The sequence below is a fragment of the Nitrospirota bacterium genome (assembly GCA_035873375.1).
Classification (GTDB): Bacteria; Nitrospirota; Thermodesulfovibrionia; order Thermodesulfovibrionales; family JdFR-85; genus BMS3Bbin07.
In genome coordinates this window covers 1-44,541 of sequence record JAYWMQ010000011.1, presented here as the reverse complement: position 1 = coordinate 44,541, position 44,541 = coordinate 1, and the positions used below count along the sequence as shown (strand labels likewise).

The window sequence follows — 44,541 nt, the reverse complement described above, 5'->3', positions numbered from 1 at the left end:
TCTGTTACTGAAGGGGGTTCACAGCTTTGTAAGATGAGGGTATTGGTAACCGGACTTAATCATAAGACTGCCCCGGTAGAGGTACGGGAGAAACTGGCCTTTGACGGTCCCGGTCTGGAGGAGGGACTGAACAGTTTCCTTCAGATACCGGAGGTGAGAGGGGCAATGATACTTTCCACCTGTAACCGAGTGGAGATGTATGCCCATGTCAGCAACCCTGAAATAGCCGTTGATTCCGTAAAGGCCTTTCTCTCGGAATTTCATTCCATTGATCCCGGAGCCCTTGAAAACTCTCTTTACTTCTATACCGACAGGGATGCAATAAGGCACGTCTTCAGGGTCGCCTCAAGCCTTGACTCAATGGTTGTCGGCGAGCCGCAGATATTGGGACAATTGAAGGACGCCTTTGAATTCGCACTCACAAAAGGGGCTACAGGTATCCTCCTGAACAGGCTTCTGAAGAAGGCCATAACCGTTGCAAAGAGGGTAAGGACGGAAACAAGAATTGCAGAGAATGCCGTATCCATAAGTTATGCCGCAGTAGAGCTGACAAAAAAGATATTTACCGACCTGAGTGAAAAGAGATTCATGCTCCTCGGGGCCGGGGAGATGGCGGAACTGGCAGTCAGGCACCTTATCAAAAGCGGTGTAAAGGATGTATCTGTTGTAAACAGGACCTATGAACGGGGAGTTGAGCTTGCAAGGGAATTTTGCGGCAGGGCCGTAAGGTTCGAAGACTTTATAAAGGAACTTGTCAACACGGATATTATTATCTGTTCAACCGGCGCCCCCTCATATATACTCCATAAGTCGGATATGCAGATGATAATGAAAGGAAGGAAGAACAGGGCTGTCTTTATAATTGATATATCCGTTCCCCGCAATATTGATCCGGAGATAAATGATATTGACAACGTCTACCTCTATGATGTGGATGACCTTCAGGGCATTGTCGACTCAAACATTATGGGAAGGGAAAAAGAGGCTGAGAGGGCTGAAGGGATTATTGAGGAGGAACTTGAGAAGTTTCTGAAATGGCAGGTATCCCTTGATTCCGTCCCCACGATAGTAGCCCTTCGTAACAGGGCGGAGGAAATAAAGCAGGCAGAACTTGAAAAACTTATGAACAGGCTTGAAGGTGTGGACGAAAAACAGAGGAAGGCAATCGAATACACTGTCTCTGCAGTGGTCAACAAACTCATTCATCCCCCCACCGTGGCTCTCAAGGAGGATTCAGAGGACAGGGATGTACTGATTGCAATGATAAAGAGACTTTACGGCATAGGGGAAAATAATGGCTCGCAATAAAAAGGTGATAATAGGTACCAGGGGCAGCAGGCTGGCACTCTGGCAGGCTGAGTGGGTAAAGTCGGAGCTGCAGAGACTTTATCCTGACCTGAAGGTTGAACTCAACAGGATAAAGACCACGGGTGACAAGATCCTGGACGTTCCCCTTGCAAAGGTGGGCGGCAAGGGACTCTTTGTAAAGGAGATTGAAGAGGCACTCCTGAGGCATGAGGCAGACATTGCAGTTCATAGCATGAAGGACGTGCCGACAGAGTTTCCCGCCGGCCTGCATCTTGCCGTTATATGCAAAAGAGAAGATCCGAGGGATGCGTTTATATCACAAGTTCAGGACTCGGGATTCAAAATTCAGAAATTTAAAGACCTGCCCGAAGGAGCTGTAATCGGAACGAGCAGCCTCAGACGGTCATGCCAGTTGCTTAACATCAGGCCTGATTTAAAAATAGGGCAGTTACGGGGCAATCTTGATACAAGGCTGAAAAAGCTTGACGAGGGACAGTTTGATGCCATAATCCTTGCTGCCGCCGGCGTTAAAAGGCTCGGCTGGCACGAAAGGATAACAGAGGTACTTCCGACCGGAATAAGCCTTCCGGCAATAGGACAGGGTGCTGTTGGAATTGAGTGCAGGGCCGGGGACGATTTTATAAACACCCTGATCATGCCATTAAATCACGAGGAGACCTCTGTCTGCGTGAGGGCTGAAAGGGCCTTTCTGAAAAAGCTCGAAGGGGGTTGTCAGGTACCGGTTGGTGCCTATGCAAGGCTGATTGACGGAAAAATTGTGATGGAAGGTCTTGTTGGAAGCGTATCCGGTGAGAGGATTATAAGGGAACAAATGAAAGGTAAGCAGGATATTGCAGAGTCCATCGGCATCAGGCTTGCCGAAGACCTGCTCTCAAGGGGCGCAAAGGAGATACTTGATAGTGTTTACGGGAGAGACCCGGCACGTTAATCGAAAAAAGAGTGAGTTTATATCTGACTGAGGTGAATAATGAAAGTGACAAAAGGTAAGGTATCTCTCGTTGGGGCAGGGCCGGGAGATATCGGGTTATTGACAATAAAAGGGCTGAAGTGTCTGCAGAGGGCCGATGTTGTGGTTTACGACTTCCATCTCAATGTCCAGATACTGGATTATATAAAGGGTGGGGCTGAGCTTATCTATGCAGGAAAGCGTGGCGGACGCCATGATATGACACAGGATGAGATAAATTCCGTTCTGGTCCGCAAGGCGCTGGGAGGGAAGGATGTATGCAGGCTGAAGGGTGGCGACCCCTTTGTCTTTGGCCGGGGAGGCGAAGAGGCTGAAGTCCTTACAGAGGCAGGGATAGAGTTTGAGGTTGTCCCTGGTATCAGTTCAGCTATTGCCGCACCGGCCTATGCCGGAATTCCCCTGACACACAGGGATTACGCCTCCTCGTTTGTTGTAGTCCCCGGCAATGAGGCATCAACAAAAAAGGAGAGCAGTATTGATTGGGCAGCCCTTGCACGGGGCAATGGAACTATCGTCTTTCTGATGGCGATAAAGAACATTGAGGACGTCTCGGAGAAACTTATTGAGAATGGAAAGGACCCGAATACGCCTGTGGCAGTAATACGCTGGGGGACAAGGTCGGAGCAGAGAACCATTGTCTCAACTATCAGAGATATCCCCGAGGCGATAAAGAGCAGCGAGATAAGGCCCCCGGCTGTGATAGTCGTGGGAGATGTTGTGAAACTGAGGGATAAACTCAACTGGTTTGAAAAGAAACCGCTTTTTGGTCAGAGGGTACTGGTTACACGGGAGCATTCAGAGGGGTTTGAACCACTTGAAAGGCTTGGGGCCGAGGTGACGGTATTCCCCACTATCAAGGTGGTACCACCGGAGTCATGGAAAGAGCTTGATGCTGCAATCAGTAAGGTCAGCACCTATAAATGGCTTGTCTTTACCAGTGCAATCGGGGTGAGATTCTTTTTCCAGAGGTTTTTTGAGCTCAACATGGATGTGAGAGACCTTTTTGGGATCAAAATATGCGCTATTGGCTCAAAAACAGCAGATGCGGTCGGAAGATACGGACTCAGGGTTGACCTTATTCCTGACAGCTTCAGGGCAGAGGGACTTATCAAGGCATTTGGCGGACCTGATGCTTTCAGGGGCCTGAAAATACTGCTGCCGCGTGCTGCAGCGGCAAGGGAGGTCTTTCCCGAGAAAGTAAGAAAGTCCGGTGGAGAGATAGACGTTCCTTTCACTTACAGGGCAATTAAACCCGGCAGTCAAGGCAAGCGGTTGAAACGGTTCCTCAGGGAAGGAAAGATTACCATAGTAACATTCACTTCTGAAGCCACATTTACCAATTTCCGCGAGATGATGGGTGATGAGGCAGGTGATCTGCTGAAAGATGTCACAATTGCCGCAATAGGTCCTGTTACTGCAAGGGCTATTGAGAAGGCGGGACTGAAAGTGGATATTATGCCTGAAACCGCTACTGTGGATGCAATGGTTGAAGAGATTATCAGGTACCGCCTTCAGCGTTTCGGCCATACCCATTAATGCATGTCAAAAATACGGTAATGAACGGAGTTCAATTTGACAGGCACCAATCTGGGCGCACTATCAATCTTCTGAGATATCATCTGAAAACAGAAAGGGTTTGTGCATAAAAACACGGTTTCTCCCTTCCCTTTTCGCCTGATAGAGGGCCGCATCCGCCAACTGAATCACCTCATGAATTGATCTGCCGTCAGCAGGAAAGCTTGCTACACCACCGCTGATCGAAACAATACCCAGTGGTTGTTTCTCCCTGTTGGCAAAAGGATGAGTGGAGATTAATTCCCGAACCCTTTCGGCATAAACAAAGGCCTCCTCTTTTGAAATCTCGGGCAGCATGACAATAAATTCCTCACCACCATAGCGTGCAACAACTGATGTCTTACGTGTAAATTTACTCACCAGATCACTAAGCTCCTTCAAAAGCTGATCCCCCTCGGCATGGCCATTGGTGTCATTGTAGTGCTTGAAGTTATCAATATCAAAAAGGAAGATCGAGATTGGAATATCCTCCAGAATGGATTTCTCCACAAACTTCTGGACCATGTGGAAGAAGTAGCGGCGGTTATAAAGCCCGGTCAGAGGATCGACTTCCGCCTCTTTCTTTGCCCCGCTCAGAAACTTCTGATTAAACAACGCCACACTTGCAATGTCTGCAATCATCTTCAGCAGGCTCCCTTCGTTACCGCTGGGGTTTCTGACCTCTCCGGCACCTATGACACCAAGCAGGCGATTGCTGAAATGAATGGGCGCAGCCATATAGAGCTGTGTCTCTACCTGTTCAGTAGCCTTTTTCCCGTTAACCCCTTCATCCCCCCGGCCTCTAATCCTGAGCATTCGATGTTGTCCGGCCCTGCCAATCAGTCCCTCTCCAAGGGCATACGTAACATGGTCCTCTATCTTGCCATCCGGAGATACCCTCTTCAAGAGTTCATCCTCCTTGTCAAAGATATAGAGCTCAACCGTATCTGTGGCAAGGATATCCCTTACCAGTCGAATAATCGTGGCGGTGATTTTGTCAAAATCGAGTGTGGTGTTCAGGTGCATGACCACCGTGGGGACGTTTAGCATAAAAACCAGATAGCGGCTGTTAAGCTCATTCAAACGTTGTACCTGGGACTGAAGCGTCCGGATCTTCTGATCCCTCAAGGAATTACTTCTGAGATTGCTTACATTCTCCTTCTCCTCTGTATCAGGTCGCCTGAAGAGTCCGAGTATATATATCATCACACTAATAACACCCACTGCTGCTGCCATGAATATTAAAATTTTTGTAATTGCTTGCATATCTGCCATAATAGTTCACCAACCCTGCATCTGTCGTACAGTTTCGTTTTATTTTATATAGAAAACTCCCGCTTTAACTAATTCTAATACAACATACATAAATGTAGCAAGTATCATGCCCACTTTCCAGGCATTCTCGATAAAAGAGCTCATTGGAGCTTTTTCAAAACGCGGTAACATTAAGAAAAAATAATGTAATTCCGACACAAAAGGCTTAAAAGTCAATGGAATAAGAAGATCTGCTAACACATTGTATCCATTAAGTTCTTCAAGCCCCCCGCATCAGGATAAATGGCATCGAGTGACAAAAAACGACACTTCGCTTGAGAAGCCAACTTCACAATTTATAACCTTTGAGCACTATTACCTTCTCAGGAGAGAGCACGGATTACGCAGAGGTCAGATCCGCACAGTTTGTTTTAGTTGCTGTAAAATGTGTAAAATAGAAGACCCGTTCGGGGACGAGTTGCAACTTACATAGAATAACGGATCTCGGGAAAGGATTATTTATCAGGAATTTCCGTGCAATCCCGGGAGGAAAAAGGAAATCAACTTGCAACACTCTGTTAGTGAACTGAAAGAGGAGAAGAATATTACAAACAAACCGGCCTGGTTAAAAAGGCTCTCTATAGTAATCCCGCTCTATAACGAAGAAGAGAACATTAACGAGCTTCATGCAAGACTTATGGAGGTGGTTCCATCCCTCTGTGTTGATTATGAACTCATATATGTGGATGACGGCAGCACTGACAAAACCCCGCTACTCCTAAACAAACTATCCATCTCAGACCAGCGCGTTGTGGTCTTAATCCTCAGGCGAAACTTTGGCCAGACCGCTGCCTTTGCCGCAGGCTTTGACCTTGCACAGGGCGACGTTATCATAACCATGGATGGGGACCTGCAGAATGATCCCGCAGATATACCAAAACTCCTTTCTCTTATAAATGACTTTGACCTTGTGAGCGGATGGAGAAAGGAGAGGAAAGACCCCTTTTTCAGCAGAAGGCTTCCCTCAATGGCTGCAAACTGGCTTATAAGCAGGGTAACCGGGGTAAGGCTTCATGATTACGGGTGCTCTTTAAAAGCTTACAGGCGTGAGGTTATTAAAAGCCTGAGACTATACGGAGAGATGCACAGGTTCATTCCTGCCGTGGCAAGCTGGTATGGAGTGAGCGTGGCAGAGGTGGAGACCACTCATCATCCGAGGCTCAGGGGCAAATCAAAATACGGCATCTCCCGTACAGTCAAGGTGATGCTCGACCTTATAACAGTAAAGTTCCTGCAGAGCTTCTCCACAAAACCCATACAGTTCTTTGGCCCCCTTGGACTGGGTTGCGGCTTTATCGGCTTTGCCCTCTCACTTTATCTCACATTCAGAAAGGTCCTGTTCGGCGAGTCCATAGGGGGCAGACCACTTCTCCTTTTGAGTATCCTCCTGATAATTGTCGGAATTCAGCTCATAGGCATGGGACTTATAAGTGAGATGCTCGTAAGGGTTTATCACGAGAGTCAGAGAAAGCCAATCTATGTAATCAAGGAGACCCTTGGCAAAAAAGAGAAATAAAATATTCACGCTCCTGGTGAAGATGACCATAAGCTCTGCCATCCTCTATTTTGTATTGAGGAAGGCCGGGGTTCGGGAAGTATATCTCACTCTCAGGGAGATGAACCCCTTAAGCTTCGTTGCCGCATTGATACTCTATTTAATGTCCCTCTTTACATCAACCATCAGGTGGAAGGTACTGCTTACACCACTTGGAGAGAATTTCGGTAACATGAGTACCTTCAGGCTCTTTTCGCTCTATCTCATGGGGGCCTTTTTCAACCGCTTCCTGCCCGGCATGGTCGGTGGAGATGCAGTCAGGACCTACTATCTTTACAAGGACACAGAGAGGGGCTCCCTGTCTCTCGCAACGGTCTTTGCCGACAGGTATATGGGATTTCTGGCAATGATCACCCTCGGACTTACCGCCATTCCCTTTGGAATAAACAAAATACGGGGCACTGGTGTGGAATGGGCGGTACCTGTAATAGCAATGATCTTTATAGCAATCAGTTTCTTCATTTTTGTCCTCAAGATTGGGAAAAGGTTTTCAACCATACGGCGTTTTCATAAGTATTTCAGTAAGCTGAAGCACTCCCCTGTTATTCTGTTAAAGGCCTTCGCCCTCTCAATCATCATACAGGTCTTTGGAATCGTCTCTGTCTATATATTGTCTGTCGGCATCGGCGCAGATGCTTCCCTCATAGAATACTTTCTCTTCATACCCATAATAAACACCCTCACAACCCTCCCCATATCCATATCAGGGCTCGGCATCAGGGAGGGGGCGTTTGTAATGCTCCTGGGGCTTACAGGAATCTCTCCCCAGGTAGCCACCTCGATATCCCTTGCATGGTTTTTTGCCTACACAGTGGGCTCTCTGCCCGGAATAATCGTATACATAAAATGGAGGGTTAAAAATGAAGCCGAAGACCCTTCACTCCCCGCATAACCCGGCAATAAAGAAGGTCCTCAAACTGAGGAGCAGGCCTGAAAAATATGCACCCGACCTCAAAAGCCTCTCCGGCGAGGTACTGATTGAAGGGCCAAGACCCCTCACAATGGCCATTGAAGCCGGGGCCGCAATCAAGTCGGCACTCATCACAGAGGACGTTCTGAAGGAAACAGAGTACGACACCATACTCGAAAAACTTACCGGTCTCACCATACCGGTATTCGTTATAGACAAAGACCGGATGGCTCAAATATCCGACACCGTAACGCCCCAGGGAATAATTGCAATCTGCAAGGTAAAGGCAAGGGATATCCATGACCTTTCTCCGGAAGAGGATGAACTCTTCGTCGTATCCGACGCAATACAGGACCCCGGCAACACAGGAACAATCATCAGGGTCTGTGACGGGGCAGGAATAAGGGCCTTCATCTCCCTCAAGGGCTCTGCCAATCCCTTTAATCCCAAGGTAATCAGGGCATCCGCGGGGAGTGTCTTCAGCCTGGACATCGTCCTGGCGGAAAGAGAGGATTTTCTGGAGTGGTGCAGGGGGCACAAGATCCCCATCCTGATTACAGCACCAGAGGCAGACAAGACGATATTTGAGTTTGACCTTGAGGGCAGCGGCGCTCTGGTCTTTGGAAATGAGACGCAGGGGGTAAGCAAGGATATAAGGCAGGAGGCATCATGCAGCCTCAGGATACCCATATATGGAAAGGCTGAAAGCCTCAATGTGGCCTCAACTGCGGCAATCACTATTTACGAGTTTATCAGAAACAGGAAGTGAAGTAAGCACCGATTACACAAGGGCACCGATTCGTTCACTGATTAACTCGCCGAATTATTAACAGACTGGGGCCTCAACGTTTTAAGTTATGTATCACTTTTTTAGATAAACTGTGTTGCATATTCAATTATTGAATTGATTCAAAGGAGGCGAAAATCCGCTCACTCACCGATACCCTTGCGTAATTTGAGATAAAAATGAAAAATACCCCGTAAATCCTGTTAATCCTGTCTGAATAATTTTTATGATTTCTCCTGCACAACGCTTTCCCGCCAGACCATAATCGCCAACTCAGGACAGACCTCGGCACAGAGCACGCACCCGGTACACCTGTCAGGTTCTGTCAGCCTTACAGGATAATAGCCGGCCTTGTTGAACACGGAATCCGTCTCTATTATCCCCCTCGGGCATGTAATAACGCAGTAATCACAACCCTTACATAGTTCCCTGTCTATCTCAATCCTGCCCTTCATCGCCCTTCATCCCGCTTTTTGCGCAGTAACTCCTCGGCATGTCTTAGAGACGGCCCGGTCACAGAGCCACTGAGCATCCTCGCAATCTCTCTTACCCGCTCATCACGGTCAAGCCCCCTGACCGTCACTGCAACCCCGTCTCCTTCCTCCTCCTTGGTTATGAGGAGATGAAAAACCGCCCTTGATGCAATCTGCGGCAGGTGTGTTATACATATAACCTGGTGTCTCTCTGAAAGTCTTCTCAATCTCTCCCCAACTGATTCGGCCGTCTGTCCCCCCACCCCTGCGTCCACCTCATCAAAGACCAGCACCGGCACCCTGTCCACATCTGCAAACACACTCTTCAGGGCAAGCATCAGCCTTGAGAGTTCCCCGCCTGAGGCAACCTTGTTGAGGGGGCGCGGCAACTGACCGGGATTGGCGGAGAAGAGAAAATCGACCCTGTCAATGCCTGTTGACGTGATGGGTATCTCTGCAACCTCTATCATGAAATCAGGGTGGCTGAAAGCAAGCTCGGAGAGCACCTCCCTTAACATGACCTCAATCCTCCGGGCCGTCTTTTTCCTCTCCCTGCTCAGGGAGTCGGCCTTCTCCATCAATGTTGAGTGAATCTTTTCCAACTCATTCTCAATCTCTGCACCCCGCTCCTCAAGTCCCTCCAAATCCTCAAGTTCCGCTGCTGCCTTCTCTCTATAATCAAGGATGCTCTCCACTGTCTCACCATACTTCCTCTGAAGGTCTTCAATCAGTGCCAGCCTTGATTCCACGTCATCAAGTCTCTGTGGCTCACAGTCATACCTCTCCTTGATCTCGCGCAGGGAAGAGGCGGCATCCTGCAGCAGGGAATCTGCATCCCTTAAAACCTTCAGAACCTCTGCCGCAGAGGCATCTATCTGACTGAGTTCTTCAATATCGCGAAGGAGCATGCCGAGTTTCTCCAGGACAGAGCCGTCCTCATCTTTCAGAACCGAAAAGGCCGACTCCCCAAGATATCTCAGCCGAGTAAGGTTGGAAAGAATTGCCTTCTCTTCACGCAGCCCCGCCTCTTCTCCCCCCCCAAGTCCTGCGGCATCGATCTCGGCAATCTGATACCTCAGAAGGTCTATTCTCTGTGCCCTCTCCCTTGCCCTCTCCTTTATATCCGTAACGGTGTTGAGCAGGGTCCGGTAACCGTTATGAAGTTTACCTACCTCTTTTACAAGACCGTCAAGTCTACCAAAGGAATCAACAAGCCCCCTCTGGACAGCAGGGGAGAGCAGACTCTGGTGTTCATGCTGGCCGTGCAGGTCGACAAGGTCTTTGCCAAAGGCTGAAAGGGTCTGTATGGTTACAAGGGAATCGTTAATATAGGCCCTGCTCCGTCCGGTCCTCGAAACTACCCGTTTTACGATTACCCCCTCATCACAGGCAATACCGATTGAATCAAGCAGAAGGCTATCCTTTATCTCGAAAAAAGCCTCTATCCAGGCCTCATCTGCGCCGGCCCTGATGGAGTCTGAGCTCGCCCTGCCCCCAAGTACCAGCTCAATGGCATCCACAACAAGGGACTTGCCGGCCCCTGTCTCACCTGTTATTACATTCAGGCCTTCTTCAAAGGAGAGGCTGAGCTTGTCCACAATTGCAAAGTTTTTTATTCTTATTTCTCTCAACATTATAAAAAATTATCATAACAGTATCAGAGAAAAAAAGGCCAAAAAGACGGTTATATTGCTAATCTTCTTGAAATAACACTTGTTAATTTAATAGAATAGAAGGCACTTGACTCTTATCACGAGATTTTCCAATCCAAACCAAGTATAGAAACAATGGAGGAATCCTTTATGAGTGAAACGATTGAGATCAGATGGCATGGCAGGGGTGGACAGGGCACTGTTACTGCTGCCAAGGTATTGGCTGATGCATGCCTGAGCGGCGGTAAGAATGTACAGGCATTTCCTGAGTATGGTCCTGAAAGGGCAGGTGCACCTCTCAGGGCATATAACCGCATAAGTTCAAAACCCCTAAGACTACACTGTCCGGTTAGCCATCCGAAGATTGTAGTTGTCATGGATGCAACCCTCATTGAGAGCATTGATATCACGGAAGGGACTCCGGATGATGCCATATTCGTGATCAACACACACAGGACACCGGAAGAAATAAGGAAAAGGCTGAAGTTGAAGGATAGTCAGAAGCTCTTTACGATTGATGCAAGCACAATCGCCATGGAGACCATCGGGAGACCCCTCCCGAATTCATGCGTACTTGGAGCCCTTATCAAGGCATCGGGGATAACGGATATTCAGACCCTTCTTGATGATGTAAAGGGGAGCTTTGGCAGCAAATTCTCTGAAAAGATTATCACAGGCAATCTGGAAGCAACCAGAAGAGGCTATGAGGAGGTTAAAGAAGGATGAAACTAAAGGGATGGAAAGAACTGGAGATAGGGGCGATTATTCCCGAGGCAGGTAATGCAGAACAGTACAACACTGGTTCATGGCGTGCCTCCAGACCTCAATGGATAGAGGAAAACTGTATTCAATGTCTCTTTTGCTGGATATACTGCCCTGACTCTTCCGTCACGGTAAAGGACAGCAAGAGGGGTGAGTTTGATTACGGGCACTGCAAGGGCTGTGGGGTATGTGCTCATGAATGTCCCGGTAAAAAGGGAAAGAAGGCAATCGTGATGGTAGAGGAGGGCAACTAATATGGGTAAAAAACTTGCAATTACAGGAAACCAGGCCCTGGCAGAGGCCATGAAACAGATAAACCCTGATGTCTGTGCCGCCTATCCTATCACGCCCTCAACAGAGATTATGCAGAGATTTGCATCCTTTGTATCAGACGGTGTGGTGGATACGGAACTCGTCACTGTGGAGAGTGAACACAGTGCCATGAGTGCCTGCATAGGCGCTTCAGCAGCTGGTGGAAGGGTAATGACGGCCACGTCTTCACAGGGACTTGCCCTGATGTGGGAAATGCTCCACATTGCCTCAGGCATGAGGCTACCAATAGCAATGACGCTTGTAAACCGGGCTCTCTCCGCCCCCATCAATATCCACGGCGACCACTCCGACGGAATGGGCGCAAGGGATTGCGGATGGATTCAGCTTTACTCAGAAAATGCCCAGGAGGCATACGACAACATATTTCAGGCTGTAAGGATTGCAGAACACGAGGATATAAGGCTTCCTGCAATGGTATGCATGGATGGTTTCATAATAAGTCACTCAATCGAGAGTATGGAGTTCCTGCCGGATGAGGTAATCAGGGATTTTATAGGGGAGTTTAAACCAAAATACCCGCTCCTCAATGTTGACAAGCCTGTAACTTACGGGCCCCTTGTGCTTCCGGACTTTTATATAGAGTTCAAAAAGGCTCAGCATGAGGCCATAAACAAGGCAAAGAAGGTTACACTTGAGGTGGCCAGGGAGTTTGAAAAAATATCGGGCAGGAGTTACGGCCTCTTTGAGCCCTACAGGCTCGATGATGCCGAGATTGCCGTTGTCCTGCTCAACTCTGCAGCAGGCACTGCCAAGGACGTGGTAGATGCCTTCAGGGACAAAGGGATAAGAGTGGGACTGCTGAAGCCCCGCCTTTTCAGGCCATTCCCTTATGAGGAGGTTGCAGAGGCATTGGGCAACGCAAAGGTCATATGTGTATTTGACAGGGCTGATTCCTTTGGTGGTTTTGGCCCGATGTACATGGAGATTGCCTCGGCAATGATGGCATCAGGCTCCAGCCCCCTTATGGTCAACAAGATTTACGGCCTCGGCGGAAGAGACTTCATGCCTGAAGATGCAGAAGCAGTCATCAAGGAGATGACCGAAATCCTGGATACCGGGAAGACAGGGACCCTGAAAGAATATATCGGGGTTAGAGAATAATAACTATTGACTATCGACTATTGACGATTGAGCATTAAAAAACTGAAAATCGACAATTTAAAAAAGGAGCTAACGATGTCAACACCATTGAGGTTAAAGGAACTTTCAAAAAAAGAGGAACTGCTTACAGGCGGGCACAGGCTCTGTGCCGGCTGTGGTGCACCCATTGCGATCAGACAGGTACTGCTTGCCGCTGATGTCCCCCTGGTGGCGTCAAACGCAACCGGCTGTCTTGAGGTCTCTACAACCATCTATCCGTACAGCGCCTGGAAAATCCCCTGGATACACAGTGCCTTTGAGAATGCGGCTGCCACAATCTCGGGGGTTGAGGCCATGTACAAGGCACTGAAGAAAACGGGCAGGATTGACCGCAAGATAAAGTTTATTGCATTTGGCGGAGACGGGGGCACTTACGATATCGGGTTTCAGAGCCTTTCCGGTGCCATGGAACGGGGACATGACATGGTATACATCTGCTATGACAATGGCGCATACATGAACACGGGAATACAGCGCTCAAGCGCCACCCCTTTTGGTGCCAATACAACCACATGTCCGGCAGGCCGGGTAATACACGGCAAACCCCAGAAAAGAAAGAATCTCACCAGGATAATGGCTGCACATGACATCCCCTATGTTGCACAGACCACACCAGCACACTGGCGCGACCTTATGACAAAGGTCAGAAAGGCGCTTGAGGTTGATGGTCCGGCCTTCATAAACATACTCGCACCGTGCAATCGCGGATGGAGGACTCCTACAAACAATGCAATAGAACTCTGCAGAATCGCTGCTGACACCTGTTTCTGGCCGCTCTATGAATATGAAAACGGCAGGTTGACTATAAACTACAAGCCAAAGGAAAAGAAACCGGTCACCGACTTCCTCAAGACCCAGGGAAGGTTCAAACACCTCTTTTCACCTGACAGTAAAGACCTCCTGAAACAAGCTCAGGAAAATACCGATCATGAATGGGATAAACTCCTGAGAGAGGCGGCCTGCTGGGCTGAAGAAACAGAAACGACAAAAGAAGGGAATTAGCCGGGTTGAAAATAATTGTCCTTTCTGTTAATGTAAAACAACAGGATTTACGAAAGCCATTACTGAAATGGCCTTAAAAAGATCTGTCCGGGAGAGCGATGTCAGACTTTGTAATTTATGAGGAAGAGTTCCGGAGGGTCGATGAGGAATTAAGGAGACTCTACCATCTGGCCAATGCCAAGCTCGTCTTTCTCGTTGACAAAAACGGTCAACTAATCGCCTCAGCAGGTGATACCCATAATATTGACACAACCGCCCTTGCATCTCTCACTGCCGGCAATATAGCTGCCACAGGCGGTATAGCAAAACTCCTCGGCCAGAAGGAGTTCTCTATCCTGTTTCACGAAGGTGACAGGGACAATATTCACATATCCATTGTAGCAAACAAGGTAATCCTGGGAGTTCTCTTTGATCGACGGTCTTCCCTGGGAATCGTCAGACTCAGGGTCAAAAAATCTACAGGAGCATTAACCAGGATCTTTCACGAGATGGACAGAAAGGCCCTGGGAGAGAAGAGGGGAAGAGCGGAATTATCCCCCTTCGCCGAAATTACGGATGAAGATATTGACCAGCTTTTCAAGTAGGTGTTATTAGGTGTCCTTTATAAACTATTCCTCCAGAGAGATAAACTGCAAGATAGTCTATTACGGACCCGGATTGTGTGGTAAAACCACAAACCTGCAATTCATCTACAAAAAAACCTCCCCTCAGCAAAAGGGCAAACTGATATCTCTTGCAACAGAGACCGAGAGAACTCTCTTTTTTGACTTCCTTCCAATTGCACTTGGTGACATGAAGGGGTTTAAGGTGAGATTCCATCTCTACACTGTCCCGGGACAGGTCTTTTATGCGGCAAGCAGGAAATTGATACTAAAAGGAGTGGACGGCGTTGTCTTTGTTGCAGATTCACAGATCGAGCGGACAGACGCCAATATTGAAAGCCTTGAGGACCTCAGGATCAACCTCGCTGACCAGGGATATGAACTCGAAAGGCTGCCCTTCACAATGCAGTACAATAAACGGGATCTGCCTAATGTTGTTCCTGTTGCAGAGCTGGATAGTCTCCTGAATCCCGATAAGGTTCCCGCGTTCGAGTGTGTGGCCACAAGCGGCAGGGGAGTATTTGAAACACTGAAGAATATCGGGAAGCAGGTTCTCATGGAACTGAAAAAACACTACTGAACTATCAGCCGGAGTGCCCTCTCATGAAATGTTATTTCAGCAGGTGTTGTGCCAAAATAATCACCGTCTATCTGAATATGTGCATCTCCTGATACGACTATTCTCTTCCCCTTTATGCAGGTTGTTCTCTCTGAACTCATACGCCCACCACTTATAACTTCAATCACATATCCGAGCAGGTCTCTTCTCTTGCTTCCGTGCATAATAGAGACATACAGGTGCGGAGCTCCAAGGCCTGCATCAGGGCAGACCCTGAAACTTCCGGCATAATATCCGGCATTACAGACAATAAGCCCATATCCCTCGTATTCCCTGTCATCAACGACTATCCTGAGCAGGTCAGGGTGATATCTCATAAAACACTTAAGACCGCTTATCAGGTATGCCCCTTTACCTGACACGCGCTTCAACCTCTGGTCCACCCTGTAAACGGCCTCGCCGTCAAAGCCGATTCCAGCCATAAGAACAAAGTATTTATCATTTATCCTGCCGAGATGAACATACTCCGTCTTGCCGTTTAGGGCCTTCAGTGTAGCCTTATAAATGTCAGCCGGGAAATCCAGCTCCCGGGCAAGGACGTTTGTGGTACCCGCAGGTATAAAGGCAACAGGCACATCTGTAAAGGCCGTTCCGTTGACCACCTCGTTAAAAGTGCCATCCCCCCCTATGGCCAGTATCATCTCAGGGGATTTTTTTACAGCATCTCCGGCAATCCGCTCGGCATCACCCCTCTTGCCTGTATAAAAGATGGAGACGTCACCGAATCTCTTCTTCAGCACATCTATTGCTGACAGGAGTCTCTTTTCAGAGAAAGAACCTGAGGCCGGATTAACGATTAATACTGCAGATGAACTCATCAGGGTTAATTATATCATGAATATCTGATAACTTATTGATCATAACAGGTGTCTCCTCGAGATACCTGACAACATCCCCTACAGCGCACTCTTCAATAACAAAAAAGACCCTGCCGCCATTCATCATATCCTTCTCTTTTATGTGAGGCACCCTCACATAACCGGTATTTTCTGAAGAGAGATAACCGGTTGTGTAAAAGGGGTCATCAGACACACACAGCTCTGCAACTATATGAGGAAAGGACGCCACCTTTGAAGCAAGCACAACGGCCTCACTCACAACAGTCCTGTCTGCATCGAATCTATTCAGAGACTCATATAATGTCGGCAATAATGCCGGCATAATGCCGAGCCTTGTGGCCCTCACTCCCCTTACCCTGTCAGGCTCTACCCTGACACCACTGACTGCCCTTACAAGTGCCGCCCCCCTCATAACATCCGGAGACTCTATTATGGATCTGGCAGTATTGAATGCCTTCCCGGAGACATCAAGACAGTTCAGTCCCTCTTCAACAAATCTCCATGCCTCACTGTAATCTCCGGTACTCACTGTATAAACCGGCTGCATCTCTATGAGCTGAGGCTCCTCTTCAAGCCTCTCAACGGTAACCACAACCCTGTCAGGCTCACCCCTGTCATGATGCAGTGCCCTTTGCACATAAGCCGCTACAGTGTCCTGCAGCTCATCTCCCGGGTACAGGCCCTCAGCCCCGGAGATATGCATCTCACCCTCAGATGCCCTCATCCTTATATTCCAGTACATGAACTAATCGTATCTCAGGCCCAGCATCTTGATCAGCCTTATATCATCTTCCGCACAGCGGCCTTTCAGTGTAAGGTAGTTACCTGTCAGGAGGCCGTCGGCACCAGCAAGGAAGACCATTGAGTTCAATTCTCCCAGTGTCTGCACCCGTCCGCCACAGACCCTTATCTCTTTCTCGGGAAGTATAAACCTGTAGACACTTATAATCCTCAGGGCCTCTAAAGGATGAAGTGGGGGAAGATGGCCCATAGGTGTCCCTTTCACGGGCATCAGGAAATTTATGGGAACGGAATCCACATTCAGCTCTTTCAACGTAAAAGCCATCCTGATTCTGTCGTCCCATGATTCACCAAGACCGAAAATCCCTCCTGAACAGAGGGAAAGACCGGCATTCTTCACAGCCATAATCGTCTTTATCTTGTCACTATAGGTATGGGTGGTACAGACCTTCTGAAAGAACTCTTCAGAGGTCTCAAGGTTGTGATGAAAGCGTTCAAGACCTGCGTCTTTCAGTATTTTGAGGGCATCTTCATCGAGAAGACCGAGTGTGGCACAGGGCAGGAGACCAATCTGCCGGATATCGCCAACTGCAGAGGCTATAACCTCTATTTCTTCTCCTGAAACCCGCTTGCCACTCGTAACGATACAGAACCTCTTTGTACCGGAAAGCCTTGCCTCTTTCGCCCTGCTTAAGATTTCGCCCTGCCCCATCCAGGGATAGACATTTATATTTGTCCTGTGTCTGGTGGATTGAGCACAATAAGCACAATCCTCTGTACAATTACCGGACTTTGCATTAACAATTGAGCAGAGATCAACTCTGTTACCCCTGAAACGTTCCCTGATAGAGGTGGTAGCCTCAAATAAAGTGTGCAGAGGCACAGCAGTACCATCTGCAAGAAAGGACGCCTCTTCTTCCGAGACCTCTCCCCCGTTAAGTACCCTCTCTTTTAGCTCCGTCAGCAATCCGCTCATTTTAACCTGCATAAATCATATAGTCTTTCAGTATCTTATCTCAAAAACCGTGAACTCACCCTTGTAAGGCTCCCAGGCAACGTCTATATTGGTGACGTGAGCAGCAGGAGACCCCTTATAACATTCTACTATCGCTTTCTCAACGTCCTCCCCTTTTCCCTCAAAAACTGCCTCCACTCTCCCGTCAGGGAGGTTCCTTACCCATCCCTTGAGACCTAACCTCAGGGCAAGCTCCATTACAAACGCCCTGAAAAAAACACCCTGAACAAGCCCTTCAATATAGAGATGCGCCCTTAGATTCTTCATAGCCACGTGGAGTTTTGGAGTATGGAAGTCTTGGAGTATGAGAGTGTTTTGAAAGTGTTGAAATCTGCATTTCTACAACTCCCCATCTCTCCAATACTCCAGCATTTTCCTCTATCAGGCACTCTGATAGTGCTGAGATATAAAATTCAGGAGTCCCTCCACCCTGCGAACAAGCACCTTCGTATCAGGGTCTGCCCCCTTGTTGACATAATTGGCAGGGGCAAGAAGTTCCATCTGCCTCTTAAGACCTTCGTCAGCCTTGATTCCTGAGAAAAAGAGTATCGGCACCTTCTTTTTCTTCTTTTTTTCCTCGAGTGTCCTGAGGGTCCTTGCAGCAGTAAGACCATCCATCACCGGCATATTAAGGTCGATTATTGCAAATCTGACCTGGATATCAGCGGACAGAAGTTTCGAATATTCCGAAACGAGTTCAAGGCCGTTGGAGACTGCAACAACCTCACTGGCTAACGCCTTCTTCAATATTAATTCTTTCAGCAGGGTCCTTGTGAATTTTGAGTCCTCTGCAATAAGTGCATACGTACCTGATGATCTCCTTCTACCTTCCCATAGATTATCCGTACCCAGTGTAAAGCCACAAAAGGCACAGGTTAGTTCCCTTCTCTCGTTTCTTACCACAATATTGCAGGGAACCTCCTCTCCGCAACATAGACAGTATCTTTTTTCTAATCCCATGTATTAATTTACAACTACTTGACAATATTTTCAAGTAAAAAGTATACTTTCACTCTATTAATTTCTTTATTCCCCCTATACTATGGTAATATATAACATCCTCATAAGAACCATTAATCTGAAACCATGGGATAATGAGGCCACAGAATTATGAAGATAATTGTTTCCGAAATAGAAGAACACGGGATAGACCTGGATTTCTCTGAAAGTCTCTCCCAAAACTCCCTGCTTGAATCCATAGGCCCTGTTACTGCTCACTTTCGGATAAACAGGCGGGGAGAAGAAGTCAGGATTGAGGGTGACATTCAGGGCAGGGTGGCACTTCAGTGCAGCAGATGCCTGATAAACTTTCAGAAGGAGCTGTCTCTCAATATTGACCTGTTATACCACCCCGCAGCAGAGGTGGCAAAAGAAGAGACTTACGAGGTCTCCAGAGATGAGATCAATATAGGTTTTTACAGCAACGATGAGATTGATATCACTCAGGTGATAAGAGAACAACTGATTCTCAATCTACCCATGAAGGCATTGTGTGATGAAACATGCAAGGGACTCTGTCCTGTATGTGGTGCTGACTTGAACCTCCAGAGATGCGAATGCAAGTATGAGTACATTGATCCGAGACTGAAGAGTTTAAAGAAACTCTTATCCAAATAGAAAACAGAAAGGAGTAATTAAAAATGGCAAATCCTAAATCCAGACACTCAAGGTGTCGCAGAGACAGGAGAAGGGCAAACTGGAAGGGAACGATTCTCTCCCTTATGAAATGCCCTGAATGCGGGGAACTCAAGCTGCCTCACAGGGTATGTACAAGCTGCGGCATATATAATGACAGAAAAGTCATAGCGGTTATTGAAAAAACAGAAATATGAAGATCGTTCTTGATGCCATGGGAGGGGATTTTGCGCCCCGTGTGACAGTGGAGGGAGCGGTTGAAACTGTCAATGATACCGAGGATATCGAGGTTATTCTTATTGGCCGGGAAGATCTGATTGCAGAAGAACTGAGACATAAACGTTATCCCCCGGACAGGATTTCCGTCAAACACGCCTCCCAGCTGATAGCCATGGATGAACCAATATCCGTGGCTGTCAGACGAAAGAAGGATTCCTCGATAAGGCGGGGGGTAGAGATGGTCAAAAAAGGGGAGGCCCATGCCTTTGTAAGCGCAGGGCACTCAGGGGCAGTAATGGCCTTTGCCCTCCTGCTGCTGGGCACGGCTGAAGGGGTTAACCGGCCTGCCATAGCTACCACCATGCCAACCCTCAAGGGGCCTTTCGTACTCATCGACGCAGGGGCAAATGTTGACTCCGAAGCATCAAACCTCCTGCAGTTTGCCCTGATGGGGAATGCTTACTGCGGAAATGTCCTTGGCATACAGAAACCAAGGGTTGCACTGCTGAGCATTGGGGAGGAAGACACAAAGGGGAACGAACTTACCAAAGAGGCGTTCAGGCTTATAAAGAACAGCGGACTGCATTTTGTCGGCAATATAGAAGGCAAGGATATCTTCAGCGGCAATGTAGATGTTGTTGTATGCGATGGTTTTATCGGAAATGTGGTACTTAAGGTCAGCGAAGGCCTGGCTGAGACAATCATGAAGATGCTGAAGCAGGAGATTGCCGATATTGCCACGGGACGGCTTGCCTATCTCTTTATGAAACCTGCCCTCAAGAACTTTAAAAAGAAGACTGATTATGCTGAATATGGAGGGGCTCCTCTGCTTGGAATCAGGGGAACATGCATAATAAGTCACGGGCGGTCTTCATCAAAGGCCATAAGAAACGCACTGAAGACAGCCAATATATCCGCCCGGCTCAGGGTGGATGAGATAATATCCTCCGAACTCAAGAAAAACAGCAAGCCTTCCAGGCCGGCAGCCAAGGCCTCGGCGTAGGGACAGTCAGGATGTTACCTCAATGCTGGAAAAAATAAAACAACCGTCTATTAAGGAGTTATATAATTGTTAAAGGCCAGGATCACTGGAACCGGTCTATACGTTCCCAAAAAGGTTCTAACAAACCTTGACATTGAAAAAATGGTGGATACCTCTGACCAATGGATCAGGGAGAGGACCGGCATAAGGGAAAGGCGGATCGCTGCAAACGAAGAGGCTGCGTCAGACCTTGCATTGATGGCATCAAACGAGGCCCTCAAATCTGCGGGTCTGAAGGCAAGAAAGCTGGACCTCATAATTGTTGCCACAGTAAGTGGTGACATGCCACTGCCCTCCACCGCCTGTCTACTTCAGCACAGGATAGGCGCAAAAAAGGCTGCAGCCTTTGACGTAAATGCCGCCTGTTCCGGTTTTATATACGCCCTCTCAACAGCTGATGCATACATTCGGGCAGGAATATACAAGAGAGTACTTGTAGTTGGTTCCGAGGTGCTATCACGGATTACCGACTGGACGGACAGGAGCACCTGCGTGCTGCTTGGTGACGGGGCAGGCGCTGTAGTCCTTGAGGCAACAGACGGTGACAGGGGAATACTCTCTGTCAAGCTTAATGCCGATGGTTCGATGTGGGACCTTCTCCATATACCGGCCGGAGGATCGAGAATGCCTGCAACTGAGAAGACGGTAAAAGAGGGGCTGCACTATATGAAGATGAGGGGGAACGAGACATTCAAGGTAGCTGTAAGGACACTGGAAAAACTCGTGCTGAGCACCCTGAAAGAACATAAATTAAAACCCGAGGACATCTCTCTGCTCATCCCCCACCAGGCAAACCTCAGGATAATCAGTGCCACGGCAAAGAGACTCGGGCTGGGGCTTGAGAAGGTAATGATCAATCTTGACCGCTATGGCAACACCTCTGCCGCCTCAATCCCCATAGCCCTTGATGAGGCCGTCAGGTCGGGCAGGGTCAGAGAGGGTGATTATATCATCCTTGAGGCCTTTGGCGGTGGATTGACATGGGCCTCTGCATTGATAAAATGGTAGCACAACTACAACCCACCGCCATCACCTAACCCCTTGTTAGGAGTTCCTCTTTTCAAGAAAAGGCTTTATCAGGTCAATAGGAACAGGGAAGATGATCGTTGAATTCTTTTCAGAAGATATCTCCGTCAGCGTCTGGAGAAATCTCAACTGCAGTGTGGCCGGTTCGGTTGCAATGATCTTTGCAGCATCTGCAAGTTTCTGAGCAGCCTGGAATTCACCTTCTGCATGGATTACCTTTGCCCTGCGCTCCCTTTCAGCCTCTGCCTGTTTTGCAATAGCCCTCTGCATCTCTACAGGAAGGTCAACATTCTTCACCTCAACGGCCGTTACCTTTATACCCCACGGTTCTGTCTGAAAATCTATGATCCGTTGCAGTTCCGCATTGATGGCATCCCTCTTGGAGAGCAGTTCATCAAGCTGACTTTGTCCGAGAACGCTCCGGAGTGTTGTCTGGGCCATCTGGCTCGTACCAAAATAGTAGTCCTCGATTGCAGTCACTGCCTTTATAGGGTCCATCACCCTGAAATATACAACAGCATTGACTTTAACCGTAACATTATCCCTTGTTATAACATCCTGCGAAGGCACATCCATTGTTATTGTCCTGAGACTGACCCTGACAAGTTTATCGATTATCGGCCATATAATCACAAGGCCCGGCCCTTTTACCGGAATAATACGTCCAAGCCTGAAGACCACACCCCTCTCATACTCCTTGAGGATCTTGATAGAGCTTGCAAGGAAGTAAAGAACAACTACTACAATAAAGACAAAGCTTAAAAACTGCGGTGGGAAAATCATTTCCTCTCCTCCTTTCTGACTTTTATTCTGAGTCCCGAAACAGACTCAACGATCACCTTCTCTCCCTTTTTAACCGGCTCATCACTGTATGCCCTCCAGTATTCTCCGTGAACAAGTGCCATACCATCATCAAATATATCTGTATGGGCAACCCCCTCAAGCCCTATAAGACCCTCAACTCCTGTTACGGGCTTTCTCTTCCAGGCCTTTACCGCAAGACCAACGGTTACAGAGAAAAAGAAGGCCGTTATAAGGACTGCCGGCACAATAAGGTATATGGAGAGTTTAATTAAAGACCCCGGACTTTCAAACAGCATTATAGAGCCTATAAACATGGATATTATACCACCAATGGTCAGTATTCCACCGGATGTTATCTTTACCTCCAGAACAAAGAGAATTACGGCGAGGATAATGAGAAGAAGCCCGGCATAATTGACGGGCAAGGTCTGAAATGCATAAAAGGCAAGTATAAGGCATATTCCGCCAACCACACCCGGAAATATCGAGCCCGGGTTTGTGAATTCAAAGAAGAGGCCATAGAAACCGAGGAGCATCAGGATATAGGCAATATTGGGATTGCTTATTGTAGCAAGTATCTTCAGCCTCAGGCCCATCTCTTTCCTTACAACTGAAGCCCCCCTGGTATGCAGCACCTTCTCTCCTTCCGGTGTCTGCACCTTCGTACCGTCAATACTGTCAAGAAGACTTTTAAGGTCCTTGCTCACAAGGTCTATCACACCGAGTTTCAGTGCCTCGCGGGCAGTGACGGAGACACTCTTTCTTACGGCATCCTCTGCCCATTTTACATTCCTGCCGCGCCTTTCAGCAATGGATTTTATATAGGCCACTGCGTCATTTGTTACCTTCTCAACCATGGTCTTGTCCATCTTGCCACCGATTCCAACAGGGTGGGCAGCACCTATATTGGTACCCGGGGCCATTGCCGCAATATGTGCGGCCATCGTAATAAAGACACCAGCCGAGGCAGCCCTCGCCCCTGATGGAGCCACATAAACCACCACAGGCACCTCACTGCCGTTTATGACCTTTATAATTGACCTCATGGAGGTGTCGAGGCCTCCCGGCGTATCCAGTTCAATCACAAGCGCCTCCATCCCCTGCTCATTCGCCTCTTCAATACTCTTCTCTATATATTCAGAGGAGACAGGGTTTATGACACCCTGAACGGTTATGACCATGACCTGCCCAGCCCTGTTTTCTGCAGAAAACAACAGCAGAGGCAATGAAAGGAAGAGTAAAGAAAAAAGGATGGCTGCCTTCAGAGTTTTCATAATTTTTATTATAGCTGATTAAGATTAAAAATGATTGCCGGCAGGAGAAGTGGTTCTGCGGTCCTGAAAGTTTAAATAATGAATGCAGGGCAGGCAATAAGCCGGGTTCTGTATGTAATGGTCATTCATCTGAGGTCCGGGATTGCTCCCGGACTCATGCAGCCTACCCGTTCCGCTCAATCGGGCGGGCCACCCTCGAGGCGGAACCTACATGGCCTTGCTCCGGACAGGGTTTACCATGCCTGCAAGGTCACCCCTGCAGCGGTGGGCTCTTACCCCGCCTTTTCACCCTTACCAGTCTGAGGGGTCAGGTCTCAACATTCAACATAAGCTTGCTGCTTATGTTGAATGTTGAGACCTGACCCCTACACACAGGCGGTATCTTTTCTGTGGCACTTTCCCTGTCCCGCCATAGACCGGCAACCCCGGCCAACGACGGGACGGTGGCGCTTAGCCACTGTCCTTGCCCTTCGGAGCCCGGACTTTCCTCTCCGTAGACTCAGGCTTGCGCCCGTCTACGGAGCGACCATCTCACCTGCCCTGCATTTATTGTAATTAACGGTTGACTCTTTGAAAAGCCTTCTTTGCCAGGGAATCGGCTTCGCTGTTTTCTGCACGGGGAATGTGAGTTATATTATAACCTTTAAACTTTTCGAGGATGGCGCACACTTTTTTATATAACGGGATAAGCCCTTCGTTCTTCACCCTGTAGATGCCGGTCAACTGTCTGACAATCAGTTCAGAATCAAGACATATCTTCACCGCTTCGGCCCTGTGCTTAAGCGCTGTCTCAAGCCCCCTGATCAGGGCCCTGTACTCTGCCACATTGTTTGTGGCATTACCTATCGGCTCCGAGAGGGTAATCTTTTTATCGCCGATAATTACAACAACCCCTATGCCTGCCGGACCGGGATTGCCGCTTGAGGCCCCATCAGAAAAGATAACGGCTTCCCTGACTGGTTTCTTTGTCTTCAATCTGAATTCTTGCTGCCTTTGCCTTGCTCCTGTGCTTCCCCGGCAGCTGTCTCCTTACGGTACAGGAACCTGCCGCATTGAGGACATTGCATAAGCTCTTCCGACGTCTTTATCTCAACGTAGATCTGGGGGGGGATACTCATATAACATCCGAGGCATCTCTCATCCTTTGCCTCAACCACGGACAGGCCGCTTGATTTCTGAAAAACATCCATGTATCTGGTATAAAGGCCTGCGGGAATCTTTCTGACAAGCGCTTCTCTTTGCTCCTTCAGCTCTGCAAGTTCCTTTTCGATCAAATCCCTTTTGTCATCCAGTTCTTTCTGCAGGGACTGAAGCCGCTTCTTCTCATCCTCTATCCGCCTTTCCGCCTCTTTCAGTCCCCCAGATACCTCATCAAGCTCTTCCATCATATAGAGGATCTCGTCTTCCAGCCTTGACCTTTCCTTCTCAATGGCTTCGATCTCTTTCAGACGGGCCTGGTATTCCTTGTTGGTCTTTATATCCGACATTCTCGATTTTAGCTTCTCAATCCTGTCGTCGACCTCCCTGACCTCAAGCTCTTTCTGTTTTTTCTTCTTTTCAACAACCTCGTACTTTTCTTTCTCCCTCCTGTACGCCTTTTCAGACTCGCTTAAAGGTCCCTGGTAACGCTTGATCTCTTCGGGTGCCTTTTTTAGTTCAAGTCTCTTCCGGAGGATTACAGAATCTATCTCCTGAAGGGCAACAAGAAGCTTGAGTTCCTCTTTCATTCTCTCCAATCTGACATTCTTTAATTTTGATGAATTCTAAAAATCAAAAACACTGTATTCTGTCATTATGAGACCCTGAATCAAGTTCAGGGTGACAATCCATGGACTTTTTAAGAGTCCATCAAGTGTTGTTCTGAACACAATAAATATCTTGGAAAGATGGAGCACCGGGCTGGCTGCAGCAACGATTCTCCAAGGTTACCAGTCCTCCATCTCTCCAATGTTTATCAGTAAAATGGTGGGCCCACCAGGACTCGAACCTGGGACCAACCGGTTATGAGCCGGTGGCTCTTCCAGCTGAGCTATGGGCCCTGAAGACGGCCTTTATTATAGAGTTCTTTTATCGCTAAGGTCAAGTTCTTTCTATAAAAGACTTAAGCCACCTGCTTCTTGAGGGGTGTTTCAATTTCCTTATAGCCTTAACCTCTATCTGCCGCACCCTCTCACGGGTTACTTCCATGGACTTGCCAACCTGCTCAAGGGTATGAGGAAAGTTAGAACCGTCAAGGCCGTATCGCTTCCTTATAACCTCGGCCTCTTTCGGGTTCAGGCTCATAAGCACCCGCTCGATGTTCCTTCTCAGGTCCCCGTGAATGGCTTCATCAAGGGGGGATGACATCAGGGTATCCTCAATAAAATCCCTGAGCTGTCCGTCCTCATCATCACCAACTGGGGATTCAAGGGATATCGGTTCCTTGGCAATCTTGAGTATCTCCTTTACCCTCGCCTCCGGCATGTCTATTTTCCGGGCAATTTCTTCCTCGGAAGGCTCTCTCCCAAACTCCTGGACGAGTTCCCTCGAACTCTTTGTAACCTTGTTTATGGTCTCTATCATGTGCACGGGTATTCTTATTGTACGGGATTGATCGGCAATAGCCCTTGTTATAGCCTGTCTGATCCACCATGTGGCGTAAGTACTGAACTTATACCCCCGCCTGTATTCAAACTTGTCCACGGCCCTCATCAATCCTATGTTGCCCTCCTGAATGAGGTCCGAGAAACTAAGCCCCTTGCCGATATATCTCTTTGCAATGCTTATGACGAGCCTGAGGTTGGCCTCAACAAGCCTCGATTTGACCTCGTGTATGGTCTTGTCAGCCTTCTGGATTGCCCTGAGCACGTGTCTGAGTTGCGGACTTTCCATGCCGACCTCTTTCTCCATCGCGGCAATCTCCTCCTGCTTCAGTAAATACTCTCTCAATATACCCTGCACCTTTTCAGGATATTTATAAATATCCTCTTCCGGCGGAATCCCGATATTCCTCTTCCTGAGTCTCCTCTTTATCAGCATGAGTTCCCTGTGATTCTGGGTCAGCAGGTCACTTAATCTCCTCAATTCATCTGCAAAGGCATTAACAGTACAATCCTTCAGATTCAGGTTCTTGATCTCCGCATAAACGTCTTTCCTGTTGTTCTTCAACTCACGGATAACCTTTTCCCTCCTGCCCTCCCTGCTCAGTTCTCCAAGGAGCTGCATCCTTTTGTTGAAAAGTTCCCTTACCTTCTCGGTATGTTTAAAAAACCCCCTCTTCCTGACCAGCAGGTCCTCTTCACTCTCATCACCTTCTGTCTGGACTATCTCCCCCAGGGGCGCTTCTCCACCTTCTATCAATTCACCAAGGATTATCAATTTCTTCAGAATCAGAGGAACGGAAAATGTAGCCATGGTCAGCTGTTGCTTACGCCTCTCCACCTCTCTTGCAATCTCCACTTCCCCCTCCCTTGTCAGAAGAGGGACAGCCCCCATCTCTTTCATATAGGACCTTAACGGGTCATGCTCCTCTTTTACCCCCTGCTCTGTCTCCTCCTCTTCATACAGCTCCTTCTCTTCAGGTCTCAGACCCGAACCATTTGAATCATATATGGAATCTTCGTAAAAATCAAAATACTCCTTCATCCGCCCCCCCCTCCTTGATCAGGAGATTCATCTGATCCTGCAGGTTATTAATGAGGTGTCCCTCACCCCTGTTTTCAGCAATCCTGATCTCCATCTCCAGATCCCTGAGTCTTCTCTTAAGTTTTTTATTCCTGATGGTTCTTATGCAATCCCTTATGTTTTTTTCAACCTCCTCTCCATCAATATTGAGTCCCATGGTTGCCCCTGTAACGATGGCCAACTCTTGCTCGCTCAGTTTTGCCGTAACTTCCTCAAGCTTTGAGACTGACGAAAAATAAAGTTTCTCAAATATAGCCCTAACACTCTTGTCTTCAATCTCAGCCGGTGTGATACTCTCTCTTATCAGATGGACATGCTCCGGATAAGAAAGGTATACACCCAGGAGGAATTTTTCAGCAGACATTGGCTCGGCGCTTTTTTTATCATTACGGGACAGCCCGGGTTTCTTCCTCAGGAGATTCAGTTCCTCCCTCAAAAACTGCTCTGAAAGCCCTGTTTTTTCCGATACCTCCCTGATTAAATCGCTCCTTATTATACCGTCCGTCACCCTGGAAATTATAAGTATTAAATCCCTCACAATGTCAACCCTTTCCCCGGAAAGAGAGAGGTAGAAGTCAACAAGACCCATAACATCCCTGAATTTCCGCTGAAAGGCATCCCGTCCCTTCTTCCTCAAAAACGTGTCAGGATCGTCTCCCGGCGGCAGCAATAATACCTTTGCAACAAAACCATCCTCATACAGCAGGGAAAGGGCCCTCACCGAGGCCTTAACTCCTGCATCATCCGAGTCAAAAACAAGCAGTATTTTCTTTGTCAGTGCCTTCAGTTTTTTTGCCTGGGCCTCTGTGAGTGCAGTTCCAAGGGGGGCCACGCAATTCCTTATTCCGTGCTGATGGGCGGTGATAACATCCAGATACCCCTCCATCATGATTACATACCCCCGCTTTCTTATATCCGTCTTTGCAAGGTTAAGACCAAAGAGCTCGGAAGATTTCTTAAAAAGGATGGTCTCAGGTGAGTTCAGATACTTGGGGGCGCGGGTATTGTCAATAAGTATTCGCCCACCGAACGCGATCACCTCTCCCCGGACATTGGATATCGGAAAGACAACCCTGTTTCTGAAGGTATCCATCTTCCCCCGCTCCGTCTCCTTACACAGCCCTGAGGCAAGTATATCGCTCTCCGCATATCCCTTTGTCTTCAGGAATTTCAGGAGCTGGTTTCCGCCGGGGGCAAACCCTATTGCAAACACCCCGATCGTCTCATCCGAAAGCCCCCTCTTTTTGAGATAATCCCTTGCCTGTGCGTTCCTGCCCAGCTCACTCTCATAAAAGGCACAGGCCTCCTTGTGCATCTCTATAAGCCTCTTCCTCAGTGTCGTGGTTGCAGATGACCTGACGGATTCCTGCTCAATCGTGATTCCGGCCCTCTCGGCAAGTGCTCTGACCGCCTCGGGAAAAGAGAGGTTTTCATACTTCATGATAAATGTAACAACATCTCCACCGGCATTACAGCCAAAACAATGAAATATCTGTTTATCAGGACTTACAACAAAAGAGGGCGTCTTTTCAGTATGAAACGGACAGAGGGCCTTAAAATTCTGCCCTGCCCTCTTCAGATCAATATACCCGGAAAGCAGGTCTACGATATCAAGGCGAGTCTTGATCTCATCAACAACATTGCTTAGATCCATAGAAGGTTTTTTTCAAAATGCAAAAGACGGTAAGTGAACAAGACTAAACTTTATTTTTCAATTAAGAACAAACCCATCCGGCATCATCTTCTGACACGGCTGAAGCCGGAACATTCGATCACCTCGATCGTATCGTCAAGAATCTTGTCAAGGAGGAGGTTAACACCAACATTGTCACTTGCAATGTGTCCGGCAATAACAACGTTTAGGTGGTTTTTCTCGGCCTCTTTCCGGTGATCCTCACTCAGATGCATGGCCACTATCGTACTGACGCCACCTGCGGTCAAACTGCTGAATATCTTCTTGGCCCCCTCAGTGCCACCCGTCATATCAACAAATATTTTCCCGGCCTTTCTCTTTTCCGAACCAATGAGTATCTTTGGTCCGGCACCAATCTTTTTGGCCTGCCTGTATTCAGGCACCTCCAGCAGGAGGTCAACTACATCCTCTATCCTGTAAGGCTTTCTCTCGTCAAAGACTCCCTGCAGATAGGAAGCAACCATATTGTCAGCCGGGGTATGAAGGCACATAAAAGGTATATCGAGGAGTCTCGCGGCATCTACGGCACGGGCATGATTGATCGGCATGAGCCTCCTCTCAACCTCCTTTATCCTCCCCTCCATCAGGTCCTCTGCAATATTAATGGGCACACCAAACCTGTGGAGCACATCCGACTGCATTCTCATGACATCGTAAAGATGGGCATAGGCCCGGCCTTCAGGGTGATGAGAGAGCAGCATGCTTATTGTCCTTCCCTTTGACCTCATCTGGTCGGCAAGCACTACCTCACCTACCTCTATATCAATCCCCGCAAGGATTGTCTTTATCTCCTCGTCACCATTGCCATAGAGTATTCTGGAATCGGCATAAGGGTTTTTAAGGGTCTCCTTGTCAAAAAATTCTTTATCCCTGTCTTTGAGTTCGTCAAAGTTTTTACTGACAGATGACAGTTCATTATTAACAATATCCAAGCCCCTGGGGTCATTGCCGATACCGGTAGAGACCGCCTTTTCGTATAGTTCACCAAGTGTCATCCTGTTCTCCTTTTTATGTTGTATGATGGGAAACAATAAAGACTAAATACTGTTTTTTAGACAGGATTAACGGGATTTACAGGATTTCTTCTTTTTAATGAAACCAACGAAAATAATTCTGTTTTGTTTTATCATGTCCATCCTGTTAATCCTGCTACTTAATCCTGTCCAGGCAAATTCTTTAAGTCTTATAGTACTATTGATTCCCCAATAATTCCTTCACCTTCCGACTTACCAACTTGCCGGCAGCCCTGCCTTTTACCCGTGGCATAAGGCTTTTCATGAGCCGGCCCATATCTTTCAGGGAAGACGCACCAGTCTCCCTTATAGTTTCCTGAATTATACCGGTAAGTTCCTCCTCCGATAACTGTTCAGGCAGATAACCCAGGATGACGGCAAGTTCCTCGCTCTCCTGATCTGCAAGGTCCTGCCTTCCGCCCTTCTCAAACTCGGAGATAGACTCCCTTCTCTGTTTTGCCTGGGTACTCAGAACCCCGATTACATCGTCATCTGAAAGCTCTCCTTTTTCTATTTCGAGATTCTTCAGAGCTGCCTTCACCATTCTGAGCGTTGAAACCCTGATCTTTTCAGAAGACTTCATCGCAACCTTCAGGTCGCTGTCAATCCTTTCAAGTATGGACATTTACCTTCCCTGATACAGTCTCATTTTCTTGAGAGCTTTTTTCCGCGCTGCAAGGATCTTTTTCTTCCTCTTGACGCTCGGCTTTTCATAATGCTCCCGCTTCCTGATCTCCGAGAGTATTCCGTCTTTCTCGCACTGTTTCTTAAACCTCTTCAGTGCAAGTTCGAAGGACTCGTTCTTCCTGACGCTCACAGAGGGCATCCACTGACCACACTCCTCTCATTTATATATTTTAAAAAAATAAAAATACTATACCAGCAAAAGTTTATCACTGTCAAGGCAAGCGAAAAGAGGACTAAAAGCTGGCAATTTTGTTATAATTTCATTTATTGTTATCTGGTTATCCGACTAACAAGGAGGGGTGGCCGAGTGGTTTAAGGCGACGGTCTTGAAAACCGTTGAGGTCTGAACGGCCTCCGTGAGTTCGAATCTCACCCCCTCCGCCATTCATTACCTTAAAAACCCTACTTGACACTTGCCCCCACCCTCACATCTCCCTCAGGAGTTACAAGGACAAGCTTCTCCCCGTCATTGGCAGCCAGGAGCATACCCCGCGATTCAATTCCCATGAGTTTTGCGGGTTTCAGGTTTGCAACCACGATAATCTTCTTGCCCACAAGCTGCTCCGGGCTGTATACCTTGCCGATTCCCGCAACAATCTGCCGCTGCTCTCCGGTATCCACCTGCAGTTTTATGAGTTTGTTTGAGCCCTTGACACGCTCGGCCTCGAGTATCTTTCCAACCTTCAGCTCAACTCTGGCAAAATCGTTTATGGAGATAAGACCTGAGTCTTCTCTTTTTTCCTCTTTTGCTTTTTTGTCAGGAACAGCCTCTTTCTTTTCTTCCTTACGCTTTTCAATCCTTGGAAACAGATGATCTCCCTTTCTCACCCTCTTGCCGCTGACCTGCAGGTCTCCCCATTTCGGCAATTCTTTTCTTTCTCCTATCCTGCCGTCAATACCGAGCTGGACCCACATCTTCTCAGCCGTGGCAGGCATAAACGGAAAGAGATAGACGGCGAGCATACCGAGGGCCTCGGCAATGGTATGGAGCGTGTTGGACAGGGTTCCCTCATCCTTTTCTTTCCAGGGAGCCGCACGCTGTATATATTCGTTTACGTCACTCAGGACCTTCCACAACAGGGCAAGTGCATGGTGGAACTGGAGGTTTTTCAGAAAATCACTAAAGCTATTTGAAATACTGGTTGTTGATTCTGCGCTAAACCACGCCTTGATCCTTTTCTCCAGGTCTTCCCTGTCCTTGCTGTCAATTGCCTCCGGAATTGTACCGTCCCTGTATTTTTCTATCATGGTCAGGGTACGGCTCAAAATATTGCCCAAATCATTTGCAAGGTCACTGTTAATGCGGCCAGTAAGTGCATCCTCGGAAAAATCACCGTCAAGGCCGAACGGAACCTCCCTGAAGAGGAAGTATCTGAAGGCATCCGGGCCGTATTTTTCGATCATTTCGTTTGGGTCAACCACATTTCCGACGGATTTGGACATCTTCCTTCCCTTTACAGTCCACCAGCCGTGTGCAAATATATTTCCGGGCAAAGGCATATCAAGAGCCATCAGCATGGTTGACCAGTAGACTGCATGGGTTGTCAGTATATCCTTGCCGACAATGTGATGATCAGCAGGCCACCAGGATTCGGCCTCCAGGGGCGGGGCAAGATAACGGGTTGCAGAATAATAATTAACAAGGGCATCAAACCAGACATAGGTCACGTAATCCTCATCAAAGGGAAGGGGTATTCCCCACGGAAGCCTCTTTTTGGGCCGCGATATACAGAGGTCTCCGAGGTTCCTGGAGCGTAAAAACCCCATAACCTCATTTCTCCTCGTCTCAGGCAGGATGTATCCGGGATTGTCCTCTATATGCCTGATAAGCCTTTCCCCGTATTCAGACATGAGAAAAAAATAGTTATCCTCCTCTATCTCCTCCACCGGCCTTCCGCACTCGGGGCAGTTACCGTCAAGAAGTTCCTTCTCTGTCCAGAACCTCTCATCCGGTGTACAGTACCATCCCTTATAAACCCTCTTTACGATCCTGCCTCTTTCCTTGAGTTTTTCAAGCATCTCACGGACAACACCCCTGTGTCTTTCATCCGTTGTCCTTATGAATGCGTCATTTGATATATCAAGCCTACCCCAGAGGTTTTTAAAATTTTCCACCATGATATCGGCATGTTCGCCCGGTGTAAGCCCCTTCTCCTCTGCCGCCTTCTGGACCTTCTGTCCATGCTCATCCGTACCTGTAAGGAAAAAGACCCTCTTTCCCCTGAGACGATTAAACCTTGCAAGGATATCAGCAGCAACCGTTGTATAGGCATGCCCGATATGGGGGATATCGTTAACGTAATATATGGGAGTGGTGACGTAAAATTTCTTATCCATCTCTACCTGTGTTTCCTCCTCTTTTTATTCTTGTGCCTGAAGTAAGGCCTCTTCTTCTTGCCTGTCCCGGTCTTGTCTTCCTGGGAGGCATCAGGCTGCTTCGTCTCAATATCACCCTTTTCTGCAGACCCGGAGGTATCAGCGGATATCTTATCCCCTGCCACTGTCTCGGGACGACCTGCATCAGCACCGGAGGACCCGTCACTACCCGCACCCTCGCGCTCACTCTCACTGGATGCCGGCCTTCTTTGCCTGGCAGGCCTTTTTCTCTCCTTAAACCCGCCACTGGCGGATGATTTATCCCTTGCAGACCTGGATTCTTCCCTCTTTTTCTCTGGAGCAGGGGCATTGTCCCCCTGCGTCAGTGATGACACAAGACTCTCCGAACTCTCTGAGTTGCAATCTCCGCAAAGACACCCATTCATCGGGTCCTCGGGAACAACCTCATCAAGCCCCTCTGCCTGCCACTCATCATACTCATAGCTAAGGCAGCACATCAGCCTGCCGCATACACCGGAAAGCTTGGCGGCATTCAATACCAGCTCCTGCTCCTTTGCCATGCGGATCGAGATAGGGGCAAAACTTGTAAGGAACGACCGGCAGCAAAACTCCCTGCCGCACACACCAATGCCGCCGATCAACTTTGACTCGTCCCTCACACCAATCTGCCGCATCTCTATCCGCGTTCTGAACCTGGACGCAAGGTCCTTGACAAGCTCCCTGAAATCAATCCTGCCGTCAGCGGTAAAGTAAAAGATCACCCTCTTCCTGTCAAGGGTAGCCTCTGTACTCACAAGCTTCATCGGGAGCCCCCTTGCAGCTATCCTCTCAAGGCAGTGACGCCTTGCCTCAGCCTCAAGTTCGCTGTTGCACTCCGCGGCACTGAGGTCCTCTTCAGTGGCCTTTCTGACTACCGGCTTGAGCTCCTTGGGAGGCTTTGCCGCAGGACCTTTCCTCTCACTCGCCTCATCCCGGGAATCACCCTTTTGAGTCTGTGCATTTTCAGAGACCTCCTGCACAACCGTCCCTATCGTAAGCCCGAACATGGACTCCACAACCACCTTGTCGCCCTTCTTCAGCTCAAGCTCTCCGGGGTCAAAACTGTATATCTTGCCGCACGGTTTAAACCTGACCCCCACAGCGGGACGGGTCTTCACTCCATTTTCGTCTTTATCATTGACTGACACACTCATAACTCTCCCTCAAATCAGAATTAAATTACCGCAATGCACAGAAAACCCCGGCGCCCCCGGCGTACCATGCAGCGAATTATTTATGTTACGCGGTTAACAAACATCGACTTTATATAATTCGACACTATCGACGTATTCAGGTTAAACCTGAAGTGAGCCATCAGGAGACTAACCTCGGAATAAAGTCTCAGCATCTCTTCCAGTTCCATACTCCTGCTGATTGCGGATATCTCGCTTTCAAGCCATCTGTTTATAAGCAATCCCCTGTCATCAGGGTTTATCTTCATCACTATCATATCCCTCAGCACCATCAGGAAGAGGTTCAACCACTGGTCCATATCACTCCTGTCCTTCCATTGAAAAGACAACCCCCCCCCTACAATACCGCGCACCATACTACTGATCGTATCCCTCGCCATAGCCCCCTCTCCCTGGATAGCCACACCCGGGCGTCCCATTGAAAACGCCGCCAGGGACTCCAGTGTCTCTGTATCAAGACCACTGACTTTCCTGCCGATAACCTCCCTGCAGGCACCAATGCTCAGGGGCGAAAACCTCACCACAAAACACCTTGACCTGATGGTATCCAGCAGCCTGTCAGGGGCCATTGTTATCAGTACTATCACACTGTCGGGCGGAGGCTCCTCCAGGGTCTTCAGAAATGCATTGGATGCCGACGGGTTCATGCACTCCGCACCATCTATTATAACCACTTTTTTCCTGCCCTCATAGGGGGTAAAAGACAAAAATTCCTGTACCTCCCTTATAATGTCAATCTTTATAAGGCCCCCGTCAGCCTCCACGACCTTAAGGTCCGGATGGAGGAGTGAGGAAAATTTCCTGCAGGAGCTGCAACTGTCACAGGCATCCAGATATTCGGGTTTCGGATCGCGGATTTCGGATTTCGGATTGCGAGTTGCGGGTTGCGGGTTGCGGGTTACCTTTATGGGGTTGAGACAGTTAATCGCCCCGGCAAATTCAATTGCAGCGAGTCTCTTGCCAATACCGCTCTCGCCGGTAAAGAGATAGGTAGTTGCAACCCTTGCCGTCCCGATCGAGCCAAGGAGTATATTTTTAGGCCTGTCGTGGCCTGTTATGGCATTTAACAAACTCATTCACTAAATCCATGGGAGTACTTCAATCTACCGCAGAGAAGATCGAGATCACAAAAACCTTCCAACAACAAAAGTATTAGTTACCTTCAAACCGAACAGAGATTCTCACTTCTCTGCAACTCTTCCAAGGCTCACAATCCTGTCATCAGGGTCAACATCCATCAGTTTTACACCCTGGGTATTCCTGCCAAGGAGAGATATATTTCCGGCCCTTGTCCTTATCAGCTTCCCTGCATTGGTTATCATGACTATCTCGTCATCATCCCTCACCTGCAGAAGCCCCACGGCCCGGCCTATCCTGTCGGTAACCTTTATGGATATAACACCCCTTCCTCCGCGTTTATGAGCAGGATATTCCTCAACCTTTGTTCTCTTACCATACCCCCGCTCTGTAATTGTAAGTATCGCCGTCCTCTCCTGCACCACCACAGCAGAGACCACCTCATCATCAGGGCTAAGCCTTATGCCCCTGACACCCCTGGCAGTCCTCCCCATGGGCCTTACATCCTCCTCCTTGAACCTTGCTGCAAGCCCGTCTCTCGTGCCTATAAGGAGGTCATTGATGCCTGAGGTCATTTTTACGGCTATAAGCTCATCCCCCTTATCAAGGGTTATTGCGATAATTCCCCTTCCCCTTGGATTGCTGAAGTCATGAAGAGGTGTCTTCTTGACTGTACCCTTCTTTGTAAACATCACCAGATAGCCTTCCCTGAAATCTTTTACGGGAATGGCCGTCGTGATCCTCTCGCCTTCCTGCAGTTGCAGGAGGTTTACGATCGCCTTGCCCCTTGCGGCCCTGCCTGCCTCGGGTATCTGGTAAATCTTCAGCCAGTAAAGCCTGCCGAGGTTGGAAAAGAAGAGCATGTAGTCATGTGTTGAGCCTATAAAAAGCTGCTCAACATAATCCTCCTCTCTCGTCTCCATCCCGATGAGGCCTTTTCCGCCCCTTCTCTGGCTGCGGTATTCACTGAGGGGGTTACGCTTGACATATCCCCTGTGGGATATGGTGATGACCATCTCCTCTTCAGTAATCAGGTCTTCAATAGTTATCTCTTTGGTAGCGGCCATTATCTCGGTCCGCCTGTCGTCACCGTATTTCTCCTTCATCTCAAGGAGCTCGTTCCTTATTATGTCATTAACCAGGGTTTCACTTGCGAGTATCCCCTTCAGCCTCTCTATCTCGTTCATGGTATCCTCATAATCCTTAATTATCTTGTCCCTCTCCAGCCCGGTCAGTCTCTGGAGTTTCATATCAAGGATGGCCTGTGACTGGACGGCAGAGAGGGGATACCTCGTCATCAGCCCTGTCTTGGCCTCCTGGGGATTCCTTGAGGCCCTTATCAGGTTTATTATCTCATCCAGGTAATCAAGGGCTATCTTCAGACCCTCAAGGATATGTGCCTTCTCCTCAGCCTTTCTCAGTTCAAAGCGCGTTCTGCGGAGTATTACCTCCCTGCGGTGCTGGATAAAGTAGGTAAGGATCCTCTTGAGGCTCATTATCCGGGGCTGTCCGCCGACAAGGGCAAGCATGATTATGCCGAAGGTGTTCTGCATCTGGGTCTGTTTATAAAGGTTATTCAGTACAACCTGGGGCATCTCACCCCTCTTCAGCTCGATTACAACCCTTATACCGTCCCTGTCCGACTCATCCCTCAACTCCGAGATACCCTCTATCTTCTTATGCCTGACGAGTTCGGCAATCTTCTCAATCAGCCTTGCCTTATTCACCTGATATGGCATCTCCGTCACTATTATCTGCTCCGGCCCTTTCTGCGGTCTCTCAATCCTTGCACAGGCCCTCACCCTGATAATGCCCCGGCCATGGGTATAGGCAGACAGGATTCCGTCAAGTCCGTGAATCATTCCGCCTGTTGGAAAGTCAGGCCCCTTTATATGCGTCATAAGGTCCTGCACCGTGGCCTCCGGCTTGTCAAGGAGCATCACAAGACCATCTATTATCTCTCTGAGGTTGTGGGGCGGCACATTGGTGGCCATGCCAACGGCAATGCCTGAGGAGCCGTTTATCAGCAGGCCCGGCACCCTGGTGGGAAGCACTACAGGCTCAACGGTTGTTTCATCAAAATTCGGGGTAAAATCAACGGTCTCCTTGTCTATATCCCTCAGCAGTTCCTCTGCAATCTTGGCAAGCCTTGCCTCAGTGTAACGGTAGGCAGCAGGGGGATCGCCGTCAATTGAGCCAAAGTTACCCTGCCCGTCTATAAGGGGATTACGCATGTTGAAATCCTGGGCAAGCCTCACAAGTGCATCGTAGACAGCGCTGTCTCCGTGCGGATGATACTTCTTCAGCACCTCTCCGACCACACCGGCGCACTTCGAATATCTCTTTGCCGGAAGCAGTCCTTCCCGGAACATTGCATAGAGTATCCTGCGCTGCACAGGCTTGAGCCCGTCGCGCACATCAGGCAAGGCCCTGCCTATGATTACGCTCATGGCGTAATCAAGATAGCTTACCTTCATCTCCTCTTCTATACTTACAGGTACACGAGACATAAAACCCCTCCTGAAAAAGATTGATCAAGAGCATCCACTACTCGACTTATGCAGTGCAAACTCAGAGGATGCAAACTGCTGCGGAGATTCAAATTTCCACTGTATAGTATAAACTATTTGCAGGCCTTTTTGCCTGCTACTGAGAGGTTTCCCGGAATAGAGACAGAAAAACCATGGGAAGATTGATTATTCCTTGTTTTTCAAGGTATTATTGCTGTGCACGAACACTACCCGGATATGAGCAAAAAAGAGTCCATAACAGTCTCTCTCTTCACCATCCTTGCACCACTTGCACTCTATCTGCTCCGCTCTGCAGACACCAACTTCACCCTCCGGTGGCCGTGGCTGTTTGAGGGGCCCGGCAGTGCCGTGATACTGCTCCTCCTCGTCCCCGGCATTATCCTGATAACAATACTTGCCCGGGCACTCTCCAAAAACCGGTATTTTGAACAATACCCCGTCACATTCCTCTTCACACTCTCATTTATCTCTGCAGCGGTCTTCTGGATTGAACCCCAGTTTAACATTGATACCTCAAGATATTTCATTCAGGCCAAGCACCTGGAGCTGTACGGCATCAGGTATTTTTTCAGTGAATGGGGCCGGGATATCACGGCGTGGACGGACTCGCCTGTACTCCCCTTCATCTACGGCCTGATCTTCAGATTTGCAGGCGAAAAGATTATTTATATCGAGATATTCACAACCCTTCTGTTTTCCCTTACAGTGGTGCTCACCTATTTAACCGGAAAGACCCTGTGGGATGAAAAAACAGGTTTTTACGGCGGATTATTCCTTCTCGGCATCCCTTATCTCTTCACGCAGGTGCCGCTCATGATGGTAGATGTCCCGACCATGTTTTTTCTTACCCTCTCCATATTCAGCTTCATTAATGTCATGGAGCAGGGAGGCACGCGGAGAATCATCTTCTCATCCATTGCGGTCTTTCTTGCCATGTTCTCAAAGTATTCGACCTGGCCGATGCTCTCTGTCCTGGCAGTCATACTTGCGGTCTACGTGAGAAGGGACCCGAAAAAGATGGTCTTGAGGGGGGCTGCCGTGGTCCTGATAACAACAATGCTTACTGCATTGGCAGTGGCGCTGAAATACAATGTCATTTCAGAGCAGTTCGGAATCCTTACGGGTTATCAGGTAACGGTCCTGGGCGAATGGACCGAGTCTTTTACATCCGCCTTCCTCTTCCAGACCCATCCCTTTATCACCCTTTCAGCCATATGCTCAGTCTGGATTGCCATCAGGAAGAGGGACAGCAGATACGCAATCATATGTTACCTGCCCATCATACTCATCATATTCCAGATAAAACTGCTCCGCTACATCATACCGCTGTTTCCAATGCTCACACTGACGGCATCATACGGACTCAAAGAGATCAGGGATATCCGCCTCAGAAGGTTTATAGTCCTCTGCACTGTCCTGACCTCACTCCTTCTCGCATACAGCCTCTACCTCCCCTTCCTGCAGAGGCACACCTCAATGAACCTGAAAAATGCCGGACAGGCCCTGAACACCCTTGACATCAAGGCCATCGAGGTCTTCACCCTGCCGCAAAAGGGCTCTGACGTAAACCCGGCAATCTCGGTGCCAATCCTCGACCTCTATACAGACAAGGAGATTTTTTACGACTACAGGCTCAACTCAGCGCTCATAAAACGTCCTCCTGAAGAGGAGATTTTGAACTCACCCACCAGGTTTACATGGGAATACAGAAACCCCGCATTTTACGCACCCAAAGGCAGGAACCTGCCGGAAGAGACCGCCGTAGTAGTCATCTCGGACAGCCCGGCCCCACAACTCCCGGAGTATGTAAGGCAGCGGACAAAAGGCAAGCGGGTTTACAGGATATTCAAAACATCCACACCAGGCATGTTGAAGTACAAAACCATTGTAACAATATACAATTAGAGGCTGTGATAAAGTCGGACAGTTATTGTCCTTGTGTCATTCCAGCTTGCCCGGATCCAGCAATAATACAGCTTTGGGCGATGTAAAGGACCCCTTAGAAAATTTGGGGGTCAGCCCTTGAATCGTGAAACAAGCTCCCTGACCTCTTTCCTCCATTGCCTTGCCGGCTTCTTATTCCCCTGCATCTTCCTGCCTGTCCTTTTATATTGATGGCTCACTGCTGATGCACTGACATCCCCCACCAGCGCTGCTATCTCCCTGTTTAATGCCGACGTATGCTCCTTTGCCAGGAATACAAACATTTCCCGGGCCCTTTTCTCATCCGAATCCTTCACTCCTGCCGTATTTTTCAAGTCTGCTGCTCCATAATACTCACATACTTCCTGATACAGTTCATCTAACTCTATCTTTCCCTCAAGCTTCTTCCTTGCAGTCACATCCTTCAAACCCCGGCTTTTCTTCAATCCCTTCAGCACCTTTTTAACAAACTCCCTGCTCCCAAGGATTGCCTGTCCCACTATCTTCTCTACCGGATATTCCGCTTTACTCTCTATCCCTGCCTCTACATATTCTCTATATTTCCTCTGCCTTGTCTTCGGTCTTTTCCCGCATACACCTATCAGCCACTCAGTATTCAGCCAATCAGGCCCCGTCTTCTTTCCGATATAGTATCTGTAGCTGCTCCACGGATATTTTTCAGGAGATTTCACTATACCTGCCCGCACTGGATTCAGGTGAATGTATCTGCTTAATTCCAGGAGATAGCTCTCCTTCTCCACACACAACGACTTGTATCTTCCGGCAAATACATGGCCTGTCATTCCACGGTATCTCCGCAGATAACTCCCGTAACTCGACCCGATAAAGTGCATCGCCCTCGTAAGTTTTCCCTCCGGAGTTGATATGAGTAAATGATAGTGGTTCCCCATTATGCAGTATGCATAGACTTCTACCCCATACTTCTCCTTTGCACGCTGAAGTATTTCTACAAAATATTCCCTGTCACTGTCATCAGAAAATATCTCTTCACCCTGATTTCCCCTTGACAGGATATGATACACAGCTCCCTTGTATTCTATTCTCAGCGGTCTCGCCATGGTGGTATTTTAGCATATCTTATTTGTTCTATCCCGTTTCAAGGGCAGACCCCAATTTATATTAAGAGACTCTCACAACTTCATCACCTTATCAATCATAGGTTTAAACGGTTTCGGCTCGTGATTGATGAATTCGTTGTATTGAGCAAGAAACTCAATATACGCATCCACGTCTACCTTACCGTCTTTAATGACCCCAAACAAAAGCGAAGTAAAGAAATTAAAGCCTTCTATAAATGTCTTTCCTGTGACCCACTCTGAGAACAACAATATCCTTGCCTTCTATATCAAATATCACTCTGTAATCACCTATCCTGAATCGATATGTTCCGATTTTCGGATCAGTTAGTTGTTCAGAGTATTGGACAGGATCATCTTGCAGTTTCTGAAGGGAGTTTCCAATGGATGTCTTAACTGTAGGATCAAGCTTTTTTATGTCCTTTTCTGCCCTGCGTGTATAAACAAGCCTGTAATTCATTAATCAAAAATTTCTTTGTGTGTTTTTCTCTTGCCCGCTTTATATTCCGCCCTCGCTTCCTTAACGCTCTGCAGATATTCAGGTGAAGTGATTGCAAGCAGATCCTCTATAAAAGCTTCTCTGTCGGCTTTTTTCATCTTTTTGACCGCTTCTATGATTTCCTCAGCAGATATGGGCACTTTTAACTGTAGCATTGTAGCACCTCCTTTTCAATTTTAACATAAACGCATGGTACACTCTACAATTTCTCAAAGCTATAGTTGTTTTAGAAAGATTATCTTCAATACACGGCCAGCCGCTGTCTGCGAACTCACAGTATCCTGCCCGGCCTTGTTCTCACTGCCCGCCGTCAAGGAATTTATCCCAGAGAATTCCTTCAGATTCTCCTCACTTCAGATACTCCTACTGCACAGGATACCCTCTTTAATATTCATTCTTGATTGATCAAAGCTGTCTGCATCTGTAAAAAGGAACCACTCCATCACTCCTGCCTGCAAGACCGTATATATCAAAATTTCCCCCTCTATCAAGAGGGGATTAAGGGGTGTGTTCCTTTTTTTTAGTTGGGAACGTGTTGCACACTATGCAAAACTTATACATTATCAAGTTTCTTCCCTTCGTGCAATTGGCCGTGTGCGGGGCTCCTTGTATATTTACTCTTGGCTGTAGCAGCACGCTACAATCCTGCAATCTTATCCGCTTTATTTTCTTGTCAGTCAATAGTTTTGCATAGTAGGATGTCCCCAAAGTCTGTCTTCCTGTGTGCGGAAGCGGTTAAATTAAAACTGCCCCACCGAAGGGGTTATGTCATATGTAACGATATAGAACATTTATATCCATAGGCATTTACCGGATAACTCCCCCTAAACTGCTAACTCCCCCAACCCCTCTTAAACTAAGAGGGGAGTTTAAAACTTCCTATTTAAATTAAGGAAAGGCTGACAGGCATTAAAACTTCCCCCTTAGGTTAAGGGGGACTGAGGGGGTTACTTTAATAATCCTTCTGCTTTAATACTTTTTCAGGACAAACCGGCAAGGCATTGATCAACCGTTCACAAACAACGGTGCTTTCCCGTCGCAATCCTTTATTCATCAAGTCTCGGTTTCTCTCACAGAAATAATCATCCTCGGAGATTCAGGGCATACGCACTGTCGCAATCCTTTATTTATCAAGTCTTGGTTTCTCTCGCAACAATGGGGCAGGATCAGAGACACAGAACAGTAAGTCGCAATCCTTTATTCATCAAGTCTCGGTTTCTCTCATTTAGGAGCTACTTGGGCGAACGTGCTTGTCGGGATTAGTCGCAATCCTTTATTCATCAAGTCTCGGTTTCTCTCTGCATCCCCTTTTTCACCAATAAAATCAAGTGGTTACTACCTGCTTTTCTGTAACCTCGAGTTACTAACAATTCTGATGCCTCCTTCACGTCTGTTTTTCTCGTTGTCAATGAGCAGGTTATCTAACAATTTCAACAGGTTATCTTGCGTCCTGTAACCTAACCCTATTTTACCACTTTATAAAAGCTCCGTTAACACCTTATAAAATATAGGCTTCTTCGTCTTCTGTTACTTTCCCACGGCCAAAAACCATTCCAAAAGGTCATTGCTTTATTTTCTTGCCTATCAATACTTTTGCATACTACACAACAACATCCATCCCTTCGCTCTTTCTAAAAACGCCTTCTGCTTAAAAAATCCTCAGGGGTTAATATCTCAATTTCTCTAAAGTTTTTAAGATTAAGCAAATGTTTGTCTCCGGAAATAATAAAGTCAGCGCCAGCAGAAATTGCACACTCAAGAACCCTATTATCTTCTGGATCATCAGCAATAACATTTAATGATTCATTCACAAAAACCAGAGACGACTCAAAAAATACAGTCTCAATAATTTGCGCCTGCAATGCTTCTGAGAATTTGAATTTAGGATAACTTACAACTTTTCTGAGTTCAGCAAGCATTTCAGTGCTTATATAACTCGCTATTTTTCCTTTTGTGACAAGTCTGAGAACCTCTTCAGGTTTACCAAGCCAACCAAATGCTGATACTATTACATTCGTGTCAATAACTACCCTTGTTTTCTTGCCCAATCTATCGCTTCCTCAACAACATCAGGTTTAAGCCCTTCTTTTTTAACAATTCGTTTAACTCTTGCAGAGACCTCTTCAAACTCAGGTTTCTTAAATAGCTTCTTTAGAAAAAGGGCATCAATTATTTTCTTTAAATCATCGGGAGGTAGCTGTTCCAATGCATTTAGTAATTGAGAATCGTCAATTTCTATAACTGCCTTTTTCATTCCACCTTTCCTCCTTATATCAGTTTACCTCATGCACCTGGATGTTATCTATTCTAACAAAATCAGCTTTATTTAATACGTTTAACGAGTAAATTACAACACACCCTGCAGAAAGCCCCAAAGTATGCAATCCTTACTGTTCCCCCCCTCAACTCATTACTCTGGCAACCGCCTTTTCCTTTTTCGGACACGCATTACAGTCACGTTTCACAATCCTTTAATCCTTTATTCATCAAGTCTCGGTTTCTCTCTGATTTATCTGATGCAGCTCGGCCTACTCTTTCTATAAAATTCTCTCTATCCTTCCTGTCATCTACTATTTTTCTCTTCTCTATTCCCCGGATTATTATATGGTGCAGTGTTCCCGAGGCATCAAACCTTGCCTGCCGTGGCATTTCTTTCTCCGTACTGTTTTTGTATTGGTTTCTCTCCAACCATGTTACTATAGCATAGTTAGTCAACGTAGTCAATAACGTCCCCTAAATTCTAAATTCTCGCTAATCACTGCCATATTTTCTCCTTAAAATCGATATCCACAGTCGCTCTCGGAACTCCCCATAAACCAAGGCCCAACCCGCCAATCAGGGCATACTGAATATCCTGCTCCTTAAAAGCAGTCATAAGTTTTTCGATGATGAATTTAAAGTCCATTATGAATCTCCGATAACCATTGGGACACTGTGGTCGTGTACGGTGCTATCTTAGCATATTGTGTTTGTTTTGTCGTGATTCAAGGGCTGACCCCCGTTATTTTTCGTAACCCTTGGTTAGCCACTTTTTTCTCTAGTGGATGCTATTAGACCTTAAAGAAGCGCGATAAAACAAAAAACAAACAGTAAGAGGTAGAAATGCCCCGAATCTATTGGTTAAAATAAGAAGCGTGGGAAGCGCAATAACCAAAGAAAGGGGCATTTCAAGTGAGCAAAATATCTAAAAACAAG

General features: G+C 47.7%; 45 protein-coding genes, 2 tRNA genes, 1 other RNA gene and 1 CRISPR repeat array. Of the genes, 18 read left to right on the top strand and 30 right to left on the bottom strand.

What is annotated here, in order from left to right; translation table 11 throughout:
- From hemA to cobA, 3 genes are all read left to right on the top strand, one after another.
- Positions 1-1,308: glutamyl-tRNA reductase (hemA, locus tag VST71_03170; GenBank protein ID MEC4684718.1), on the top strand; the 1,308-nt coding region annotated here is incomplete at its 5' end.
- Positions 1,295-2,257: a hydroxymethylbilane synthase gene (hemC, locus tag VST71_03165; GenBank protein MEC4684717.1), complete on the top strand. Its 963-nt coding sequence runs from the start codon at positions 1,295-1,297 to the stop codon at positions 2,255-2,257. The genes hemA and hemC, both read left to right, overlap by 14 nt.
- Before the next feature lie 39 nt (positions 2,258-2,296).
- Positions 2,297-3,832, top strand: coding sequence for a uroporphyrinogen-III C-methyltransferase (cobA, locus tag VST71_03160; GenBank protein ID MEC4684716.1), 1,536 nt, complete (start codon positions 2,297-2,299; stop codon positions 3,830-3,832).
- A gap of 63 nt (positions 3,833-3,895) precedes the next feature.
- Here the strand turns inward: cobA and VST71_03155 are convergent, their stop codons facing one another.
- Positions 3,896-5,125: a sensor domain-containing diguanylate cyclase gene (locus VST71_03155; protein ID MEC4684715.1), complete on the bottom strand. Its 1,230-nt coding sequence runs from the start codon at positions 5,123-5,125 to the stop codon at positions 3,896-3,898.
- 544 nt (positions 5,126-5,669) lie between these two features.
- On the opposite strand from VST71_03155, the gene VST71_03150 reads away from it, so the two are divergent.
- The 3 genes from VST71_03150 to VST71_03140 are packed head-to-tail and all read left to right on the top strand — an operon-like array spanning position 5,670 to position 8,398.
- On the top strand, positions 5,670-6,680 hold the full coding sequence (locus VST71_03150; protein MEC4684714.1) for a glycosyltransferase family 2 protein: 1,011 nt from the start codon (positions 5,670-5,672) through the stop codon (positions 6,678-6,680).
- On the top strand, positions 6,661-7,611 hold the full coding sequence (locus VST71_03145; protein ID MEC4684713.1) for a lysylphosphatidylglycerol synthase transmembrane domain-containing protein: 951 nt from the start codon (positions 6,661-6,663) through the stop codon (positions 7,609-7,611). The genes VST71_03150 and VST71_03145 overlap by 20 nt, the downstream gene beginning before the upstream one ends.
- Positions 7,580-8,398: an RNA methyltransferase gene (locus VST71_03140; protein ID MEC4684712.1), complete on the top strand. Its 819-nt coding sequence runs from the start codon at positions 7,580-7,582 to the stop codon at positions 8,396-8,398. The genes VST71_03145 and VST71_03140 overlap by 32 nt, the downstream gene beginning before the upstream one ends.
- A gap of 242 nt (positions 8,399-8,640) precedes the next feature.
- On the opposite strand, the gene VST71_03135 is transcribed toward VST71_03140, so the two are convergent.
- Complete coding sequence (locus VST71_03135) at positions 8,641-8,871, bottom strand: 4Fe-4S dicluster domain-containing protein (GenBank protein MEC4684711.1); 231 nt, start codon at positions 8,869-8,871, stop codon at positions 8,641-8,643.
- Complete coding sequence (recN, locus tag VST71_03130) at positions 8,868-10,523, bottom strand: DNA repair protein RecN (GenBank protein MEC4684710.1); 1,656 nt, start codon at positions 10,521-10,523, stop codon at positions 8,868-8,870. The genes VST71_03135 and recN overlap by 4 nt, the downstream gene beginning before the upstream one ends.
- 168 nt (positions 10,524-10,691) lie before the next feature.
- On the opposite strand from recN, the gene VST71_03125 reads away from it, so the two are divergent.
- From VST71_03125 to VST71_03100, 6 genes are all read left to right on the top strand, one after another.
- On the top strand, positions 10,692-11,267 hold the full coding sequence (locus VST71_03125; protein MEC4684709.1) for a 2-oxoacid:acceptor oxidoreductase family protein: 576 nt from the start codon (positions 10,692-10,694) through the stop codon (positions 11,265-11,267).
- Complete coding sequence (locus VST71_03120) at positions 11,264-11,557, top strand: 4Fe-4S dicluster domain-containing protein (GenBank protein ID MEC4684708.1); 294 nt, start codon at positions 11,264-11,266, stop codon at positions 11,555-11,557. The genes VST71_03125 and VST71_03120 overlap by 4 nt, the downstream gene beginning before the upstream one ends.
- A gap of 1 nt (position 11,558) precedes the next feature.
- Positions 11,559-12,737, top strand: a complete 1,179-nt coding sequence (porA, locus tag VST71_03115) for a pyruvate ferredoxin oxidoreductase (GenBank protein MEC4684707.1) — start codon at positions 11,559-11,561, stop codon at positions 12,735-12,737.
- Positions 12,738-12,812: 75 nt separating this feature from the next.
- Complete coding sequence (locus VST71_03110; GenBank protein MEC4684706.1) at positions 12,813-13,778, top strand: thiamine pyrophosphate-dependent enzyme; 966 nt, start codon at positions 12,813-12,815, stop codon at positions 13,776-13,778.
- 98 nt (positions 13,779-13,876) lie between these two features.
- Entirely contained in the window at positions 13,877-14,362 is a 486-nt protein-coding gene (locus VST71_03105; GenBank protein MEC4684705.1) for a roadblock/LC7 domain-containing protein, read from the top strand.
- 10 nt (positions 14,363-14,372) lie between these two features.
- Complete coding sequence (locus VST71_03100) at positions 14,373-14,960, top strand: ADP-ribosylation factor-like protein (protein MEC4684704.1); 588 nt, start codon at positions 14,373-14,375, stop codon at positions 14,958-14,960.
- On the opposite strand, the gene VST71_03095 is transcribed toward VST71_03100, so the two are convergent.
- The 5 genes from VST71_03095 to VST71_03075 all read right to left on the bottom strand — a co-directional run bounded on the left by VST71_03095 (position 14,954) and on the right by VST71_03075 (position 18,497).
- A complete protein-coding gene (locus VST71_03095; GenBank protein ID MEC4684703.1) occupies positions 14,954-15,817 on the bottom strand; it encodes a diacylglycerol kinase family protein in 864 nt (287 codons plus the stop codon). The genes VST71_03100 and VST71_03095 overlap by 7 nt on opposite strands.
- On the bottom strand, positions 15,789-16,580 hold the full coding sequence (locus VST71_03090) for a 6-carboxyhexanoate--CoA ligase (protein MEC4684702.1): 792 nt from the start codon (positions 16,578-16,580) through the stop codon (positions 15,789-15,791). The genes VST71_03095 and VST71_03090 overlap by 29 nt, the downstream gene beginning before the upstream one ends.
- Before the next feature lie 3 nt (positions 16,581-16,583).
- Positions 16,584-17,555 (bottom strand): biotin synthase BioB, encoded by a 972-nt coding sequence (gene bioB / locus VST71_03085; GenBank protein ID MEC4684701.1) that lies wholly within the window; start codon positions 17,553-17,555, stop codon positions 16,584-16,586.
- A gap of 27 nt (positions 17,556-17,582) precedes the next feature.
- A complete protein-coding gene (locus VST71_03080; GenBank protein MEC4684700.1) occupies positions 17,583-17,861 on the bottom strand; it encodes an acylphosphatase in 279 nt (92 codons plus the stop codon).
- A gap of 114 nt (positions 17,862-17,975) precedes the next feature.
- Positions 17,976-18,497 (bottom strand): response regulator, encoded by a 522-nt coding sequence (locus VST71_03075; protein MEC4684699.1) that lies wholly within the window; start codon positions 18,495-18,497, stop codon positions 17,976-17,978.
- A 207-nt stretch (positions 18,498-18,704) separates the two neighbouring features.
- Between VST71_03075 and VST71_03070 the strand changes: the two genes are divergently transcribed.
- The 4 genes from VST71_03070 to VST71_03055 all read left to right on the top strand — a co-directional run bounded on the left by VST71_03070 (position 18,705) and on the right by VST71_03055 (position 21,498).
- The gene (locus VST71_03070; GenBank protein MEC4684698.1) at positions 18,705-19,211 is read left to right on the top strand and encodes a DUF177 domain-containing protein; all 507 of its coding nucleotides are present in this window, start codon (positions 18,705-18,707) and stop codon (positions 19,209-19,211) included.
- A 23-nt stretch (positions 19,212-19,234) separates the two neighbouring features.
- On the top strand, positions 19,235-19,426 hold the full coding sequence (gene rpmF, locus VST71_03065) for a 50S ribosomal protein L32 (GenBank protein ID MEC4684697.1): 192 nt from the start codon (positions 19,235-19,237) through the stop codon (positions 19,424-19,426).
- Positions 19,423-20,451 carry a phosphate acyltransferase PlsX gene (gene plsX / locus VST71_03060; protein ID MEC4684696.1) on the top strand — a complete coding sequence of 343 codons (1,029 nt, stop codon included), beginning with the start codon at positions 19,423-19,425 and terminating at the stop codon, positions 20,449-20,451. The genes rpmF and plsX overlap by 4 nt, the downstream gene beginning before the upstream one ends.
- A gap of 66 nt (positions 20,452-20,517) precedes the next feature.
- The gene (locus VST71_03055) at positions 20,518-21,498 is read left to right on the top strand and encodes a beta-ketoacyl-ACP synthase III (GenBank protein ID MEC4684695.1); all 981 of its coding nucleotides are present in this window, start codon (positions 20,518-20,520) and stop codon (positions 21,496-21,498) included.
- Between the two features lie 36 nt (positions 21,499-21,534).
- Here VST71_03055 and VST71_03050 read toward each other — a convergent pair whose 3' ends face one another.
- The 11 genes from VST71_03050 to rpsU all read right to left on the bottom strand — a co-directional run bounded on the left by VST71_03050 (position 21,535) and on the right by rpsU (position 30,789).
- Entirely contained in the window at positions 21,535-22,299 is a 765-nt protein-coding gene (locus VST71_03050; GenBank protein ID MEC4684694.1) for a slipin family protein, read from the bottom strand.
- A complete protein-coding gene (locus tag VST71_03045; protein MEC4684693.1) occupies positions 22,296-23,501 on the bottom strand; it encodes a nodulation protein NfeD in 1,206 nt (401 codons plus the stop codon). Before VST71_03045 ends, VST71_03050 begins: the two co-directional genes overlap by 4 nt.
- A 174-nt stretch (positions 23,502-23,675) precedes the next feature.
- An RNA gene (gene rnpB, locus VST71_03040) (RNase P RNA component class A) lies at positions 23,676-24,137 on the bottom strand.
- A gap of 12 nt (positions 24,138-24,149) precedes the next feature.
- Complete coding sequence (locus VST71_03035) at positions 24,150-24,569, bottom strand: ribonuclease HI family protein (GenBank protein MEC4684692.1); 420 nt, start codon at positions 24,567-24,569, stop codon at positions 24,150-24,152.
- Positions 24,566-25,321, bottom strand: a complete 756-nt coding sequence (locus VST71_03030) for a C4-type zinc ribbon domain-containing protein (protein ID MEC4684691.1) — start codon at positions 25,319-25,321, stop codon at positions 24,566-24,568. Before VST71_03030 ends, VST71_03035 begins: the two co-directional genes overlap by 4 nt.
- Positions 25,322-25,557: 236 nt before the next feature.
- Positions 25,558-25,633 (bottom strand) — tRNA-Ile (locus tag VST71_03025).
- A gap of 40 nt (positions 25,634-25,673) precedes the next feature.
- The gene (gene rpoD, locus VST71_03020; protein MEC4684690.1) at positions 25,674-27,218 is read right to left on the bottom strand and encodes an RNA polymerase sigma factor RpoD; all 1,545 of its coding nucleotides are present in this window, start codon (positions 27,216-27,218) and stop codon (positions 25,674-25,676) included.
- The gene (dnaG, locus tag VST71_03015; protein MEC4684689.1) at positions 27,202-28,911 is read right to left on the bottom strand and encodes a DNA primase; all 1,710 of its coding nucleotides are present in this window, start codon (positions 28,909-28,911) and stop codon (positions 27,202-27,204) included. The genes rpoD and dnaG overlap by 17 nt, the downstream gene beginning before the upstream one ends.
- A gap of 83 nt (positions 28,912-28,994) precedes the next feature.
- Positions 28,995-29,945 (bottom strand): NGG1p interacting factor NIF3, encoded by a 951-nt coding sequence (locus VST71_03010; GenBank protein ID MEC4684688.1) that lies wholly within the window; start codon positions 29,943-29,945, stop codon positions 28,995-28,997.
- 196 nt (positions 29,946-30,141) lie between these two features.
- Entirely contained in the window at positions 30,142-30,588 is a 447-nt protein-coding gene (locus VST71_03005) for a GatB/YqeY domain-containing protein (protein ID MEC4684687.1), read from the bottom strand.
- Positions 30,589-30,789, bottom strand: coding sequence for a 30S ribosomal protein S21 (gene rpsU, locus VST71_03000; protein ID MEC4684686.1), 201 nt, complete (start codon positions 30,787-30,789; stop codon positions 30,589-30,591).
- Positions 30,790-30,943: 154 nt separating this feature from the next.
- Here rpsU and VST71_02995 point away from each other — a divergent pair.
- Positions 30,944-31,034, top strand: a tRNA-Ser gene (locus VST71_02995).
- A gap of 18 nt (positions 31,035-31,052) precedes the next feature.
- On the opposite strand, the gene metG is transcribed toward VST71_02995, so the two are convergent.
- The 4 genes from metG to gyrA all read right to left on the bottom strand — a co-directional run bounded on the left by metG (position 31,053) and on the right by gyrA (position 37,806).
- Positions 31,053-32,987, bottom strand: a complete 1,935-nt coding sequence (metG, locus tag VST71_02990) for a methionine--tRNA ligase (protein ID MEC4684685.1) — start codon at positions 32,985-32,987, stop codon at positions 31,053-31,055.
- Positions 32,988-32,989: 2 nt separating this feature from the next.
- Positions 32,990-34,180 carry a stage 0 sporulation family protein gene (locus tag VST71_02985; protein ID MEC4684684.1) on the bottom strand — a complete coding sequence of 397 codons (1,191 nt, stop codon included), beginning with the start codon at positions 34,178-34,180 and terminating at the stop codon, positions 32,990-32,992.
- 80 nt (positions 34,181-34,260) lie between these two features.
- On the bottom strand, positions 34,261-35,295 hold the full coding sequence (locus tag VST71_02980; GenBank protein ID MEC4684683.1) for a DNA polymerase III subunit: 1,035 nt from the start codon (positions 35,293-35,295) through the stop codon (positions 34,261-34,263).
- Positions 35,296-35,400: 105 nt separating this feature from the next.
- On the bottom strand, positions 35,401-37,806 hold the full coding sequence (gene gyrA / locus VST71_02975; GenBank protein ID MEC4684682.1) for a DNA gyrase subunit A: 2,406 nt from the start codon (positions 37,804-37,806) through the stop codon (positions 35,401-35,403).
- Between the two features lie 237 nt (positions 37,807-38,043).
- Here gyrA and VST71_02970 point away from each other — a divergent pair, with 237 nt between their 5' ends.
- The gene (locus VST71_02970) at positions 38,044-39,732 is read left to right on the top strand and encodes a glycosyltransferase family 39 protein (GenBank protein MEC4684681.1); all 1,689 of its coding nucleotides are present in this window, start codon (positions 38,044-38,046) and stop codon (positions 39,730-39,732) included.
- A gap of 110 nt (positions 39,733-39,842) precedes the next feature.
- Here VST71_02970 and VST71_02965 read toward each other — a convergent pair whose 3' ends face one another.
- The 7 genes from VST71_02965 to VST71_02935 form a co-directional block, all read right to left on the bottom strand.
- A complete protein-coding gene (locus VST71_02965; protein ID MEC4684680.1) occupies positions 39,843-40,829 on the bottom strand; it encodes a transposase in 987 nt (328 codons plus the stop codon).
- 220 nt (positions 40,830-41,049) lie between these two features.
- A complete protein-coding gene (locus VST71_02960; GenBank protein MEC4684679.1) occupies positions 41,050-41,307 on the bottom strand; it encodes a type II toxin-antitoxin system RelE/ParE family toxin in 258 nt (85 codons plus the stop codon).
- Entirely contained in the window at positions 41,307-41,501 is a 195-nt protein-coding gene (locus VST71_02955) for a hypothetical protein (GenBank protein MEC4684678.1), read from the bottom strand. Before VST71_02955 ends, VST71_02960 begins: the two co-directional genes overlap by 1 nt.
- A gap of 880 nt (positions 41,502-42,381) precedes the next feature.
- Positions 42,382-42,645: direct repeats of the CRISPR family, unit length 37 nt; unit sequence GTCGCAATCCTTTATTCATCAAGTCTCGGTTTCTCTC.
- Positions 42,646-42,977: 332 nt separating this feature from the next.
- Positions 42,978-43,394, bottom strand: a complete 417-nt coding sequence (locus tag VST71_02950; GenBank protein ID MEC4684677.1) for a putative toxin-antitoxin system toxin component, PIN family — start codon at positions 43,392-43,394, stop codon at positions 42,978-42,980.
- The gene (locus VST71_02945; protein ID MEC4684676.1) at positions 43,373-43,600 is read right to left on the bottom strand and encodes a hypothetical protein; all 228 of its coding nucleotides are present in this window, start codon (positions 43,598-43,600) and stop codon (positions 43,373-43,375) included. The genes VST71_02950 and VST71_02945 overlap by 22 nt, the downstream gene beginning before the upstream one ends.
- A 200-nt stretch (positions 43,601-43,800) precedes the next feature.
- Positions 43,801-43,995, bottom strand: a complete 195-nt coding sequence (locus VST71_02940; protein ID MEC4684675.1) for a hypothetical protein — start codon at positions 43,993-43,995, stop codon at positions 43,801-43,803.
- A 106-nt stretch (positions 43,996-44,101) separates the two neighbouring features.
- Positions 44,102-44,251 (bottom strand): hypothetical protein, encoded by a 150-nt coding sequence (locus tag VST71_02935; protein ID MEC4684674.1) that lies wholly within the window; start codon positions 44,249-44,251, stop codon positions 44,102-44,104.
- Positions 44,252-44,541: the final 290 nt, after the last annotated feature.

Coding starts and splice junctions, on each gene's coding strand:
- hemC (MEC4684717.1), top strand. CDS start 1,295: ATGGCTCGCAATAAAAAGGTGATAATAGGTACCAGGGGCAGCAGGCTG.
- cobA (MEC4684716.1), top strand. CDS start 2,297: ATGAAAGTGACAAAAGGTAAGGTATCTCTCGTTGGGGCAGGGCCGGGA.
- VST71_03155 (MEC4684715.1), bottom strand. CDS start 5,125: ATGGCAGATATGCAAGCAATTACAAAAATTTTAATATTCATGGCAGCA.
- VST71_03140 (MEC4684712.1), top strand. CDS start 7,580: ATGAAGCCGAAGACCCTTCACTCCCCGCATAACCCGGCAATAAAGAAG.
- VST71_03135 (MEC4684711.1), bottom strand. CDS start 8,871: ATGAAGGGCAGGATTGAGATAGACAGGGAACTATGTAAGGGTTGTGAT.
- recN (MEC4684710.1), bottom strand. CDS start 10,523: ATGTTGAGAGAAATAAGAATAAAAAACTTTGCAATTGTGGACAAGCTC.
- VST71_03125 (MEC4684709.1), top strand. CDS start 10,692: ATGAGTGAAACGATTGAGATCAGATGGCATGGCAGGGGTGGACAGGGC.
- VST71_03120 (MEC4684708.1), top strand. CDS start 11,264: ATGAAACTAAAGGGATGGAAAGAACTGGAGATAGGGGCGATTATTCCC.
- porA (MEC4684707.1), top strand. CDS start 11,559: ATGGGTAAAAAACTTGCAATTACAGGAAACCAGGCCCTGGCAGAGGCC.
- VST71_03110 (MEC4684706.1), top strand. CDS start 12,813: ATGTCAACACCATTGAGGTTAAAGGAACTTTCAAAAAAAGAGGAACTG.
- VST71_03105 (MEC4684705.1), top strand. CDS start 13,877: ATGTCAGACTTTGTAATTTATGAGGAAGAGTTCCGGAGGGTCGATGAG.
- VST71_03095 (MEC4684703.1), bottom strand. CDS start 15,817: ATGAGTTCATCTGCAGTATTAATCGTTAATCCGGCCTCAGGTTCTTTC.
- VST71_03090 (MEC4684702.1), bottom strand. CDS start 16,580: ATGTACTGGAATATAAGGATGAGGGCATCTGAGGGTGAGATGCATATC.
- bioB (MEC4684701.1), bottom strand. CDS start 17,555: ATGAGCGGATTGCTGACGGAGCTAAAAGAGAGGGTACTTAACGGGGGA.
- VST71_03080 (MEC4684700.1), bottom strand. CDS start 17,861: ATGAAGAATCTAAGGGCGCATCTCTATATTGAAGGGCTTGTTCAGGGT.
- VST71_03070 (MEC4684698.1), top strand. CDS start 18,705: ATGAAGATAATTGTTTCCGAAATAGAAGAACACGGGATAGACCTGGAT.
- rpmF (MEC4684697.1), top strand. CDS start 19,235: ATGGCAAATCCTAAATCCAGACACTCAAGGTGTCGCAGAGACAGGAGA.
- plsX (MEC4684696.1), top strand. CDS start 19,423: ATGAAGATCGTTCTTGATGCCATGGGAGGGGATTTTGCGCCCCGTGTG.
- VST71_03050 (MEC4684694.1), bottom strand. CDS start 22,299: ATGATTTTCCCACCGCAGTTTTTAAGCTTTGTCTTTATTGTAGTAGTT.
- VST71_03045 (MEC4684693.1), bottom strand. CDS start 23,501: ATGGTCATAACCGTTCAGGGTGTCATAAACCCTGTCTCCTCTGAATAT.
- VST71_03030 (MEC4684691.1), bottom strand. CDS start 25,321: ATGAAAGAGGAACTCAAGCTTCTTGTTGCCCTTCAGGAGATAGATTCT.
- rpoD (MEC4684690.1), bottom strand. CDS start 27,218: ATGAAGGAGTATTTTGATTTTTACGAAGATTCCATATATGATTCAAAT.
- dnaG (MEC4684689.1), bottom strand. CDS start 28,911: ATGGATCTAAGCAATGTTGTTGATGAGATCAAGACTCGCCTTGATATC.
- VST71_03010 (MEC4684688.1), bottom strand. CDS start 29,945: ATGACACTTGGTGAACTATACGAAAAGGCGGTCTCTACCGGTATCGGC.
- VST71_03005 (MEC4684687.1), bottom strand. CDS start 30,588: ATGTCCATACTTGAAAGGATTGACAGCGACCTGAAGGTTGCGATGAAG.
- rpsU (MEC4684686.1), bottom strand. CDS start 30,789: ATGCCCTCTGTGAGCGTCAGGAAGAACGAGTCCTTCGAACTTGCACTG.
- metG (MEC4684685.1), bottom strand. CDS start 32,987: ATGGATAAGAAATTTTACGTCACCACTCCCATATATTACGTTAACGAT.
- VST71_02985 (MEC4684684.1), bottom strand. CDS start 34,180: ATGAGTGTGTCAGTCAATGATAAAGACGAAAATGGAGTGAAGACCCGT.
- VST71_02980 (MEC4684683.1), bottom strand. CDS start 35,295: ATGAGTTTGTTAAATGCCATAACAGGCCACGACAGGCCTAAAAATATA.
- gyrA (MEC4684682.1), bottom strand. CDS start 37,806: ATGTCTCGTGTACCTGTAAGTATAGAAGAGGAGATGAAGGTAAGCTAT.
- VST71_02970 (MEC4684681.1), top strand. CDS start 38,044: ATGAGCAAAAAAGAGTCCATAACAGTCTCTCTCTTCACCATCCTTGCA.
- VST71_02965 (MEC4684680.1), bottom strand. CDS start 40,829: ATGGCGAGACCGCTGAGAATAGAATACAAGGGAGCTGTGTATCATATC.
- VST71_02960 (MEC4684679.1), bottom strand. CDS start 41,307: ATGAATTACAGGCTTGTTTATACACGCAGGGCAGAAAAGGACATAAAA.
- VST71_02955 (MEC4684678.1), bottom strand. CDS start 41,501: ATGCTACAGTTAAAAGTGCCCATATCTGCTGAGGAAATCATAGAAGCG.
- VST71_02945 (MEC4684676.1), bottom strand. CDS start 43,600: ATGAAAAAGGCAGTTATAGAAATTGACGATTCTCAATTACTAAATGCA.
- VST71_02940 (MEC4684675.1), bottom strand. CDS start 43,995: ATGCCACGGCAGGCAAGGTTTGATGCCTCGGGAACACTGCACCATATA.
- VST71_02935 (MEC4684674.1), bottom strand. CDS start 44,251: ATGGACTTTAAATTCATCATCGAAAAACTTATGACTGCTTTTAAGGAG.